The organism is Flavobacterium sp. (genome assembly GCF_027490375.1).
In the GTDB taxonomy this organism is placed as follows: Bacteria; Bacteroidota; Bacteroidia; order Flavobacteriales; family Flavobacteriaceae; genus Flavobacterium.
The window spans coordinates 57,672-115,102 of the sequence record NZ_JAIXYH010000016.1 but is presented as its reverse complement, the minus strand read 5'-3'; the positions used below and the strand labels follow the sequence as shown (position 1 = coordinate 115,102).

Sequence of the window (57,431 nt, the reverse complement as noted above, 5' to 3'; positions counted from 1 at the left end):
ACTTTCATGTCTTAAGTTTTAACGGACATAAGTTGATTGTCGCAGGTGGTGAAGATTTAACCCATTATCATATATTAGAAATAATTTTTGAGGACCTATTCTTTGTTTCTGGTTTCTTTCAAGGTTGGCATTCTGACACAACTCAAACCGTATTCGCGATTCCTGAAAATGACCATGAAATGAATATCAAATATGAAATAGAACAAGATTACCAACTCTTTGTTTTCAAGACCGAAAATTATAAAAATGATGTGATAATTGCAGCTAGAGCTATTTCGTTCAATACGGATACCGTTTACTATTATGAGCGCATTGACTTAAAACCAAACGAACGAATTGCAGACTTCGTGAAAAAGAAGAACATCCTGTAATAAACGTTTGCCTTTGCTCAACTCCCATCTTAAGATAACTGTTTCAAAAACATAATAATTCGCGCTCGTTTAAGTCCTTTTTAACGAGGTTTAGTTTTGTATAATCTTACCTGAAATACATATCCCCATGCACAATCCCCCGCGCAAAGGATTGCAATGGAAACCAAACGAAACAGGGCGGTATTGAGCCGCAAAAGAATTGTGTGACCTAAGAAACACAATTGTTTACCACAGCGAAAACCGCCCTGTGAGTGGGTTGAAATGGAAAGCCTGACCCCGGCCGGGTTTAGGTGGTGGGGTTGCGCCCAAATTAACAATACAAATTTCTAAACTTTTCCGAGTGCATATAATTGCTCCATCGTTGGTGTGGCGCTTCCTCCCTCGGGTTCGAGCGTAATTCCGAACGCCTCAGCATCGCCCGTAGGCTCAACTTTGAAGATTTTCTCTGCCGACGAGTCGTAGTTTGCAATCGTACCAATAGATGTTGGCGTAAGTTGTGGAACCAGCTTTAACGACCAGATTTGATACACTTTTCCTTCCGGCGGCTCCGGCAACGACGCAATATCTACGTACACTTCCTGCGACGCCTTGTTCCAGTAAATACGTGCCGACGATTCCGGTGCAATAGCCTGTCCCGCCAAATCGATTACCGTGTTTTCCTTGCTTCTCAAGACGTTAACCAGCGCTAAACGACTCTCGTTAACCTGATTTAACGTATCTATTTTCTTAGCGAGTGCCACTTTTTCTTCGTTAACTGTGCTCAGCGCAGCATCTTTGTTCTGATTCTCAAAGAACAAATAACCACAACCCAGCAAGAACAACACCGAAGCAGCATAGCCAATGTAGGTTGCCAATCCGATAACTTTTACCGGTTTAGGCGCTTCGATTTCATTGCCAAAAATAGCTTTGGCAATGCGTTGGTAATTTTCGCCCGACAAGTAAGGCGCCATGGTGTACGACAAACTAACAACCGCTGTTTCAATCGATTTAATTTCGTCGCGAACTATTTGGTGCTCGGCCGCCATGCGCTCTACTTCGGCAACTTCGGCTTCAGTAGCTACTCCGTAAACGTACAGTTCAAGGATTCCCGAGGTGATAAATTCATTTACTTCCATTAGACTTGCAATAAATTTCTAAGGTCTGCTATACAATTTCTGTTTTGGGTTTTAACCGTCCCCAGCGGGATTTCCAATTCTTCAGAAGCTTCTTGTTGCGTGTAACCTTTAAAGAATAACAAATCGATAATTTTGATACACTTGGGTTTCAATTTTTTAATGAATTCTTGAATTCCAATTGAATCGATTTTGAAGTTTGCTTTATTGCTGTCATCAAGTAGATGTACGAAATTATCTGCTGATAGGTTTTTTTGCGCGTTGTTAAATCCTTTTGAACGCAAACGATCGATACTCGCATTGCGTGCAATATTCACAATCCACGTGAAAAAACGCCCCTTCGAAGTATTGTACGAATCAATGTTTTTCCAAATCTTCACAAATACTTCTTGAAGCACATCTTCTGCTTCTTCCTTGTCGCGCATTAAATTGTAAATAACGCCATACAGATTTTTCGCGTACATATCATACAACATCGTGTAGGCTTTTTCATCCTTTTTAAGGAGTAAGGGAATGAGTACTTCTTGTTCCATGCATTTTTTGTTATACCGTAAATATAATTTATTTTTTTTGGACGTGAACGCACGCGAAAGTCGACTTTATAAAAATATTATCATATGTTTAGAATGCAAATAGTACTTTTGAAATAAAACTACACATGAAAAATCTATTTATATGCTGCGCGGCGGCACTCATGTTTTCTTGCAACAATTCGGCACAACAAAAAGTGAGTAATGTGCCTATATCTCCAACAAAAGAAAAAACTACAGCTTCTATGAATTTCTACGATATTAAAGTAAAAGACATTAACGGGAATTCGTTCGATTTCTCCCAACTCAAAGGAAAGAAAGTACTTTTAGTAAACACAGCTTCGGAATGCGGATTTACGCCGCAATACGCCGAGCTTGAAAAATTGTACAAGCAATACGGCGGCGATTCGTTCGTGGTTATTGCGGTTCCGAGCAACGATTTCGGCGGACAAGAGCCGGGTTCTGCCAGCGAAATTAAATCGTTTTGTTCGGTGAAGTATGGTATTGATTTTCCGATTATGGAAAAAATGGTAACGAAAGGTACTGGGCAATCGCCTTTATATCAGTGGCTTACTTCCAAAGAGAAAAACGGCGTTAAGGATTCTACAGTAATGTGGAATTTCCACAAATTCTTTATCGACGAAAAAGGAAATTTAGTAACCGATTTCTCCTCGTCTGTTAGTCCGCTTGATGCGCGAATCGTCGATTTAATCAAGGCGTAAATCCAATTGTAAAATGGCAAGATCGAGGATTTTGCCTTTTTTTTCGGCTATTCTCGGCAAAATTGCGGTTTGTTTAAAACCAAACTTTTCGTGAAAGGCAATGCTTTTTGGGTTTTGTGTGTCGATACAAGCCACCAGTACATGCAGTTGTTGTTTTTTTGCGTAATCGATTAGTGCTTGCAATAGGGAAGAACCTACTTGTTTCCCACGAAAATCGTTCGAAACGTAAACAGAATGCTCTACGGTGTTGCGGTACCCGTATTTTTTGCGGAACGTTCCGTAGCAAGCAAAGCCGGCAACACGATTGTCGATTTCCGCAACCAGAAACGGAAAACCTGCGTCGGTTATCGATGAAATAAGTTCCTGCTGTGCTTCCACGCTACGCGTTTGCTCTTCGTAAATCGAGGTGCTGTTTTCAATTTCGTAGTTAACAATGGCAACTACTTCGGGAACATCGGAAGTACGGACAGGTCTGATCTGCATGTTGAATCGGGAATTCTCGTCAAAATTAGGAACTTTTATTCGCTACGCCGTACCTTTGAAACAGGAATCTACACATGATCGTACCAGAAAATACACTTGCGCAATCCATCATCCAACATTTGTTGCTGTACAACATTACTACTGTGGTCATTTCGCCCGGTTCGCGCAATGCTCCATTAACTATTGGTTTTGCTTCGCATCCACAATTTAGCTGTTACAGCGTTGCCGATGAGCGCAGTGCCGCTTTCTTTGCCATGGGTATGGCTTTGGAGCTACAAAAACCGGTTGCCGTTATTTGCACGTCGGGTTCGGCTGTTTTAAATTTTTATCCCGCTGTGGCAGAAGCGTTTTATAGTCGCATTCCCTTGGTTGTTATTTCAGCCGACAGGCCGCCGCATAAAATTGATATCGGCGACGGCCAAACGATTCGTCAAAAGCACGTGCTTAAAAATCATGTGAGTAAAAGTTTGGATTTACCCGAATTTCCCACGAAAAAATCGGATCGCAAATTGGGAAAAGCCTTACACAAAGCTATTTCCGAGCAATTGCCCATTCACATAAATGCGCCATTCGAAGAGCCGCTATACCGAACCTTGTCCGATTTCGATTATCGCATTTCAAGCACGCGTATCGCTCCTTCTGCAGAAAAGCAGCCACAACTCGACGCATTTTTCAATCTGTGGAATGCTGCCGAACGCAAATTGGTTTTGATTGGCTCCGGATTGCCGGAACAATTCACAACTGCGTTTATCCGTGCTTTGGCGTCCGATCCGAGTGTGCTTGTTTTCACAGAAGCAAACAGCAATGTGCGTCATTCGGAATTCATCAATCAAATCGATTCGTTTATTTCTGAAAGCAATACGTTGTTTACCGAATCGCTGCGCCCAGATGTGTTGTTAAGCTTAGGCGGAATGGTTGTCAGTAAACGCATAAAAACACTACTGCGTTCGTACACAGATTTACCGCATTTTCATGTCGATGCTCATTTGGCATACAATACTTTTGGTTTAGACGTGCAACACCTGAAAATGAGCCTAGCTAGTTTTCAGCAGCAATTTGTGGTTCGCACTCAGCATGTTACTTCCACATACAAACAAAAGCAGTTGCAGCGGTACCGCCGTAAGTTGGAAAAACAATCTGAATTCGAAGCAGTTGCCGCGTTTTCGGATTTTTCTGTTTTCAAATTGATTTGCGAAGCTGTGCCTGCTGACATTGCTTTACATGTTTCGAACAGCGCATCGATACGCTACATGCAGTTGTTTGCACTACCGGAAAAACTGGCGGTTTATTGCAATCGAGGTACGTCGGGTATCGATGGTTCTACTTCTACGGCAGTGGGCTTTTCAGTAGCGAGTGCAAAAGCTACAATTTTAATCACAGGCGACATTAGTTTTTTTTACGACAGTAACGGGTTGTGGAATCAGTACATACCACAAAATTTCAAAATTATTTTGATTAATAATGGAGGAGGAGGCATTTTTAGAATTTTGCCCGGACACCAGGAAAACGAGACGTTTCATACTTTTTTTGAAACGGCACATTGCTATACCGCCGAACATTTGGCAAAAATGTATAATTTCACTTACCAAACGGCTGCATCGTCGGCGCAGTTGTCGGAAGCTTTAAAAGCGTTTTTCGCAGCAAGCGATCGCCGTATTTTGGAAATCTTTACACCAACTAGAACAAACGATTTGATATTAGATCAATATTTTACAGCTTTAAAAATAGACCAATTATGATGGAAATCGGAGTTTTTACCCGTTTGCGAATTCTTCGAAAAACAGCAGTTGGCCTTTTTTTGGGCGACGCCGAAGACAACGAAGTATTATTGCCCAACAAGTACGTTTCGGATCAGATGCAAATCGACGATGAGATTTCGGTTTTCATTTATTTAGATCACGAAGAACGTCCGGTAGCAACAACTTTAAATCCATACATCACGCTCAATGATTATGCGTATTTGAAAGTAAATTACATCAATCAGTTTGGTGCCTTTCTCGATTGGGGATTGGAGAAAGATTTGTTCGCTCCTTTTGCCGAACAAGCTAAAAGAATGGAAGTTGACAAGCGTTACCTGGTGTATTGCTTTAAGGATGAAAAAACCAATAGATTGGTCGCCACCAGTAAAATCAACAAGCTTTTACAAGAGGTTCCTGAAGGTTTGCAATCGGGCGATCAAGTCGATTTAGTGATTAGTCACCGTACCGATTTAGGTGTGAATATGATTGTCAACAAACGCTTTCGCGGATTGGTGTACACCGACGAAGCAGCGAGTTTGCGCGTTCGTCCGGGCGATAAATTAACAGGTTACGTACGTCAAATTCGAGAAGACGGAAAAATAGATTTAGCCTTAAAACCCATTGGATATGCGAAAATATCAACCGAAGCTAGTAAGTTGCTCAGCGAAATTAAAGCAAACAAAGGTTTTTTAGGTTTAACCGATAAAAGTCATCCGGAAGATGTAAAATCGGTTTTAAACATGAGTAAAAAAACGTTCAAGCAGGCTGTGGGTCAATTGTACAAACAGCAACTAATTAGCATTACAGAAGAAGGATTAAAACTCAATCAATAAAAATGAAATCAGAACCTAATTGGATAAAAGTAGGCGACTACACCGATATAACGTACCACAAAAGCAATGGAGTAGCGCGTATTGCTTTTAATCGTCCGGAAGTGCGCAATGCCTTTCGTCCGAAAACTACCGCTGAATTGTACCGGGCGTTTTACGATGCGCAAGAAGATACATCAATTGGCGTGGTTTTGCTTAGCGCAGAAGGACCTTCACCAAAAGACGGCGTATATTCGTTTTGCAGCGGAGGCGATCAGAAGGCCCGCGGACATCAAGGCTACGTTGGCGAAGACGGCATGCACCGACTCAATATCTTGGAAGTTCAACGTTTAATTCGCTTCATGCCCAAAGTAGTAATTGCTGTAGTTCCGGGTTGGGCGGTAGGCGGCGGACACAGTTTACATGTGGTTTGCGATTTGACCTTAGCAAGCAAAGAACACGCTATTTTTAAACAAACCGATGCCGATGTAACGAGTTTCGATGGCGGCTACGGCTCGGCGTATTTAGCGAAAATGGTTGGACAAAAGAAAGCGAGAGAGATTTTCTTCTTAGGTAGAAATTACTCAGCGCAGGAAGCGTACGAAATGGGAATGGTGAATGCGGTTATTCCGCACGACGAGTTGGAAGCAACGGCTTACGAATGGGCGCAAGAAATTCTCGAAAAATCGCCAACATCCATAAAAATGCTCAAGTTCGCAATGAACTTAACCGACGATGGCATGGTGGGTCAACAGGTTTTTGCTGGCGAAGCAACTCGCTTGGCGTACATGACTGAAGAGGCCGTGGAAGGTAGAAATGCATTCCTAGAAAAGCGTAAACCTAATTTCGGAAAAAACAAATGGATTCCATAGACGACTTTTCCAACAAGCAACTGCTTGCCAACGAACTGCCCGATTTTGAAGCGGTAGAATTGCAAGTTTTGCATCCCGATTATTTGAAAGTAATGCTGATCTACGCGGCCATTGCGACATTTATTCCCGCTGCGGCTTTTGTAGCAGCTATCTTTTTAGTAGAAGATGCGCCGCTATTACTACCCATCGGATTACCCATTTTGTTGTTATATATGCTCTTTGTATTCGCGGGAGTCATAATCGGATTTAAACGTCGAGGTTACGCCATTCGCGAACACGATATTGTATATCGATCCGGATTTCTATCGATCAAAACAACGATAATTCCTTTTAATCGCGTGCAGCACATTGCCTTGCACGAAGCCTTGTTTCCGCGCATGTTTAAACTCGCGGGCATTCAATTTTATACAGCTGGAGACGAGTCGAACGATTTAAGCATCGACGGACTTCCTAAAGATATCGCCCTTCGAATCAAAGATCTTTTAGCGAGTAAAATTCAAGGTCAGTAATACATGGCAGACTTCGAAACACCTCAACGACAATCTATTGCGGGCATTTTAGTGCTTTTTGTGTTTTCGCTAACCAATAACATCAGGCATTTTGCCACATTACTTTTGGTGGTATTTTTAAGAATGCGCGAACAACCGCTGTATATTTTGCTCGCTATTCTCGGAGTTGCGGTGGCGTTTTTGGTGTTTGCGGCGCTGAAATATTGGTTTTTTACTTTCGAATTGAATTTGCAAGAGCGCAATTTATTGGTGAAAGACGGAATCATCAATAAAACACGCACGGTAATTCAGTTCGAGAATATTCAACAAGTAAGTTTAAATCAGTCGTTTATTCATAAGTTAACGGCTGTTTATGAAGTAATTATCGATACAGCAGGAAGTGCCGACGCTGAGGTGAAAATCAAAGCTGTTTCTAAAGAAGTTGCCGAAAAACTTAAAGAGACACTTACCAAATACGCAAGCGCGAAGGCTGTGGCTGAAACTTCGACTTCGGAACCCGAACAACAGCTAGCAATCGTAAAAGTTAGTGTCAGTTCTTTAGTGAAAGCATCGCTAACATCGAATTATTTTAAAACTCTAGCGCTGATTATGGCGTTCTTCTTTTCGATTTACGAAACGATAGAGCAAGCAAATATTGAAGCAATAAGCGAGAAGGAGGTCGATGCACTTTCAAAGACTTTCAATTACGGAATGCTACTTGGAGTACTACTTCTAGTTGCATTATTTTTATTACTGGTTATCAATTTTATACGAGTATTTGTTCGCTACTTCGGACTACAGATAAAACAGCAAGAAACAGGATTGGAATTTACCTACGGTTTGCTAAGTACGAGAAACACAAACATTCGTCCGAATAAAGTACAACAGCTTACCATCGAACAAAATTTCCTACAAAGAAAGTTAGGTATTGCCGTCATTAAGTTCACACAAGCAGGCGGATTGCTCGGAAAGAATGGTGCCGTAAAATCAGCTTTGGATTTTCCAGGAATTGGTAGCGAAGAAGTACAATCTATTCGCAAGTTTATCTTAGGCGATCTACCAAAAGCACACACGGTTTTACGATCCAACTGGCGAAAAGCCGTTTTTTCATCTTTTCTCATTTTGATTGTGCCGATTTTGGCTCTGGTTTTTATTCCTGAAATTGATACGATAAATCGCGTAATTGGAGTTTCGGTTTTGATGTCTGTCGTTCTCGCTTGGAATTTCGCAGCCTTAAAAAATTATCGCTTGGAAATTGCCAATGGTTATTTGTACTTGCACGCAGGTTTATGGGACAAAACGGTAACAGTACTGCCGATTCACAAAATGCAATCGGTTAACTTGGTGCAACTCGCGTGGCATAAAAACTTAGATTTGGCTAGCTTAACGATCGAAACCGCAGGAGGTAGTTTTGCTTTTAAGTTGGGATATAAATCAGAATTATCGAAGTTCGTAAATCAGTGGTTATTTAATATAGAATCTTCGAATCCAAAATGGAATTAACTATGAAATGTATAGCAGTAATACCAGCACGTTTAGAATCGACAAGACTACCACGGAAGTTATTACAAGATTTAGGTGGCGAAGCTGTTATCGTTCGCACGTATCGCGCTGTAAAAGCAACGGGCTTGTTCGATAGAGTTTTGGTTGCAACCGATTCTGAAGAAATTGCCGATGTCATTAAAGCCGCTGGCGGAACTGTTTTTATGAGTCTGAAAGCGCACGAATCGGGTAGCGATCGCATTGCCGAAGCCGTTCAGAATTTAGACTCCGATGCGGTCATCAATATTCAAGGCGACGAACCTTTTGTAGATGCCACGCTGCTGAAACAACTTGTGTCGGTTTTTGAAAACGATGCGGATAAAACGGTCGATGTTGCCTCGGTCATGACTCGTTTAACTGAACAGTCAGCAATTGAAAATCCGAATCACGTAAAAGTCGTTGTCGATTCAAAGCAGCATGCCTTATATTTCTCGCGTTTACCGATTCCGTACTTGCGCGAAGGTGGCGAAAAAACCACATATTTCAAGCATATTGGTGTTTATGGATTCAGAAAGAATGCCTTGTTATCGTTCGCAACCTTGCCTGCTGGCATTCTGGAAAACAGCGAGAAGTTAGAGCAATTGCGCTATCTTGAAAATGGTTTCCGAATAAAAATGGTGGAAACCGAGCAGCAGTCGATTGGTATTGATACGGCAGCCGACTTAGAGCTGGCGCGCACTTATTTGAAAAATCACTAAAAAACCTGCTACTTTTCGACAACAAAATATATCTAAGTAAAACCCTTAAATTTGAAAACGATTCTAAAATAATTCCATGAAAAAAATTCTCCTTTTCGTTACGTTAAGTGCAGCACTTGTTAGCTGTAAAAAAGAACAAGAAAGTGAAGCCGTTCCCGCTGATCAAGAAAAAGTAGTTCAAACAGAAGCTGCCGCGCAGTCGGCCGAAACACCTGAGGCACCTGAGACAACAGAGACACCAGAAGCCGCTGAAGCTGAAGAAACCGAAAAAGTAGGAGTGAAGGAAAATACTTTAAAAACACCGACAGTTTCTTATGCGAAGTTCGGCGCTCCGGTTGCTGCTACAAACGTACTTACCAAAGAACAAATGTTGCAGAAGTACGCGAAACTTAAGAAAGGCGACACGATTCAAGTGAAGTTTCGCAGTAAAATTGGTTCCGTTTGCAAAAAGAAAGGTTGCTGGATGAAAATGGATTTGGCCTCAGGTAAGGAATCGTTTATTAGATTTAAAGATTACGGATTTTTCGTGCCTTTAAATGCAGATGGCTCAACAGCAATTGTGAGTGGAAAAGCGTTTATCGATGTAGTTTCAGTAGATGAGTTAAAGCACTATGAGAAGGATGCGGGTAAATCGCAAGCTGAAATTGATAAAATTACGGAACCTAAAATCACCTACGCGTTTACTGCCGACGGTGTTCTAATCGAAGAATAATGCGCGTACTTTCAATTCTTGTAGCGAGTTTAATTGTCTTTGGATGTACCGAAAAGAAAGTCGACACGCAAACGGCGAAAGTTAAAGATTCGGCCAATTGCGAAACGACTACAGCTAAAAAATCGAAGTTTCAAATGTACGAAATGTCGGAAATGGCTGCTTTAATGGAGCAGATGTACGTTGAAAATACGCGTATAAAAGCAACGTTTACCAGCGGTGGTGAAATCGGGTCTTATCCAGTGGTTTTCGACAAGATTTATTCTGCAAAAACGACCGATTCGACAGATAACGACGCATTTTTTCAGGCGAAAGCCAAAGAGTTTTTAAAGCATCAAAAACTAATTTACAGCGATACAAAAAATGCACGAACGCACTACCAAGCTGCAATCAATGCATGTATTAGCTGTCATGAGAAAAAATGCGGCGGACCAATCGCGCGGATCAAAACACTTAAATTAGAGTGATTCGAGAAATCATAACCACCAGCGATGGCTCATCGACTATACGCTTACCCGAAGTCGATGAGCATTATCATTCCAAACACGGCGCGATACAAGAAGCGCAACACGTGTTTATAAAAAACGGATTAGAGCGCCTTTCACAAAAAAAAGTACGAATCCTAGAAATTGGCTACGGAACCGGTTTAAACGCACTTTTAACGGCGCTTTACGCAGAAGAACAACTACTGGAAATTAATTATACAGGAGTTGAAGCCTATCCGATTGAAGCGGCCGAACATCGTGCCATGAATTATCCGGAATTACTTGATACACCAGCAGCCAAGCCGATTTTTGAAAAACTGTTTGAAGCAGAGTGGGAGCAGGTAAAAACGATCTCAACTTACTTTAAATTAACAAAACGAAAGTTGCTTTTCGAGCAAATTGAATTTAAAGGCGCGTTCGACTTAATTTATTTCGACGCTTTTGGTTATCGTGTACAACCCGATCTATGGTCGGCAGATATATTTTCTAGAATGTACCAAGCACTTGATTCTGAAGGAATTTTGGTAACCTATGCAGCACGCTCCGTAATCAAACGAAATCTAGAAAGCGTCGGTTTTCAAGTACAAAAAGTGCCCGGACCTCCCGGAAAACGTGAAATGTTCGTTGTTTATAAGCGTTCTAAACTTTAACAATTGTTTTACAGATTGTTTAACACAAAACGTACGAAATCGATTTAGTTCATTTTGTATCTTTGACAAACCAGAGTAAAAAACAGACACGATGAGAGGAACAATGGTTGCGTACACCAAGACGATCTTGGAACGAGTTAGTTTTGATCCGAAGCTTTTTCGTAAAGAATTGGAAAAAGCAGTTAAAGTGTTACTTCCTTATGAAATAGAACAACTGAGGGAATGGCTTACCCAGTTTGTTCACGGTAAACCCGAATTGAGCGATTGCCCGAATTTGCTTCCGGCCTAGAAAATCTTTTTTATCACGCGAAGTTTGTGCGTGTGCTTGCGCAGTTCGGCATTATAAATCCCGAGATGGTCGAGGCGATCAACACGAACTTTTCCCGAGGCATGAATGATGTAATTATCTTTCATAATTATGCCTACGTGGATGATTTTTCCTTCCTCGTTATCAAAAAACGCCAGATCGCCCGGTTCGCTTTCTTCAATAAAACTCAAACCTTCACCTTGGGTTGCTTGTTGCGATGCATCGCGAAGTAGTTTGTAGCCGTTTAGTTTGTAAACCATTTGCGTGAAACCGCTGCAATCAATTCCAAACGGACTCTTTCCGCCCCACAAATACGGCGCGTTCAAATACAGAAATGCCGTTTTTACGATGTTTTCCTTTGGATGTTGTCCGCAAACTTTCATACCTTCAAAGACATAGCCCTTTGGGTTTAGTTTGCTGTGATACAAACCGCTAACGACCGATCCGAGCGGAATAGCGAGCAGTTCGTCTTCCGCAGTGATGAGATAATCAATTAAATCGCCGTTAAGCACTGTCGGTTCCGCTTCGATTTTTTGAAATTCGGTTTCTGAAATTTCTAAGAATTGCTTTTCGTCGATCCAACCTTCGTAATTGTCGAATGCACAACGAATTCTTCGCCACTGTTTTTGTACTTCGAGTATTTCGAAAGTATCGCCATACAGCAGTTGCGAAACAATTTCGCTTCGATCAGAAGATTCAGCGCGAATGGGGACAATCGCTAAATCACAAATTCCGTACTTCATCAGGGAATTAATTAGGCCAACTCAATTACTAGCGCTGAGGCACCACCGCCACCGTTACAAATAGCAGCTGCACCAATTTTTCCATGGTTTTGAGCTAAAACGTTTAACAAGGTAACAACAATACGCGCACCACTGCAACCTAGCGGATGTCCGAGAGATACTGCGCCACCATTTACGTTTACTTTATCGTTTGGCAAACCAAGAATTTTGGCATTCGCTAATCCAACTACCGAAAATGCTTCGTTGAATTCAAAGAAATCAACATCGGCGACACTAAGTGCGGCTTTTTTTAACGCAATAGGCAGCGCTTTTGCAGGAGTAGTGGTAAACCATTTTGGTTCTTGCGCGGCATCTGCGTAACTTCTAATGTATGCTAAAGGTTTAATTCCGAGTTCGTTTGCTTTCGCTTCGCTCATTAAAACCACCGCAGCTGCACCGTCGTTTATCGTCGAGGCATTAGCTGCTGTTACGGTTCCGTCTTTGGTAAACGCCGGATTCAAGGTTGGAATTTTATCCAATTTTACATTGGTGTATTCTTCATCGCGCGTAACCATTATCGGATCGCCTTTGCGTTGCGGTACCGCTACAGGAACAACTTCGTTATCAAATTTTCCGCTGTCCCAAGCTGCTGCAGCACGTTGGTACGACTGAATGGCGAAAGCATCTTGTTCTTCACGTGAAAAATTATATTCTTTCGCACACAAATCGGCGCAAACACCCATGGCATTTTGGTCGTATGCATCTTGCAAACCGTCGCGTTGCATACCATCTACGAAAGTAACAGGGCCGAATTTAGCTCCGTTTCTCAAATGCGCATAGTGTGGAATCTGACTCATGTTTTCCATACCGCCGGCTACAACTATATGTGCATCGCCGTTTGCAATAGCTTGCGCTCCTTGCATGATGGCTTTCATACCACTGGCACAAACTTTATTTACAGTGGTTGTGGGCACCGTATTTGGGATTCCAGCAAAGATGCTAGCTTGAGTTGCAGGCGCTTGTCCGGCACCGGCTTGTACTACTTGTCCCATTAAAACTTCGTCGACCAAAGCAGCGTCTAAGTTGATTTTTCCGAGTGCTCCTTTGATGGCAGCTGCACCTAAATGTGTGGCAGGAACGGTTGATAAAGCTCCCATAAAACTACCAATTGGGGTTCGGGCAGCAGCTACGATGACGACTTTTGTGCTCATAAGTGAAATTTTCAGGTTGAATGGTTGCGAAATTAGTAAAAATCGGTTGTTTTGGAGGAGTTTTTTGAAGGGATTTTTAAAGAATAGGTAAGTGGATATGAATCTGAATCGCGCTGTAGTGTTTTTACGATCTCATTTTGAGTTATTGGATGAAGCAGAAATACTAGAAACATTAGAAAAGAGATTACGTATTTTACTAATTCTATGGATCTTTAGTAATTTGTGACGGATCTTTTAAAATGTAGAGCAGTAATTTCTACAATCTTTTTTGAAACAGAAGCCATTAACGTTAAAATTTCGCCGGTAATTTTACAAGCTTGCTTCATCTATGATAGTATCATTTGATAGTATCAAAAGCATGGGTTTATGCTACTTCCCAATACAAAAATTCGCAAAGATATTTCCCAACAATTCGTCGTTTGTAACCTGACCCGTGATTAAACCAAAGTAATACAAGGCGTCTTTAATGTCTATTGCGAGTAAATCGCTGCTAATGTTTGATTTAATTCCCGAATCAACGCGTAACATGGCATCGAGTGCTTGTTGCAACGCGTCGAAATGCCGAACATTACTCACCACAGTTTCGTCGCTGCGAATGGTGCCTAAAGCAACTTGTGCCTGCAATAAGTTCTTTAAAGTTTCCACGCCAGAACGTTCGCGTGCTGAAATACCCACAAATTGCAAACCTGAAATTTCTGAAAAAGTTTCCTGAAAACGATTACTGAAATTCGTGATGAAGTTTTCCGATAAACGGTCGATTTTATTCAAAACAACCACTAAAAATTTGTCGGGAAATCTGTTTTTTTGTTGAGCAATTTCTGTGAAAACAGCCGTCACATCCGACGTTTCTTCCAAGCTAAGCAAATACAAAACCACTTTTGCTGCGCCGGCTTTTTCGAAGGTTTTTTGGATGCCCATTTGTTCTACAACGTCGGTCGTAACGCGAATTCCCGCTGTATCTATGAATCGAAAACGGATTCCGCCAATGCTAATTTCGTCTTCCACTGTGTCGCGAGTGGTTCCTGCAATGTCCGAAACTAAGGCACGCTCTTCGTTGAGCAATGCGTTGAGTAAAGTCGATTTCCCTACGTTTGGTTCGCCGATAATTGCAACAGGAACACCGTTTTTCAAGACATTTCCAACGGCAAACGAGTCTATCAAACGTTTCAATACAAAAAGTATGCGTTGCACCAAAGCCTCAAACGCTTTTCGGTCGGCAAACGCCACGTCTTCTTCGGCAAAATCGAGTTCGAGTTCGATTAAGCTGGCAAAATTGAGGAGTTCTTCGCGTAGTTTCGCAATTTCCGAGGAAAATCCGCCGCGCATTTGGTTCATGGCGAGTTGGTGCGCCGCCGCACTGTCGGACGCAATTAAATCGGCAACAGCTTCAGCTTGCGATAAGTCGAGTTTTCCGTTTAAGAAGGCGCGCAGTGTAAACTCGCCAGGTTCGGCCATACGGCAACCGTGTTTTACGGCTAAGGACAAGATACGTTGTTGAATGTAACTGCTGCCGTGACAGGAAATTTCGACAACATTTTCGCCGGTGTACGAATGCGGACCTTTAAAAAGCGACAATAATACCTCGTCAATAACTTGTTCATCTTCAATAATATGTCCGAGTAGAATGGTATGTGACGCTTGTTTGCGTAGGTCTTTTCCTTTTATCGATCGAAACAGCTGTGCAGCAATCGTTAGGGCTTGTTCGCCAGAAATTCGAACCACAGCAATGGCGCCTACTCCAGGCGCGGTAGCAAGGGCAACAATGGTATCTTTTAGGTTAGCCGACATCTTTTTTGTGCAAAAGTAAGTTATAATTTGCTTGTTTTTTATGCCGGCCGGGCGCATCCGCTGTTGCAACTCCGCATGCAGCAGTCGGTAACAGCAACGCGGCGGTACGGGCTTCTTTGGTCGCCGCACCGCCGCGGCTGTTTTTACGTCTGCCACACTTGCGGGGTTTCCACGTTGGCTGCTGCCGGAACAGCTTTCCCACTTAACGTTCGTTTCCGATTACATCTTTGATTAAACGTTAGGTTTTCGGGAATGTCAATCCATTCATTTAGTATCGAAATTTAAATTAGTTAATTGACTTATTTGCAGTAATTTAAGTCGAGGTAATATTGCAATATTACAAAAGAATTATTGCAAAGCCAGTTGTGTTCATTTTTCTTCATAAACTGCCTTCAAAATACAAGAAGTAAGTTTTATTGGAATGACCACTAAAAATAAGATTACAACACACTAAGTTTCTGTCAATGCTGCGTTTTCTGTGCGCAGATTAAATTTCATGAAAACCAAAGAAACGCATACAAAAAGGCCTGCGGTTCCAAAACGTACCATGTGCAGGTACGCCAAAAGAAAGGTCGAATTCTTTGGAAAACGAATGCTTGGCAACGATTTTCGCGTTAGGGAGTGCAGCGGAAATCCTGTTTTGCGGTGGCATTTATGCCGCAAAACACCCCGATAACTATCGGGGGTAGCGAAAAGCCCGACGGCGGTTATGTATTTCCACCAGACGCTTGCCGCCGGAACGCCAAAAAAAAACCACCCTCGTGGAGTGGCTTTCGTTTATTAACTGTTGATCATTACGGGCATCACCAGCATCATGACTTTTTCACCTTCGTCAAGACCGTCGACAGGAGTAAGAATTCCCGCACGATTTGGCAACGACATTTCCAATTGTATTTCGTCGGACGTTAAAGTGTTTAGCATTTCCAATAGAAATTTGGAATTAAAGCCAATCAGGATATCGTCGCCTTGATAATCGCAGGTCATGCGCTCATCGGCCTTGTTTGAGTATTCAACGTCTTCGGCAGAAATGTTGAGTTCGGCACCGGCAATCTTTAAGCGAATTTGGTGCGTAGAACGACTACTGAAAATCGATACACGTTTTACCGACGTTAGGAATAAATTGCGATCAATGATTAGTTTGTTCGGATTTTCTTTTGGAATAACCTGATTGTATTTTGGGTACGTTCCGTCGATTAATCGACAAGTAAGCACCACATTGTCGAACGAAAATGTTGCATTCGATTTGTTGTACTCGATTTTAACTTCAGAATCCGATGTTTGTAGGATGTTCTTAAGAATATTTAAAGGCTTCTTCGGCATTACGAAAGCAGCTTCTTCGCTCGATTTCACGTCGGTTCTCTCGTATTTCACCAATTTATGTGCATCGGTAGCAACAAACGTTAATCCTTCCGGCGAGAATTCGAACAGAACGCCCATCATAACCAGACGCAACTCGTCGTTTCCAGTTGCGAAAATCGTTTTGGTTATCGCTGTTGCCAAGATTTCGGCAGGAATAGTAACCGAAGAAGGATCTTGTAATTGTTCTGAGTCTGGGAAATCTTCACCTGAAACTGCTGATAAAGCATATTTTCCAGAATTTGAACTAATTTCTACAGCAGCGTTTTCGACCGTAAAAGTGAGTGGCTGTTCCGGAAACGTCTTCAACATATCGAGCAATAATTTTGCTTGAACGGCGAATTTTCCTTCACTTTCCGATTCGATTTCCAGTGTTGCCGACATTTTGGTCTCTAAATCCGAAGCTGAAACGGTTAGTTGCGACTGATTGAGCTCGAATAGAAAATTCTCTAAAATCGGCATCGTGTGGTTGTTGTTGATAACACTTCCCAACACTTGAAGTTGTTTTAGTAAGTATGAACTGGAAACTATAAATTTCATAAGTGTGAACTTTTATAAGGGGTAAAAATGAGACTAATTTTGAAGTTTTACAAGTATTCGCGCTAAACTATTTTTCAACATTAACGCGCGTATTTTCGTTTTCGGAAATAAAAGATAAGAACTCCAGGAAGACCCAGTGCAATTAGCGGTAAAACGATGGCGTAAATTTGTGTATTCACGTAGTTTTCGGCTACTAAGTTACGGTCGAGTATCGGTAAAATTATTTCTTTATTTCTTAAATAGATAAGTTTGCTGTCGTCGAGTAAGTAATTGATACTGTTTAAGATAAATTCTTTATTGCCGTAAAACTTGTTAGTCCACTTATCAAAACCTAATTCCAAAGGAACACCGTTTGAATCAAACTGATTTTTAATCACATCACCATCGGCAATCACTATCATAGCCGTTGGTTTCTTTGCCACACCCAAAAACGTTTTATCGGGAAAGGCCAGTACGCGATTGTTAAAAACCGATGTAAACTTTCCTTCCAATAAAACAGCTAAAGGAATCGGAACTGTATTTGCAAAAATCGCCTGGTCGGGTCGCTCTTCCACCATACTCAACTGCACTTCTACAGGTGTTCCCACAGCAATTGAAAGCTTAGAAGATTCCAACAAAACTGTTTTCTTTATGTTGTTGTTCAACAATTCTATTCCGTTGGCATATTCAAATTTTACACCATCGATATTCGATACTATCGGATTATCTGTAGTTACCGGCGGATACGAAAACGGCGCGTAAAACCAAGGAAATTGCGAATAAGTAGTATTGCTTCCTTGCTGTCCTGTAGCTAATGCAATTGGTGTTGCTTGTCCGATGTCTTTTACCAATACAGGAGCAATTCGAATTCCGTATTTAAAAAAGAGATCGTCTAGGTTCAAAGTCTGATTTCTAGGAAAAGCAATTGCCGATCCGCGTTCGTTGAATAAACTGTCGGTTTCAATCGCCACTTGGTCCATCAACCAAACCGACTTTCCGCCATTAATGACAAATTGATCGAGTACTTGTTTTTCAGCATCGCTAAAAGCTTCCGTTGGCTTCGCTACGACAATTAAATCGTACTTTTTTAAATACGCGGCGGCTTTTTGCGGATTTGTTTCTACAGAGTCGAGCGTAAAAGTACCGATGCGGTATTGATCGCGAACAGACGTAATAAAATCGGCAATTTTTATATCGTCTATTTCGCCGTTTCCTTTCATTACCGCAACTTTCTTAGTCTTTTCAGTGCTTACGATTTTGATGGCATTTGCAAAAGCATACTCCAAATGTTGCACACTACTAATCACTTTTTGTTGTGTATCGGGATTTAATCCGTTTTTCAACAACGGTATTTTAGTCGATTTATCCCCCAAATTTGCTACAGCCCAAGGGAAAACCGTTTCTTGCGATTCTACACCTTTTTCTTGCACGCTTACGCGAACGGGCATTAAACCACGTTCAACAAAGGCTTGAATAACAGAATCTTGTTTCGTTTCGTTCTCCAAAGGATTTACAAACTCGAATTTAATGTTTGAATTTCGCGCTTCAAATTCTTCGAGTAATTGTAAGGTTTCGGTTTGCAAACGTTTGAATTCACCCGGGAATTTTCCTTCCAAAAAAACATCTAAATACAGCGGCTTATCGATTTTATCTACGATCTCTAAAGTTTGTTGCGATAAGGTATAGCGCGAATCGGCGGTTAAATCCACACGAAAAAAGAAAAAAGCACTAAGTATGTTAAGCAGTATAAGGCCTGCGATCAAGAATCCGAGTTGTTTGTATGAAAACTGTTTCATCGTTATTTGATTTTGGCTTGTAAACGAAATAGAGTTAAAACAGAGAAAAGTAGTGCAATACTGATGAAGTAAATCAGATCGCGACTATCAATAACACCGCGACTCATGCTGCTAAAGTGCGCCGACATACCTATTTTCTCTATGGTGTTGGCGAATGTTCCGAAGTAGGTTGCGAGCGATTCAAATCCGAAATACATAAAAAAGCAAATCAGCAACCCAACAATAAACGAAACTATTTGGTTGTCGGATAGGGTAGAGGCGAACGTTCCAATGCTGCTAAAAGCAAGAATCAAAAAGCACAAACCCGCATACGAGCCAATGATACTTCCGCTGTCGAGCGAATTTCCTTCGTAGGCTAAATTTCCTATCAAAAACAAATAGAATATTGTGGGAAGCAGAGCAAATAGAACCAGGAAAAATGCGGCGAATAATTTTCCGCCTACCAATTGAAAATGTGTAATTGGTTTAGTGAGCAACAACTCGATTGTTCCCATACGGAACTCGTCTGAAAAGCTTTTCATTGTTACCGCTGGCACCAGAAACATCAGTATCCACGGGCACAAATTAAAGAAAGGCGTGAAATCGGCGTAACCGGAATTGAGCACGTTGTAATCGCCTTCAAAAACAAAAGTGAACAGTCCGGCAAGCACCAGAAACACCGCGATGACCAAATAGGCGATGGCGCTGCCAAAAAAACTTCTGATTTCTTTAAGGAAAATTGCTTTCATGCGACTTTAAATTTTGCAGCTGCAAATGTAAGGCTTGCGCAGAATTATACTACACGAATACTTCGGTAATTTGGTTAACCGACCAAGCTTCGGGTTTTCCGGCGAACATGAGTTTGGTTTCGCTCCAAACCGCATCGAAAAAATCCGACTGTCGATAGGCATTTAAAGCGGCTTCGCTATCCCAAAAACTGTAGGTAAAAAAGATACAGGCATCGGCTACATCTTGATAAAGCACTAATTTTTGATTTCCTGGAAAGTTACGAATACGCTGTTTTATAACTTCGAAATTTGCTAAAAAGCTCGGCACAGCATCTGGTTTTAGCTGTAATTTAACGATGCGAATAATCATGATTTAAAAGTAATTACAACCGGATCCAGATATTTTACACCGAGTAAACTCTGCGCTGCACCGCTTCGCTGCGGATTTCCACGAAAAACAGCGATTTCTAAAAATCCGGCGTCGTTGAACTTTGCCAATGGCTGGCTGCTGTATTCGATGATTTTAAAGCGCTCGTCGCTGGCAATATCGCTGTAATTTTCGACAATCCGGCTAATGCTTCCGATGCCCGAAACCGTTGCTCTGGGCAAGGAAATTTCGAAGCTACGTGCTTTCGCAAACGAATCGAAAAAGCGTTTCCGAATGTTGGTTACAATATTGCCAAATCGATCGAAGTAAATGGCACTTCCGTGAATTTCAGTTCCGTTTGCCGCCAAAGTGGCTTCGGGAGCTACGGTATCAGCAAGTTTTTCTTTAGGCTTGGCTACCACACTCACGGCACCATTTTTTGCTAGGTGAGCCGCCACGTGCAAAAGGATTTGCAAGTCGCTATGTTCCGCTAAAGCTTTCTGAATGTTGATTTCGTAAATTTCCGCGACAGCGTTATTTCCTAAAAGAAGTGATAGAATTCCGTTATCAGCAGCAATAAAATACTGGTTAGCAAATCGAACCAGCACATGTTGTTGCTCACGATTTCGTTCGTAATCAACTAAAATTAAATGAACGGTGTTCTCAGGAAAATGAGAAAAAGCTCCGTGAATGAGATAGGCAGCTTCAGCAATATTAAAGGCGTCGACATCGTGCGAAATATCAATAACTTTTGCTTCTGGAGCCAACGAGAACAATCGTGCTTTGGCCGCAGCTACAAAATAATCCTTTAAACCAAAATCGCTGGTAAGCGTAATTATTGACATTTATTTGTTTATAACTAAAATCGTCGCGGGCTATTAAAATCCCTAAATTTGAGACAAAGCTACATTATTCTTCATGAAAAGGAAGCTTGAAACTGTTTTAAAAACTAAATACAATTCATTTGAACGAGCGCATTATTGAGTTAATTGACATTGCTCCCAAGGATTTTTGGGGTGCCCAAGACGCCCATTTGGAGACTATCAAGAAGTATTACCCGAAGTTAAAAATTGTTGCCCGCGGTACGACCATCAAAGCTTTTGGCGAAAAAGAAGTTTTAGATGAGTTTGAAAATCGTTTTAACCGCCTGATGTTGCACTTTAGCAGATACAACAATATCGACAATAATGTAATTGAGCGCGTTATTGAAGGCGGTGCACAGAATGTAGAGCGGATGGGCGATCACGATAAGATTTTAGTGCATGGTGTAGGTGGGAAAATCATCAAAGCCATGACTCCAAATCAGCAGTTATTGGTTGATACGCTTCAGAAAAACGACATGGTTTTTGCTGTTGGTCCTGCCGGTACCGGAAAAACCTATACAGGTGTGGCGATGGCTGTGAAAGCACTAAAAGAAAAAACGGTAAAGCGCATTATTTTGACTCGACCTGCCGTTGAAGCTGGAGAAAATTTAGGATTTCTTCCAGGCGATATGAAAGAGAAGCTCGATCCGTACATGCAACCGTTATACGATGCGCTTCGCGATATGCTTCCGAACGAAAAACTGGAAGACTACATTTTAAAAGGCATCATACAAATTGCTCCTTTGGCTTTTATGCGCGGTCGAACGCTCGACAACGCCTTTGTAATCTTGGATGAAGCGCAAAATACCACGCATTCGCAGATGAAAATGTTCTTGACGCGAATGGGACGCAATGCAAAATTTATGATTACCGGAGATCCGGGGCAGGTTGATTTACCACGACGTACAATCAGCGGTCTTAAAGAAGCCTTACTGGTTTTGAAAGACATCGACGGTATTGGTATCATTTACCTTGACGATAAAGATATTGTACGTCACCGTTTGGTGAAGAAAGTAATTGATGCATACAAGAAAATCGAAAATCACGATTAAGTTCTAATTTTTATTCTCTAAATCCCTATTACCGTGAACTACGTGCGGTACTAGGGATTTTTTTATTTTCAGCATTAATCTAGTTTTTTATGTGATTTAATTAACATCCCAAAGAACAGCTGTTAACTTAAAACACGTATCTTTATAAAGATTTGAAAGAGTGCTAATTAGGTTTAGTCTACTCATTCTCAAAAAAGCAGCTTTACCACTACTTTTACTACTACATCTTCAGGAATACAGGTATTCAGCTTAAAATCAACTAGAAATAGTTTCCAGCACCTCATTCCTTTATTTTTTCGATTTCATATAAATATTTCAACAGTTTGGCTCATCAGTAAAGTATCGCAATGCTTTTAAATTGAGCTCACGATCAGTTATTTATGTAGCTGAAAACAGCTATTACTACTTCTTAAACGTTCCTTTTTATTATGATAAACGTGATACGATTTGGTGTTCTATTAGAATCCACGAAGCATTATTTTGAATCTGTTGGAGTATTGAATCCGGCCGTTATTAAGGTCGGTTCTGAGATTTTTATGTTTTATCGAGCTGTTGCCAAGGGAAACTTTTCAACCATAGGCTATTGCAAATTTTCTAGTCCGACGAAGCTTTCTTTTAGAAGTGAGCGACCTTTGATTGTTAATGAATTTCCATACGAAAGTCATGGTTTGGAAGACCCAAGGATCGTTAAAATTGAAAATGTTTATTACATTACTTACACGGCATACGACGGTATTAATGCGCTTGGAGCTTTAGCTACATCGATTGATTTAATGCATTGGGAAAAACAAGGAATAATTGTCCCTAAGATTTCACGTGATGAGCTGAATTCGAAATTAAGTATTGAAAATCAGTTTGTTGATGAAGATGGCCGATCGACTTCTTCATTTATTTGGGACAAAAATTTGGTTTTGTTTCCTAGAAAAATCAATAGTAAATTTTACTTTCTCCACCGCATTAAACCTAACATTCAAATCGTAGTGGGAATTTCCTCTTTTAAAGAACTCACAACAGCATTTTGGAACTTATATTTCGATAAGTATGCTGATTGTGTTGTTCTAGCACCCAAGTACGATCACGAATCGGATTACATTGGCAGCGGTTGTCCGCCATTAGAAACGCAGTTTGGTTGGTTGCTTATTTACCACGGTGTACAAAGCTTAAGCGGTAGAAATGTGTATGCCGTTTGCGCCGCTTTATTGGATCTTGAAAAACCACAAATTGAGTTGTCGCGCCTTCCATATCCGTTGTTTGTTCCAGAAGAACTTTGGGAAATGCAAGGCGAAGTCGATAACGTTTGTTTTCCAACCGGACTCTTGCTAGAAAAAGAATTCTTATTCATTTACTACGGAGCAGCCGACACAAGAATTGCTGTTGCTGCCGTTGAATACGACACGCTATTATCTGAACTATTGAAATTTAAAAATTAGCATTTTCTAATGAAAACAAATAACCTACACTTAAAGAGCATTATTGCATTTAGCAGAAAGAAAAGATTTAGCACTAGCGCCGAAGTTAAAACGGCACAAATTCTTTTTATCAGTACCTTTCCTCCGCGTGAATGCGGAATTGCAACGTATACCGCAGATCTAATTGCTGCTATACGAAAACATTTCGAACAGAATTTTTCTGCTGAGATTTGCGCACTCGAAAACGATAAAGCGGAATTCGATTACGAAGATGAACCGCTATACGTTTTAAATACCGACAAGCCAGAGAGCTACTCATTAAATCTAAAAGAGATTAACGCGAATAAATCAGTAAAGTTGATTGTAATTCAACATGAATTTGGCTTGTTCAAAAACACAGAATCCAAACTTATCGAATTTATTGCAAATCTAGCAGCTCCTGTAATCTTGGTTTTTCACACAGTTTTGCCAAATCCAGATGCTATGCTTTTCAAGAAAGTAAGAGATTTAGCAGACACAGCACAATACATTATTGTAATGACTTGTTCGGCAGTAAAAATATTAAGTGATGAATATGGAATAAAAAAAGAAAAAATTCAAGTTATTCCGCACGGGACGCACCTACCTTTGGAGATTGATAATGAATTGCTTAAGAAGAAACTACATCTAACTAATCGGGAAATTTTAACCACTTTTGGATTAATAAGTGAGAGTAAGTGTATTGAAACAACCATCGAAGCTTTGCCAAGAGTTGTTGAAAAGTTTCCGAATGTCCTATTCTTGCTTTTGGGAAAAACACACCCTGAAGTATACCGACAAGGAGGCGAGAAGTACAGAGATTCGCTTAAACAACGAATTAGCGAATTACAAGTAGCGCGAAATGTAAGGATGGTTGATTCGTATTTACCGCTGGATTTATTACAGACCTATCTGCAATTAACATATATCTACCTGTTTACCTCTAAAGACGCTAGTCAAGCAGTAAGTGGTACGTTTTCGTATGCTCTAGCTGCTGGTTGCCCGGTGATATCAACCCCTATACCGCACGCTGTAGAACTGCTCGACGAAGAAAACGGAGTAATTGTTCCCTTTAATGATTCGAAAACGCTAGCTTCCGAGATAATCAAACTTTTAGACGACCATGATCTTCGTCAGAGAATTTCGCTAAATGTGATTCATAAGATTACTAAAACTAATTGGAGAAATTCAGCCATTTCGCACGTCGATTTATTTCAGAAGTTAACTAAGAATGCACTTCAGTTTCGATATAAAATTCCGCCTATCGAATTAAAACACATCTTTAAATTAACAGATAAGTTCGGTATGATTCAATTTTCAAATCTATCGACACCTGATCTTTCAACAGGATATACACTTGATGATAATGCACGAGCACTTATTGCCCTAAGTGAAGTTCATATTCATGGCCTACAAAAAAAACTGATTGATCTTCTCGAAATTTATTTGAACTTCATTGCCTATTGTCAGCAACCCGACGGCAGCTTCTTAAATTATGTCGATGTAACAGGGAAATTCACAGATCAAAACTATCGTGAAAATTTAGAAGATAGCAACGGTCGTGCGCTGTGGGCGCTTGGAGCGGTTATTTCTAAAAAGCAATTTATACCTGAGAGATTGATAAATTTAGCTCTCACTCTGTTCGACAATGGAATTAACAACGTTAAACATATCCATTCGACGCGAGCTATGGCTTTTATAATTAAAGCTTTAGTAGCCGATGGGCGACAAGAAAATAGTGAATTGGTAAAATTATTTAGTCACAGATTAGTTCAAATGTATTTACATGAAAAAACCACCAACTGGAATTGGTTTGAAAGCTATTTAACGTATGCGAATAGTTTGCTGCCCGAAGCTTTATTACAAGCGGCTTTATTCACAGATAATGCCAATTTTAAAGAAATAGCTTGCGAAAGTTTCGAATTTTTACTCTCGCGAATATTTTTTGATGGAAAATTAAAAGTTGTTTCCAATAAAGGTTGGCAATTTAAAGGTCATGCAGAAAAAGCCGTAACGGGTGGTGAACAACCCATCGACGTTGCATATACCATTTTAGCATTGGAAAAATTCCACAGCGCTTTTCGCGACAAGCGTTTTAAAGTTCTTTCCATTAATGCATTTTATTGGTTTTTAGGAGCTAATCACCTAAAGCAAGCAGTTTACCAAGAAGAAACGGGAGGTTGCTGCGACGGCATTGAGGAAACCAATGTGAATCTAAATCAAGGTGCAGAATCGACACTTAGCTATTTACTCGCCCGATTAGCCATAGGTCGGATTTTGCATTGAAGCTCGATAAAAAACTTTGGTAAGCATAGTTTTATATATGGCCGGTAAACCAGTATATTGCGTCGTCAAAAAGTCCTTTACATCTGGCGTAAAATATTGAAATAATGATATTTAGTGTTTTTTGTTACTTATTTCGTTGAAAAGATCGTACCTTACAAAGAATTGGAAACTTACTTCCGATTTGTAAATATAAATACCATGGCGAGGCAGAAGGAAGGAAAGAAAAAATCGGATAAAACTGCTCCGGCAAGTACCGCAAAAGAAAAAAAGGCTGCAAAGTCTGTTAAAAAGCAAGAGAAAGATAAAGCGGGTAAATCTGAGTAATATCGCGCTCTGGTTTTGAAGTAAATTTTTTCTCGAGAACGAAAAAAACTGAAGTTTAATGATCCTTTCGGGGAAGTTTTCTAAAATCGGTTTCACAGCTTTGGAATTGAGACGAATTCGTTTTGTTGCGTGTAAAATCCAGTTCACGTTTTATAGCGATCGGCATTTAGTTATTTTTTTAAAGAATGAAGTTTCTCTCTTTAGAACATTAGCGTAAATCCGATCGCTTTTCGTTTTCCTTGGTTGTCATTTCTGCCGATCGCTGTAGTGTTGTCTTGTAAGGCCGAAAAAATCCACTAACTGATGCAAGAGAAGTCGTCAAAAAAAGTTTGCAGTCAAGCTTTTTTTTGGACTTTGCTTGAAATTAAAGGAACAGAGATTAGAATGCCTGATGAATAATTGTTTTTAGAAGCTATTTCTTTAAAAATTACGAATGAATTCTATTTTCATTTGACGGTTCAAACCGAACGTAATACTTTTGCGCATCTAACTACACACACATGTCAACTACAATTACGGCAACTTTTTTTCAGTTTCCAAACCAAACCGCATTTTACAAAGGAAAGGTTCGAGATGTTTACAGCATTGGCAACGATTTACTGGTCATGATCGCCACCGACCGACTATCCGCTTTCGATGTGGTGCTTCCGAAAGGAATTCCTTACAAAGGACAAATGCTCAATCAATTTGCGAAGAAATTCATGGAAAGCACAGCCGATTTAGTGCCGAATTGGTTGCTAGCTTCACCAGATCCGAACGTAAGTATTGGCGTAAAATGCGAGCCTTTTAAAGTGGAAATGGTTATTCGTGGCTATTTGGCTGGACATGCCGCTCGCGAATACGCTGCCGGAAAGCGTTTACTTTGTGGTGTAGCTTTGCCCGAAGGTTTGAAAGAAAACGATAAACTTCCGCAACCCATCATTACGCCAACAACAAAAGCTGCTTCCGGTTCGCACGACGAAGATATCTCTGAAGAAGAAATCTTAGCTCAAGGCATAGTATCGAAAGCAGATTGGGAAATTCTTAAAGACTACACGTTTAAACTTTACGCACGTGGAACTGAAATGGCGGCCGAACGCGGCTTGCTACTGGTTGATACTAAATATGAGTTTGGAAAAAAAGCCGACGGAACCATTGTTCTGATTGATGAAATTCATACGCCCGATTCTTCCCGCTATTTTTATGCCGATGGCTACCAAGAACGTCAAGATAAAAGCGAACCGCAACAACAGTTAAGCAAAGAATTTGTTCGTCAATGGCTTATTGCAAACGGATTTCAAGGTAAAGAAGGGCAATCGATTCCAGAATTAACCGACGCATACATCGACACGGTTACAGAACGATACGCCTTACTTTACGAACAAATTTTAGGTGAAAAATTCGTTAAAGCACCAGTTACTAACTTGGCAGAGCGCATTGAAACCAATGTTTTAAATTATTTAAAAACAATTGGTTAAGTAATTTATTCGGCTGTAGCCTGGCGAATAATATCGGCGTATTCCAGGAAAAATTGTTCCATAAGCAGCATTTTCGAAGCCATAAAGTCGAAGATTTCGGGCCAATAATTCTTGTTGAAGAAATTGCGTTCTAATGTTTTAGTATGTACGATGCTCACTATTTTCCCAGATTCTAAAGTAAAATTTCGTTCGAAAAAAATCTCTGGAAAAAACTCAAGGAAAAGTACGCGCATCGCCTGCAGCTGTTCGAAATACTTAATTCGTGTTTCCTCGTGGCGCATACCCACTTCTAAAATAATGCGAACCCCCGAATTTTGAACATCGAACTTGAGTTGTAAATCTTTAATTTTGGTATCGTAAAGCAGCCACTTGTGTGGATATGCTTCTGCGAAAGCGGTCCAAAAATCGGTAATAAGCTGGGCTTTTTCTTTTTTACTATACACAAACGGTAATTTTCATGGCAAAAATAGCATTTAGTGAGCTAGTTCCGCATATAAAATCTCTTGATCTTCCGGGCTTGGATGCGCAACTTAATATGGCTCCAGCTGATCGAAAGCAAGCGTTGGAATTAGCTGCGCAAAAAGCCATTCAAAAACGTTACGCCGCCGTTTCAGTAATTGTTTCTACACACCAAAATCAGGAAACAATAACTTTGATTCAACGATCAGAATACGAAGGTGTGCATTCCGGACAACTTGCTTTTCCAGGAGGAAAAAAGGAATTATCCGATGCAAATTTCTATGAAACCGCTGTGCGTGAAACGCAAGAAGAAATAGGAATAACACTTACGGAACAGCATTTTGTACGAGGACTAACGCCGCTTTACGTTCCGCCAAGTAATTTTGAAGTACATCCGTATTTATTTGTTACCAGCGATTATCTCGAATTCACCCCAAATCCGCGTGAAGTGGCCGCCATTGTTCCATTACCACTATCCGTACTGCTAGACGATAAAGCCGTTTCCACAATGGATATCGATACCGCCTACAATTTCAAGATCAAAACTAAAGTCTTTACCTTCGGGCAACACACGGTTTGGGGCGCTACTGCGATGATGTTAGCAGAAGTGAAACAAATGTTATTGTTGGCACGAAATTCGGCAATTAGTCAAATTTAATTTATGTTTGGCGCATGGGACTATTTAAAAGAAATCCGTTCGGACATATTTTATTTATCAAAAAATGGCTGATTCGCATTTTTGGCGCCGCAACACACCGCCGTTATCGCGGATTTAACGAATTGCAAATCGACGGTTCGGAGATTATTCGTGCCTTACCTGCACAAAACGTTTTATTTATCTCCAATCACCAAACTTACTTTGCCGATGTCGTGGCCATGTTTCACGTTTTTAACGCTGCTTTACACGGTCGGGTAGATCACATCCGAAATATTGGTTATTTGTGGAACCCTAAGCTCAACATCTACTACGTTGCAGCTAAAGAAACGATGCATTCGGGGATTCTTCCGCGCATGATGGCCTACGTGGGTGCAATTACTGTAGAACGAACCTGGCGTGCAAAAGGAAAAGATATTCAGCGTGAAGTGAATCCGAATGATACCGAAAACATCAAAGTTGCTTTGCAAGACGGATGGGTAATTACCTTTCCGCAAGGCACCACAAAATCGTTCAAACCCGTTCGAAAAGGTACAGCGCACATCATCAAAGAGCACAAACCAATTGTAGTTCCGATTGTCATCGACGGATTTCGCCGTTCGTTCGATAAGAAAGGTTTACGTATGAAAAAGAAAGGGATTTTGCAATCGATGATTATAAAAGAACCTTTGGAAATTGATTACGAAAACGAGTCGATTGAATCGATTGTAGAGAAAATTGAATACGCTATTGAGCAACATCCGTCGTTTTTGAAAGTCATTCCCGCCGAAGAGCTTGAAGCAGCTGAGGCTTTAAATGAGTTGCGCAGATTTAGTTCGCCGAAAGCAAAGTCGTAACCAATTCGTTTAGAATATGGATACCGGTTTCAAAAAGAGGTAAAATCGACGAATTTTAAATACTTAGTACAAAGTTTTCCCTGTTTAATCCGCTGGTGTGATATTGCCAATTTAGTGCGATGACTTCATTTAGAATGCGTTTTAATTCTTCGAAATCGTTTGGTTTACGGATGTACACGTTAGCTCCTTTAACAAAGGCATCTTCAATATCGCGCTCAGAGGCAGAAGTAGAGTAAATAGCTACGGCTATGTTGTTGAATCGGCTGTCTTGTTTAATTTCCGACAAACATTCCATACCCGATTTTCGCGGCATATTCAAATCCAGAAACAATATGTGTGGTTTTGAATTTTCGTCGTTGTTTAAAAAGTCCATTAACTCCACGCCGTCATTAACTACGGTGATTGCAGTTTTGATTTTTATCGATTCGAAGGCTTCCGTGAAAAAAAGCCGGTCGTCGGCGTCATCATCGGCAAGGCAAACGTGAATGAGATCGTTGTTCATGATTTTGGGGAAATCTTAGAGTTCTTAATTGTTCTGAATTTGTTCTTGTACTTGCAACTCGCGCCTTTTCTTGATAATCCGTTGAAATGCCGAAGGTGTTATTCCGGTAGTGTTTTTAAACTGCGTACTGAAATGTGCAACATTACAGTAATTTAATTTGTATGAAATTTCTGTAAAGGTAAGCTCATTCGTTAGAATCAGTTGCTTGGCACGTTCAATTTTTTGCAGAATTATGAAGCTTTCGATAGAAGAGTAGGTGACTTCCGAAAACAGGTTTGAGATATAGTTATAACTGTGATTAAGTTTTTCAGCTAAATAAACCGAACTTTTTAAATTTGGTTGATTTTCTTCCTGATTAACCATTTCAACTATGGCATCTTTGATGCGTTGCACCAAAATGTTTTTTTGATTTTCAACAATTTGAATGCCGTATTCGCCGAGTTGCTCTTCGAGTTTTCGCTGCTTTTCAGCAGGAAGTTTATCTAAAATTTCAACTTCGCCAAACGCTATAATCCGATATTTAATTCCGGAAGCATCGAGTTGTTCCTGAAGTATCTTCCGACACAAGGCGTTAATATCAAATTTCACGTACACTTTCATAGCCATATATTTTCATTTGCGAAACAAGCGTAAAAATACTTGTATTTACTAGATATCTGCGCTCAAAGCCTCATTTTTAGATGAAATTAACAAGAAAACACTGCTTATTTATGCGTGTGTTGTTGTGCTTTTCCTTGAAGGAAGTTTTTTCTTCCCGATGTGTTTCCAACGCTTGTGCGTCCAAAAATAATGTTCAGGCTTCTGTAAAATTTGCCTTTCAACTTCGCGCAAATACAAACCTGTGATTTCATAATCCGGCACATCCTTAGGCTCTTCAACCAAAGGAACGAGCGTGGCCTGATAATAGCCTCTTTTTACCTTTTCGACTTTTACAAATAACATATTCATATCGAGTCGCTTAGCGAGCATTTCGGCACCCGTGTACACAGGTACTTCAATTCCCATAAAAGTATCCCAATATTTTGCTTTTGTCAATTGCGGCGACTGGTCAGAAGCAAAACCGTAAAAAGCTTTCATGCCACTTTTCTTGTGTTGCTCCATAGTCTCAATCGAACTTTTCGATTCGATTAACTTAGCGTTGTGTCGACCTCGAATTTTCTGAACCAAAGAATCAAAATAACGGTTGCCAATTTTTTTGTAAATGGCGTAGCTCTCAAACGTGACGTAGTTCGACATAACCATCAACCATTCCCAACTTGCGTAATGTGCGCACATCAAAATAATACTCTTACCGCGCTTTTCGTACTCTGTTGCAAGTTCTAGATTGGTGAAAGTAAAACGACGTTTCATTTCTTCATCGCTGATACTCATGGATTTTACCATTTCCATAAACATATCGCACATATGCTTGAAAAATTCCTTTTCAATGATACGTCGTTCTGCTTCCGATTTATGCGGTAGCGTTAGCGCTAGGTTTTTGCGAACGGTTGCCTTTCGATAACCTAAAATGCGGTATACCAAAAAGTATATAAAATCAGACAAGGCATAAAACACCCGAAACGGTAATTTGGATACTACCCAGAGTAGTGGATATGCCAAGCAATACGCAAGTAATTGCATGAACAAAATTTTTAGCAAATATACGGCTTTATCAAAACATGAGTTTGTTTTTCAGTATAGAGTTCATATTAGCTGTGCATGTAAGATGGTTATATAGATGAAATTCAGTTATTTACGTAATGTTGTTTAACAGTTGCCAATTAAGCGAACAACGATCCACTCAGCTATGTCGACCAGAAACGGCTACACCTCCGTCAATCCATTGAAATTTCTAACTAAGGGATGAATTTTCCTCGATACAATTTATACTACATGGATAGTAGTAGGAGCTTAATTACTAGCTGCGCTAAACAGGTTCGTTCCTTTTTCGGACTTCGAAATAATTCGATCTGTTTAGCAAGTTCAAGGTTTTAGCAATCGTTTTCAGTTGTTTTTAATTACTTTCGGCAATAAATTTCAGCAATGCCAATTGTACTTCTTGCCCTAATTTTAGTTACTGTTTTAGTAAGCTTTGCCGCTTTTTCTAATGATAATTTGAAATCCAAGTTTTTGTTTGATATTCAAAGAATACGAAGCGGCGAACAATTCCGGATGCTCACCTCTGGTTTTATTCACGGCGATATATTTCACTTGGTTTTTAACATGTATGCCTTGTTCCTTTTTGGGAGTCAATTTATTAGTGCCAGTTCAGCGCTGTTTTTTGTCGTCATTTATTTTGTCGGACTTTTTGCGGGTAATTTGCTCACGCTTGTTCTGTATCAAAACAATTTATCCTATCGTGCCTTAGGCGCTTCAGGAGCAGTTTCAGCTATAGTTTTTGGATCGGTGATTTTCGATCCGCAACAGGAAATTAAGATTTTCCCAATTCCTTTTGATATTCCCGCGTATATTTTTGGACTGATTTTTCTTTTGTATAGTTTGTATGGCATAAAAGCAGCAAACGATAATATTGGGCATACCGCACATTTAGGCGGAGCCGCAGCAGGCTATTTATTCACCGCAATCTCATACAAAACCACTTTCCTGGCTGCGCTACCTTACACCTTGGTACCTGCCGCTGCATTTTTGGTTTTAGGAATCTATCATTTCGGTTTCAAAAAATGATGGCACGCTCTTTGCCTACGCTCACGAATAATCAATAAACTAAATAATCATGAAATCAAAAATCGTATGGGTATTGTTGTTAATTAGTAGTTTCGGCTGGTCGCAGATCGAAAGTAAACCAATAATCTATGTTACAGGTCTTGGGAAAGTACGCGTGGTTCCCGATCAGGTCGAACTTACTTTCGCTGTGGAAACTTCCGGTTCGAAAGCAAACGAAGTCCAAAAATCAAATATGCAAAAAGTAGATGCAGTTTTGAAATACTTGACCTCACAAGGCATTTCTTCAAACGATATTCAAACCGAACGTGTTTATTTGAACGACCAATTTCTATTTGAACGCAAGAAATCGAATTACGTGGCACGTCAGCAAATTACAGTTCTGTTAAAGAAAATTGACAGCTACGACAAAATTGTAGAGGGTTTGACAGAAAAGGGAGTAAATGCTATCGATAATGTGCAATTGAAATCGTCTGTAGCCGAACAGAAAAAATCAGAAGCACGTAAATTGGCCGTTGAAAGTGCTAAGAAAAAAGCTGCCGAACTTGCCGCTGCATCCGAAGTGAAATTAGGCAAAGTGTTTAACATCACCGACATGTCGAGCGATTACGTACCCACTCAGTTTACCAAACAAATTTATGCGATGGCAGAAAATTCAATGGCAGATGCTACCCAGTCGTTGGCCGCGGGAGAAATGGAAATCATTGTTAATATTCAAGCGACATATTTGATTGAATATTAATTCTTTAAGCAGAAAATCTGAAAAAATGAAAGGTGAAACGAATTTTCGATTTCACCTTTTTTCTTATCTACATGTGGCGCTTTATTGTTAACGCTTGCTATTTCAAGATGATTCGCGCCGAGCTAATTCCTGCTTTTATTTTTTCGGCGATTTTTAACGCGCGTTCGATGCGTTTTTCGGACGATTTCACCTGAGCAACCAAGTACAGCAAGCTACGCTTATTTCCAGCGCTTAATCCGTTAAAAATGACAGCAGCCTCGTGGTCGGATGCTAATACCGCCGTCCATTCTTCTGGAACAGCAAACTGATTTTCAGTGCGGTCTATTTCAAAAACAACTTCAATACTACTTCCCACACCAACCTGGAGCTTTTTGCAAATTCTCGAGCCTACATTCACAAAAAAACTACCGTCTTTCTTAGGCAAAATAGCGCAGTGAAACGATTCCGTTCCATTAATTGTACAGATAACGCGATTATTTCCGTGTTCTAAAAGCGGAGCAACCGCAGCTGCTTCTACCCTAAAGTAGTGCATGCCACTATCAAATTTTTGAAGAAGATACCGCATAAACTCTCATCGTTTCATCAAATGTAAAAAGTTGTAAGCTGTTTTTGCAAAACAAAATTCGTATTAACAGTAAACGCAGGTAACATAATTAGGCACTCATTTTTTTGAAGCTCTTCCCGTTTTCCGCTGTAGTCCTCGTAAAATACGCGGTTTTCATTGCGCTATACCCGGCTTCTTGGGTCGCCGTTTCTAGCCCAATTCAAACAAGCGTCTGTTCCTCCGGGCTGCCGCTGCAACCGGGGCTAGGGCATACGTTACTAACGTTTAGTGGAAAAATAGCAGTAATCAGCGCGTTTTAATAGGCGAGAAGTGAAATCAATCAGCTAAAATGCTAGACCGAAAATTAACTGTCATCAGTAGAATAAACGCAATAATTGTTAATCCCACTTTTGCAACAATGCCAAATAAAAAGTAATTTTTAAAAGACGATACTAAAGAATTTACTCCTATTTTTAGTAATATTAAAATCTGGAGCACAATGCCGATTGTTGGGTTTTCCACTTGTAGTGAGCTACAAAAAACTGAACAGAAAACAAGAAAATTAAATGAAGAATATAATCTTTATCGCATTACTATTAGTAAACTTCGTTTGCTTTTCACAAAAATCTCCAATTCCCAAAATTGATTTTAAGGAGCTAGCTGAGAAACAAAACTCATATGTCAATCTGTTAAATTTAAAAGATGAAAATTCGTTAATAATTAAAATTGGTTTTAAAAGTTATTGGTCCGGTGGAATTCATACACATTTAATAGTTTTCCAAAATGATGGAACCGTAAAGAAATTCAATGTGTTTTTCCCGAACGATAGCCTGAAAAGAATAAAAATTAGCAAAAAGAGCATTAGGAAAGAACAGATTGCAGAGTACTGGGAATTTCTTCAATCAATTGCAGCGGAAAACAAACTTGACATCGATAAAAACAAACTAAATATTGATAGAATAAAGTTTGAAGATGGAACAGTTTTGAAATACAGCAGCAGAAGCGACGGTGTAGAGGAAAGTTTTGAAATTATTCAAGGAAATAAAAGCACATATTTTTCAACGTACGATGCGCTATATCAAATGGAACAAAAAAATGCTGGTTATGAGGAAATACAGAAGTTAGTCAATTTAATCAACGAAGTCGAAAGCTTGATAAAATAGAAGTAATTGTAATAACGAACCGCTTGAAGTAATCTGATTTATATTTAAGTTTTTTTACTACTTTTAGGCTGACGCTGATATACGTAAACAGTCCAGTAATCAGCAGCTACCGGTAAGAAACAATTGATATCGTTAATGATTAATCGCAACGTAAGAATCTATAACACAACAAAATGTTAGAAGAAGTACTTTTTGTCCTACAATTAATTCATTTGGATTTTTTTATCGCTTTTGGATTAGTTACCATCCTCTATTTTATATCTCGCATTTTTATCAAAAACCAAATAATTGAGAAAGTCGACGAAGAATCAAACAGATTTATTTCCTCTATTGGCATTAGTTATATGATTCTTTGGTTAATGGGAATATTCGTACAAGGGTTCAATTTAAATGAAGCAGACAGAACGTTACTTCTGAGCAGAATGTTCGGAAAATACAGTTTTGGTATATGGATTCAACCTTTAATTTGGGTCCTAATGACCCAATTGCTGCGATTCAAAACCATTAGAAAGAACGTTTTTCTGAGAATCTTATTTAGCATGCTGTTTGCGATATCAATCGAAAGGATGATCATAGTATTTACTTCCTTCCAAAGAGATTACCTTCCAAGTTCATGGGCAGTTTATTCTGAAATTGGAATTTATCCATCGAATTTGTTTCTCTCTTTATTTCTGAAAATCATTGTGTTTTTGGTTTTCGTCGGATTATTTTATACAGTCACAAATAAATTCAACATGCAAAAATTGCGCAGAGAAAAAAGCTAACGCTATTAAAATCAGGAATTTTACCAAGGTTGGTTTTAAACAGTTATGGCATAACTTAAAGTATAACAGGAAGAAAAAAGAGTGTTCCAAAATCCTACTAGCGTAGTTGTATTAAAAAGTAGGTTCCATTTTAAAACGAGATTATGAAGCTATTCGGGTTCCTAAAAAAAAATAAAGAAAATGACACGTTTCGGATATCTGAACTCGACAAACTTTGGATTGAAGATAACTTCAGATGGCTAATCAAAGTTTTTGGTTACCCATACTATGAAAATGAACAAATTCTTCTTTCAGAAAACTACTTTCCAAATTCTTTTAGTGTTAGCAAAGTTTTAATTGAAAACATCATTAAAGACTTATGTTTTCTGTTTCAAATTCAAGAAGATAAACTGTCGTTTGAAGTCGTTAAAGACATTAGAGATTCTTATCACACGCCCTACGAAATCGAAGGAAAACCGTTTGAAACAACAGTGCGAATAGAAGAAGGTAACTATAAAATCTATATAGCGAACAGCCTACAAAACAACCCCAAAAGATTAATTTACAGTTTGGTGTACGATTTTATCAAAATCAAACTTACCGACAATAAACTTGAATACGACACAGCTGATGACACCGACTTGTTTATTTACTTGGCAGGCATTTATTTTGGTTTTGGAGTTTTACTTTCTCATAGTTTAAAAGACATTGGTAGCGTTAATGACGGATATTGGGTAACCAAATGGAACTATATTTCTGAAATGCCAACTGAGGTAATGGCGTTTGCCCTTGCCACCTATTCCAATTTAATTGAACAAGACGCTCCAAAATGGATTGATCAATTGCCGAGTGACTTGAAAAGCCAATTTAGAAAAGCCATTAAATACTTGAAAGATAATCCAAACGATCTGTACGACAAGAGGGAACTTCAGTCTAATGAGCTTTTTAAAGCGGCAAGTGAGCGGTATTTAGAAAACGACTTTGAAGAAGCTATTACGCTGTTGCAAAATGTACTTTTCTTGACCAAAAATGATGTTATGAAAGCAGAAGTTTATAACAATTTAGGATACATTGCCATCAGACTAAAAAATTACGAACAAGCGTCGAGTTATTTCAAAAGTTCCTTGCGAATTATCCCAAACTACGGATACGCAAACGATAATTTAGGATATGCATTAATTCAGCTCGGCCAGTTAGATGAAGGAAGATCGTTTCTAGAAAAAGCATTGCAGACAGAAAACAACGATCCTGCTTATACATATAGAAATTTTGCTCTGTATCATCAGGCAAAAGGTGAAATGAAAAAAGCAGAAGAATATTTCCGAAAGTCGTTTGAATCAATAACACAATCGGTTGACCTTTTAGAGTATCATTACGCGGAATTTTTAATAATGAACGGAGACAAAGAAAAAGGATTAGAATTTCTGAAATTAGCAGCACAAAAAGGCGAACACGAAGCAATCGAAAAATTAAATAAAATCGAGAAAAACGAAGGATAAGGTCAGCTTGCAAAAAGTGGCGTTTCATTAATTAATGCACTAACAAAGTTTGTACTGACTTGAAAGTAGGGTACGTAGAATTCTATAGACATCGCGGTCTACAAATAGTTTTACTGCATGCGAACATAACACGGCAAAAGAAAAATGAGTAGAAAAAATTGGAAATGCGTAAGAACTTACAATTTTGTTGAGAGTTGCTCTATAAATAGTGAACTTTAATATTTGGAAAGTTATTGCTCAACGAAGAGCGGTTACCAATCCTATAATGGAGAACAGAATACCAAAAACTATTTGAACAATGAAAATACATTTCCTACAAATACCATTATTCACTGTACTGTTAATAGTACTTTTAGCAACTGCCTGCAACACTCCAATCCAAAAAGAACGACCACAAGAAAACGAACTTACACCAGTTTTTAAAAACTTTAGCAATTACTGCGTTTCACGTTTTATGCAGGACAAATCAGGTAATCTTTGGTTCGGGACCACTGATAACGGACTTTATAAGTATGACGGAAAATCGTTCAACCAATTTACAACTAAAGATGGGCTGGATTCTAATAAAATTTATTGCATTTTGGAAGATAAAGAGGGTAAAATTTGGGTAGGTACTGAAGTAGGTCTTTGCATTTACAACGGAACGACATTTTCCAAAATTCAAATTCCAATACCAAATAATTTGCCTCCTAATAAGAACAGCTACTATCAGGGTCATTGGGTATACAATATGTTACAAGCAAAAGATGGAAAACTATGGTTTGTAACAATTGATGGTGTTTATATTTACGATGGAAAATCGTTTACACATTTCCCAATCAATGAAGCGCCAAATGGTTTTTTAAGTAGTAATGACCGAGTGGAACGCATTTTAGAAGACAATACGGGTAACGTGTGGTTAGGTGGACGAACTAATGAAGGTGTTTTTTACTACGATGGAAAATCTGTAACCAACCTCAAACCAATGGATTTGTTTCAAAATGGACCAAAACCAAAAGCGCATAATTGGGGGTGGCCGCAATTGCAAGACAAAAATGGAAATATTTGGTTCAGCAATTGGGGTGGAGCCTATCGGTACGATGGAAAAACATTTACAAGTTTCACAAAAAAAGATGGGTTACCAAGCGAAGTTACCCGAATTATAGAAGATAAAAAGGGAAATCTCTGGTTTGGATCGAGCGATGGTCTTAGAAGTTACGACGGCAAAACGTTCACCTATTTTAATGAAGGCCTAATCAATCCTTGGATTTGGGAAATTATGGAAGATAAAAACGGCAAGATTTGGGTCGGGACCAGAGAAAATGGAATATATTTTTTCGATGGAAAAAAATTTATGAATTACACAGAATACAAAAGGTAGCTGGAAATAGATTAGCAAATAGCAACGAATCGCCCAAACGGATTTTTCATAACAGGATAATCGCTCTGTATTCTCTTTTAATGTTTTACTCGTTTTACATTGTGAACATACCCCCAAAAAGCTACGTAACTAAAGTATATTCGGAAGTTATTGATTACGCCACTATCAAAAAAAGAACCCAAGCAGAATGATCATAGTTTATGTAATTTGTATTACTTACGTGTGGATCCTTAGTTCCGGTCTACCTTACACGCATCAAATTTTAAGACAACCAAAACTCTATATGACGTTATTAGGTTTATCTGTATTTTTAGCGCTCATCCTTCTGATCACAATAAATTATCCACTTTCCACGACAGATAAAGTTTTGTCATTTACACTTTTAGCTCCTGTTACCTTTATGATACTTTATAAATTTTTCGACACCCTAATTTTGAGAACTTATAAGCGCCATTTGTATTTTACAAACCGATACGCATCTAATGACGAAGCAAAGGAATCGAAGATATTAGACAATTTATTTCAAATAACTCTTTCTGCCATTCCTTTTCTTTGGGCTATTTTTGGAAGTATAATCTTTAAAAGAAATTAATCCATCGCGCTTAAGAGCACCTGTCCAAAAGTGGCGGTTCAATGATTAATGCACTAACAAAGTTTGTACTGACTTGAAAGTAGGGTACGTAGAATTCTATAGACATCGCGTTCTACAAATGGTTTTACAGCATTCTAACAAAACACGGCAAAAGAAAAATGAGCAGAAAAAATTGGACTGACGATAAAATAATATCCCGACTCATAAACAACAAGTCGGTAAAATCTCGTTGGGAAAACATCAGTGCATTAAGAAAACGACCGAGTCTTGACCTGTTTGCTAAGTGCATCGAATTAACCAAATCCGATAAACCGAAAGAAAGAAGAATTGGTATCGACATTTTAGCGCAATTAGGTTTGCCACCAAGACCATTTTTGCATGAAACGCTAAAAATTTACTTTGATTTGCTTAAAACCGAAAACGACCCTGAAGTTCTAATGTCTTTGCTCTATTCTATCGGTCATAACAATGAAAATATTGATAACGAACAAATTAAACAGATATGTTCATTCGAAAATAGCGAAGATAGTAGGGTTAAAGATGGTGTAGTTGCTGCGTTGTTGGGAATTGACAACCCGGCTGCCATTGAAATGCTAATAAAACTCTCTTCAGATAAATTAAGCCATATTAGAAATTGGGCAACTTTTGGACTTGGAACGCAAATCGAACGAAACAATGAAGCGATCAGAGAAGCCCTGTGGAAAAGAGTTAATGACAAACATCAAGAAACGAAACTGGAAGCTATTGTAGGTTTGGCAAAACGAAACGACAAAAGAATACTTGACATTATTAAAAGAGAAATTATTGGCGGGGAATATGGTAAGTTACTTTTAGAAGCCGTTATCTATACCAAAAACAAAGAGTTTCTATCGTTACTTAAACAGAATTTAAGGATTATCAAGAACGACAAAACGATTCATCTCGAGTGGAAAAAAGACCTCAAGAAATGTATCGACGAACTTACTCAGCTAACCAATAAAGCCTAAAGAACGAATAAAAGCCAATCTGCAAATGCACAAGGTTCATCTGCCACATTTAAGCGTAAAGCATCAAATCAAGTATTTTCTAAATTGACACCACTTGAGATGCGTTTAGAAAGCGCGTATTTGCTGGAGTTTATTGGGAAAATATACTGCCTAGAGTTCTAAAAAATTTAGCTTACTTTCAATTTTGTAGTAAACCTTCAAAACGTGAATTTTATAACGGATTGATTTCTTATTTTAACCTAATTTCATAGTTTAGCAAAAATGTTAACTTATGTATTTTTGTTATATAGATGAAAGTGGAGATTGTGGAAAACACGACCCAGAAAACACTCTTAAATCTGGTTCAAAATATTTTATTATTTCAAGAATAATTGTTGGCGCAAATAGATGGAAAGCATCTTTAGAAACTTTTAAGGCCTTTAGAAAGAAAATAGCACGTGAAGCATATCTTCCATATCACATTGAATTTCATTGCGCTGAGTTAATAGATCCACATAAAGTTAAAGAATATACGCAGATAAATGTAGCCGACAGATGGAAGTTAATTTCTGAGTATGCCAATACTATTGGTCAAAATGGAGCATTAACTTTGATTAATGTTGTAATCGATAAAACAAAAACGGCATTAGAACCTGCAGAATATCTTACATCTGCAGTTACGGAACTTTATCAAGCTTTTGATGAATTTCTTAAAATTAAAGAACAGAATGGGATTGTCTTTTTTGATCGAGCAAATGAAAAACACATAAACACACACATTAGAAAGCTTTTAGGAACAGGCGCAAGTGGTGAAAAAGTTCCAGACATTAGGATTGGACTGGTAATTTAAGATCCGATTTTTAGAGTATCAACAGATTCGATGTTTATACAATCGTCCGATATTGTTGCATACACGTTAAAGGAGATGGAGTTTCCCAAAGGATCAAGAAAAAAATTCCATGCTAACAAGATTTTTCTCAATTATCTGAAAGATAAATCTTTTAAATCAAAAAAGTCTGATGAACTTGGTATCATTAGGATATAAAAAAACCCCGGTTACAAACCGAGGACTTGTTCCAGGCCGTCCAGAGCCGTACAGCTCTCTTGGTCTAGAGATGAGGCGAAATTAAGAATAAACTTGAGACAAACAAGACTTTTTAGCATTTTTGTTGAAAACCGAAACACTACTATCGCTATTAGCTTAACCAGTTGCATTCTAGCATAATTCCAATTTTAAATGCTCTGATATCAAGCTAAAAATTCATCTTCAAGCGATTTTACGAAATTTTTCTTTTTCTAAATCAACATCCTAATTCGGGCGTTCCCGGCAATTCCCATGCCTCGCCCAAGCTATTGCCGGTCGCACTTTTCGCTACAACCTTCGTTCGTAAAACGGTCAAAAGTACGTGCGGCGCCGGCTTCTGTGGGTCGCCCGCACCGCACTACTTTTGTAACCGCTTTACATCCAAAGGGTTTTCGCTGCAATTGCTAACGCGAAAATCGTTACCAAAAATATTTCTACTTCGTCTTTTCGCCAACAAAATTGTGGTTCGGCGATTTAAACAATACATTAAAAGTAGTTAACGTTCCGTAAATTCGGGTGATGTACTGCTGCAATTCAATTTTTTCAATTTCTTCCAAATTGCTCGAATTGATTTTCTGTTCCATAACACGCAAACGGTCGCGCAACATAACAATTTTGTGGAAGAATGTGTCAATCGGCACTTCTTTAGAAGCCAAGCCAGCCGTTCCGGGTTGCATGATCATTTTGCCACCTTTCCATTTATCGCCAATGGCAACTACCTCGCCCACGTCGGCCCATTTGCGCAATATCTCGCGAACCGTGCGCTCTACTTCATAAAAACTAATCGTATCTACCTCGTTTTCTACCGCTTCAATTACGGTAAAGGTGTCTGTTAAGGGGATGGTTTCTAAACCGTTCTCAATAAAAGTTACCCAATATTCGGTGCTGCTTACATTGGTTACTACACCTTTTCCGTATTCCGGATGCTCAATGCGCGATCCTATTTCAAGTATTTTCATGTTTTTCTTTTTGCCTCGCGAAAATACACGCATCGTGGGTTATTTTACAAGAGGCTGTCGTAGTATTTTAGCTAAAATTTTACCTGTGCTGCAACAACTTTTTTTATGGTTTATCTTTGACAAAAAAAGAAATGAAATACCTGTATCGATTTAGCATCATTTTCCTATTCTCGTTTTTATTTTCGGGTTGCTACGGAACACAAGAACAAGTGAAAAAAGTGCAACAGTCGCTCGCCGGAAACTGGGAATTGGTGGGCTTAGTGTACGAAAAAAATACAATCGATGGCTTGTTTCCTTCAAAACGACCAACGGTAAGCTTTGATATTGAAAACGAAACAGTTAGTGGTTTTAACGGTTACAATACCTTTAACGGACCCATTTTTTCAAACCGTCTCTCGCTTACGGTTTTCATTAAAAAAGTAAAAAGTACCAAAATGGCTTGTGGCTCCGACGGCGAGAGAGTATTCATGCAACTTTTAGGGCAAATTACCAGCTACCGCATCGACGAGCAAAACGAACTCGAATTGTTTATAAAAACACAGCGAATCATGTCGTTTAAACGTGTATCTAATTAATAAAGGCAGCCAAATAGCTGCCATTTTTATACCTCTTTTTATTCGTTACAGCTTTTTAAGCTCGGTTAAAACAGCCTCGCCAACGGCATGTGCCGATTGCGGATTTTGTCCCGTAACTACACGTGCATCAACAGTTACATGCGTTTGCCAAAGTCCAGATTTTTCAAATTTCGCCCCGCGTTCAATTAATTTTGTCTCCAAACTAAACGGAACTACGTTTTCTAGCTTCACAGCAGCCTCTTCTTCATTGGTAAAAGCATTGATTTTCTTGCCGTCAACCAAATACTTGCCGTTGCTCAGTTTTATGTTTACCAATCCTGCGGGTCCGTGGCAAACCGCGCTAACAATGCCGTTGTTTTCATAGATCTCTTGTGCAATTTTTGCCAAAGCCGCGTTGTCGGGAAAATCCCACATCGTACCATGACCACCAGCGTACAAAATCGCTGCGTAATCTTCAGCTCGAACCTGCTCGGGCGTCAAAGTGTTTTGAATTTTCTTTTGATACTTTTCGTTGGCCAAGAATTGCTGATTTACGGCATCTTCCGGATTATTGCCGTAATACTTCGGATTTCCACCGAGCGGACTCACAAAATCAATTTCGTAACCCGCAGCTGTTAATACCGCCCATGGATGCGAAACTTCGCCAAGGTAATATCCTGTTGATTCACCTGTTTCCCCTAATTTGTCGTGGCTTGTTACCACAAATAAGATTTTCTTATTCATTTTCTTTGATTTTAATTTTTGTGCCGGCACCGCGGCGCTCATCGCCAATAATACCAAGCATAAAACCTGCGTAATAAATTTCCGCTGTTTCATTGTAATTATTAATTAATGTTCGTTTGAATATTCAACAAGACAAATTTCGGAACATCCGTCAAAGCCAGATATGACCTACATCACAACTTTTGTGTGATCTAAATCACATGTAGGCTTATCGTCTGTTTATTTTGAGTCTGCTTTTGAGGAAAAACGACTTAAGGTTTCGCGTGATACGCCCAGATACGAGGCGATTAAAGTTTTCGGGACGCGCTGGAAAAGCTCGGGATACAACTTTAGCAACGACTCATAGCGCTCTTGCGCGTTGTTGTTAAGCAGCGATAAAATACGCCGTTGCAAGGCTACGTATCCTGCGTTCGACTTTTTTCTGAAAAAGTGCTCCATTTTGTGCATTTCGGTGCAAAGTTTTTCACGATTGTGCAGCGATAAACAAAGAACTTGTGTGTTTTCAATGCAATCGATATTTAATTGCGCATGCTGCTGATTAAAGTACGCTTGGTAATCGGTAATCCACCAATCTTCCATAGCGAATTGCATTAAATGTTCTTTGCCGTCGGCATTGGTGTAATACGATTTTACTAATCCACTTAGTACGAAAAAATCGTTCTGCACCAATTCGCCTTCTTGAATTAGATATTGTTGCTTTTTCGCTGATTTAACCGAAAAATGCGACAATACGTAGTCGAATTCTTTATCGGTTAAAGCCGTGATCTTTTCAATGTGTTTTCTTAAAATAGCACTCATTTTGAGTTATAGCTCGCCGTTTCTGCTTTTAATTGATTTGAATCTTTGTGGGAGCATTTGCCGGAACGCCGATACTTTTTTTGTCTAGTTTCTTAGCTTCAATTTTTACAATCTCATAAGTGATTGTAAACAGATTCGAATCTAAAATCGATTTGTAGTAAGGTGCCTTAGCTTTGGCAACAATGAGGTCGTAGAAGAAATCTTTGTAATAGGCGTAATTTTTCGGATCGACGTACTCTTTGTTTTCCGGGAAATAGTATGTTAAGGCTATTTTTTGTGCGTTGATCGGATCAAACGCATCAATTCGGTATCCAGGGCAATCAGTACCAAATACTTTTTGCTTTGGAAGATCTTTTTGGGATTCGAACATTATAGTATTTTCGACCGTTTTGGAAACGAGTAGCGTGTCTTTGCTTCGGAATTTTGCATACAATTTGCTTTCTTTCGAGTCGAAATATAAATACTCAAATCCCGAAGCTCCGCTGTTTACGTGTTCTTTTCTAAAACTGCCATCGGCTAAAAGGTGTATCCGTACTAAATTCCCATTTCGCTCGCTCAGTATTTTCGAAATTCTAGGATCATCAATTTTCGGCGTTACGATAACTTTGTATGTTAAAACGCCTTCGAAACTTTCCTTACTTCCAAAATTTGAGCATCCAAAAAAGCATATGCTTAGCAGCGCAAGAAGTATATTTTTCATCATTGTTAGCGGTTGTTCTTTATCGGAATCAAAGTTAGAAAACATTTAAATGAATACTACCTTTTTAATAAAATCCGCAGTAGTGTAGTGCTTTTATAAGAAATGAAGCATTTTAAGAAAAGTCTCAAAAAAGAGAGTACTTAAGCGATCTACTACCTCGACAAAACAAAAAAGCTGCCTATGTATAAGACAGCTTTAAAGTATTGAAAATCAAATTTTTAATTTTTCGGGTTCTTCATCTCCTTTTCAATCATGTCGTAAAACTGATCGATTTTTGGAAGAATCACTACTCGAGTTCTTCTGTTTTTAGATCTGTTTTCTGCATTGCTGTTGTCAACCAACGGAATGTATTCGCCGCGACCAGCTGCAATGAGTTGCGAAGGTTTTACACCCAATTCTTTAGTTAACACACGAATGATAGACGTAGAACGTTTTACGCTCAAATCCCAGTTGTCGAGCAAAACGCCGTTGCCAATGAAAGGCACGCTGTCGGTATGTCCTTCCACCATGCATTCAAAATCGGGCTTACTATTTATAACTTTTGCCACTTTGGTAAGTACTTCTTTGGCTCGATCGGTAACGGTGTAGCTACCACTTTTGAACAATAACTTATCGGCAATTGAAATGAAAACTACGCCTTTCTCCACATTCACTTCGATATCTGGATCAGAAATGCCTACCTCGCGTTTCAAACTCGTAACTAAGGCAAGTGTAACACTGTCTTTTTTAGTCAGTGCGTCTTGCATGCGCGTAATTTTAAGATCTTTCTCTTTGATGGTTTCTAACGCTTTCTCAATGTTTTCGGCACCTTTCGCGGTAAGCGTAGTCATGTTTCCGATATTGCTAATTAATTCGGAATTGTTCTTTTTCAAGAAATCAACTTGCGTAGCCAAGGCATCTTTTTCCGACATACACATGTTCAGTTTAACGGTAGTCGAGTTCAAAAGGTCCTGAATTTCCTTATTTTTCGCTTCTAATGCAGCGATTTTCTTTTTCGTTCCGCATGATGTGCTCAATACGGCAAGCGATGCTAAAACAAAAATATACTTCTTCATCAATTTAGATTTTGCGCAAAGATATACTCAAATGTTAAAAAATAACGTGAAAAGGATACCTAAACTATTGTTAAGATACATCGCTATAACGGCGCTTTCCTTGAACGAAGTATGCATAGACAATCGATTTTTTAGAAAAGTAGTCCGAACGCAGGTTTTTGGCTCGCTTTTTATACGTGTGGTAACACTTAGCGTAGAAGGCAAAATGTGCAGCAATTACTGCGCGGAACTTCGAAAATTCGCCGGAAATTAGGAACCGAATTGCGGCTACTCCGTCTAAAACCAAACGCAAGAGCAATACTTCGAATAACATGCCTTGCGGAACGTTTTTTAGCAGCATTAATAGCGAATTTCTAAAATTTAGAAAGACTTTTCGAGCAGAACCGCTCGCTAAAGTTGCGCCACCAACGTGAAACACAACGGAATCGGGTAGGTATCGGGCTTCAAATCCGCGATTAAATGCCCGCCAACACAGGTCTATTTCTTCCTGATGTGCAAAGAAGTCGGCATCAAAACCGCCAAGTTCGTCGAATACCTTCTTTCGTATCGCAAAACAAGCTCCGGTTGCCCAGAAAATCGGTGTTTCGTTCGAATATTGGTTTTCGTCGATTTCTACGGTTTCAAACAACCGACCGCGGCAGTACGGAAATCCAAACTTGTCGATAAATCCGCCCGCAGCTCCGGCATATTCAAATGCGGCTTTATTTTTGAAATCGCGAATTTTGGGTTGCGCTATGGCCAATTTTTCTTCTTCCGCGAAAGCGCGAACCAACGGCTGCAACCAATTTGGAGTTACTTCGACATCGGAATTAATTAAAACCAAAAGCGAGGCATCAATACTTTTTAAGCCTTCGTTATAACCACCGGCAAAGCCTAAGTTACTTTCGTTTCTGATACAAACTACGTCGGCGAACTCATTGGCAAGTACGGTCACCGAGTCGTCGGTCGAAGCATTATCGATTACGTAAATACGCGCCGAATCACTGCAATGAATTAGCGTAGGTAGAAATTGGCGCAACAGTTCTGCTCCGTTGTAATTGAGTACAACAACGGCCGTTTTAGATAAAAGTTCGTTAGTTTCCAAAGGCAGGTAAATCGGGAATTAATTCAAAACGTTCGCGTTCGTAATCGAGTTTGCAAAAATAGTGTTCCAAGCCATTTGTCACGAATAAATGTTGTGCTTGTACGTGCAAATTATAGCGTGCAATTTGGTCGAACGTGTCTTGCTTTATAGGTATTTCAGGTGCTTTACATTCGACTAACAAAAAAATGCTGCCGTTTTTATTGAAGACAACTAAATCGAATCGTTTTATTAACTGATTGATTTTCAGTTGACGTTCAACGCTGATTAAAGTTGTTGGGATTTGATAATGCGTTTGCAACAAAGCAATTACATGCTGTCTGACCCATTCTTCGGGCGTTAATACGATAAATTTTTTGCGAATAGGGTCGAAGATAAGCGTCTTATTTTCGCTATTTTTGAACCTGAACTGAGCGGGTGGAAGATTGAGTCGCTGCATGGCGCAAATATAAAGAGAAGATTAGCCCGAATTCAATTTCCGACTTTAATGGATGAAGCACTAAAAATTGTTGATGCGATCAAATCGGGCGACATCAAGCCCCTTTATTTGCTCATGGGTGAGGAACCGTATTACGTTGATAAGGTGTCCGAATACATTGAAGAGCACGTATTATCTGAAGACGAACGCGGCTTTAATCAGACTATTTTGTACGGACGTGATGTAAATGTTCCCGATTTAGTAGGAGCCGCCAAGCGCTATCCGATGATGGCCGAACGACAAGTAATAATTGTTAAAGAAGCCCAAGCCATTACTGGCAAACTAGATAAATTGGAAGAGTACGTTGCCAATTGCACGCCAACAACAGTGCTGGTTTTGTGTTACAAAGGTAAAGATGTAGATAAGCGAAAAGCGCTCTACAAGAATTTTCAGAAACACGGCGTGGTGCTCGAAAGCAAGAAACTCAAGGATGCGCAAGTGCAAACCTGGATTGCGAAATTACTGAAGTCGAAAGGTTTGCAAATTGAACCTAAAGCTGTTGCGATGATTAACGACAATTTAGGGAATAATTTGTCGCGTATTGCTACCGAAATTGACAAACTGGTGGTTAATATTCCGAGTGGAAGTACCGTTACTGCTGCAGATGTGGAATTGTACGTTGGAATAAGTAAGGACTTCAATATTTTTGAATTGCGAAAAGCAATCGCACAAAAAAACACGACCAAAGCCTTCCAAATTGTTGATTATTTTACCAAAAGTAAAAACGATATGCCTTTGGTGGTCATCGTAGCGCAATTGCACAAATTTTTTAGTCAGCTACTGATTTTACACGGATTAAAAGACAAGAGCAAACCGGCGGCAGCGCAAGCTTTAGGTGTTTCGCCGTATTTTGTCGACGAGTTTTTTGACGGTATCCGCGTATATCCGATGAAAAAAGTGAGCAGTATGATTGCCGCTTTACGCGATATTGATTTACAGAGCAAAGGCGTGGGTGCAGCTAATGCTAAAGAAAGCGATTTGTTTAAACTGCTTTTGATTAAGATATTTGCCTAAAATTTAAAAATATGGGAATGAATAAGAACACCGTTTTGGGTTGGGCTACCTTTATTATGATTCTGATGGGAATTTTACTTATTGGTTTAGGAGCTTTTCGTTACGACGAAGTTGCCGGATGGGGTTTTGCGGCCGTTGGTTTTGGCTTTTGGGCCAATGCTTGGGTTTTTAGTTCCTTAAAAGGACGCGTTTAATTAATTACACTATACATGTCAGACGATAAGAAGGTTATTTTTTCCATGCAAAAGGTCTCGAAGACCTACAGCAGCAGCGACAAACAAGTTTTAAAAAACATCTATCTCAGCTTTTTCTACGGAGCTAAAATTGGTATTCTCGGTTTAAACGGTTCTGGTAAATCGTCTTTGCTGCGTATCATCGCAGGAGTAGATAAAAATTATCAGGGCGATGTAGTTTTTGCACCCGGATATACTGTGGGTTATTTGGAACAAGAGCCGCAACTTGATGAGGATAAAACCGTTATTGATATTGTTCGCGAAGGAGTAGCCGAAACCATGGCTGTACTTGCGGAATACAACGAAATTAACGACAGTTTTATGCTGCCTGAGGTTTATGAAAATGAAACCAAAATGCAGCAATTAATGGACAGACAGGCGGCACTACAAGATAAAATTGATGCCTTAAACGCTTGGGAAATTGACACCAAACTAGAGATTGCCATGGATGCGTTGCGCACGCCTGATGCCGATACGCCGATAAAGCATCTTTCGGGTGGCGAACGCCGTCGTGTGGCACTTTGCCGTTTGCTGTTGCAACAACCCGACGTTTTGTTACTGGATGAGCCTACCAACCACCTCGATGCCGAATCGGTGTTGTGGTTAGAGCAGCATTTGGCACAGTACGCCGGAACAGTTATTGCCGTTACGCACGACCGTTACTTTTTGGATAACGTTGCTGGTTGGATTTTGGAACTCGACCGTGGAGAAGGAATTCCGTGGAAAGGAAACTACTCGTCTTGGCTCGATCAAAAAACGATTCGTTTGGCACAGGAAGAAAAAACAGCGAGTAAACGCAGAAAAACACTAGAGCGCGAGTTGGAGTGGGTGAGACAGGGCGCGAAAGGACGTCAGACCAAGCAGAAAGCACGTTTACAGAATTACGATAAGTTGTTGAATGAAGATCAGAAGCAACTGGACGAGAAGCTGGAAATTTACATTCCGAACGGTCCGCGATTGGGAACTAACGTAATTGAAGCTAAGAACGTTGCGAAAGCTTTTGGCGACAAATTGTTGTACGATAATTTGAACTTTACCTTGCCTCAAGCGGGAATTGTTGGTGTTATTGGTCCGAATGGTGCCGGTAAGTCGACAATTTTCCGCATGATTATGGGAGAAGAAACACCCGATGGTGGTAGCTTTTCGATTGGCGAAACGGTAAAGATTGCTTACGTGGATCAGTCGCATTCAAATATTGATGTCGATAAATCGATTTACGAAAACTTTAGCGGTGGTCAAGAATTGATTATGATGGGCGGCCGACAAGTAAATGCACGTGCGTATTTGAGTCGTTTTAACTTTGGTGGCAGCGAACAAAACAAAAAGGTATCGATGCTTTCGGGCGGTGAACGCAACCGTTTGCACTTGGCCATGACATTAAAGGAAGAAGGCAATGTTTTGCTTTTAGATGAGCCTACGAACGATTTGGATGTAAATACCTTACGTGCGTTAGAGGAAGGTTTGGAAAACTTTGCGGGTTGTGCTGTGGTTATCAGTCACGATCGTTGGTTTTTAGACCGAATTTGTACGCATATTTTGGCTTTTGAAGGCAACTCGGAAGTGTACTTTTTCGAAGGTGGCTTTACGGAATACGAAGAAAACAAGCGCAAACGTTTAGGTGCCGACGTGACGCCGAAGCGTATCAAATATCGAAAACTCATTCGCTAAGTAATGAAAGAATTGGAAGAAACCGTTGCTCGAAAGGCAGCGGTTTCTTTTTGATACGATTTTTCATAGACGTTTTTCTGCGTTAAGGATGGCAGCGAAAATCCTGCCACGAGCGGCCGTTGCCGAGTGGCAGATATTAGCGAACAGCCTGACCTGCCGAGTCGACTTTTAGATGCAGCACAGACGTTGGCAGGGAACGCCCAGATAAACTCAGGTATTCGATTTTTTAAGTGCACGGAGACCATCGAACTTCGCAGATTTTTTCGCAATTTAGCGCTGTGGCGGAAACCACAGAGCAGCCGCCCAAAAGTTGTTCCAACATTCGATAGGCTGCCTTCGATAAGTTTAGGCTCTAACAAAATGTGGGATCGGTAGGATAAAAGATACGATTAGTGGCGAAATCATCAGTATCGCAATACTTAAATCTTAATACTAAAGAGATACGTAAACTGGTTAACTCTTCTAGCTTCTCCACAAAAAAATCTTCCAACTTTGCCACACACAACCACACAGTTTCCCATACAATTGCGCTATTAATTAACTGCCAGATAAGAGCTGCAGATTTAAAAGAGATTTAGTGTTGATCAATCACAAAGCGCATGAATGGATACAATCTGCAAATTGAAACCTTAAGTAATGCTTTCCTACAATTGCCGCTAACGGAGGTTCTTTTCTAGAAGTCTAAAATATTGCTCCTCGGCATTGTAAAAATCCCAGTATTTGTCCTCGTTTTTCAGTAATTCATAAGATTTAAAAGCGCTGTTTAATTGGTCGTGAATGGCACTTATATAATCATTCCAAGCTAAGTTTCTTCTAATGTTTTCGATAAAAAAAATGGGGCTTGAATCTTCTGGAACCATGAAATCGTCCGAAAAATAAACAATACCGAAGGTTTTCAAATCGGCTTTTGCAACAAATTCAAGTGCTTTTCTTGTTGGATACTCAAAAGTAAATGCAGAGGTGCTTTGGTGAAAGTCGGCTACATTATTCGCTTCCGAAGCGCAAGAAACCATAGTCTCAAATTCGTAAACTTCCATTAAAAGCGGAATAATGGTAGCATTTTTTTCGTGAAAATGAACAATATCGATGGGTATTGCTGCGTCGAAATCTTCTGTAGTGATCAGGTAGCAAATGTGTTGTGCCATATCGTTGGAGTTTGAATTTCGGATCTGGGTACTTGTTATGATTTGTTTTGCAGTTAATTGCGAAGCTCTGCGTACTTTCCGTCTATAAATTTATAGACGACTTCTTGCTTTTTACCTCGTGCATCGGTTGTTGTACACGTGTCTTTTTTTCGCTTACCTCTTGATTTTACTTTTTTTTCATTTTCCACAGAACAATCGGTTTTTACATTCTTGACCGTAATCGTTCCAGAATCATCGAAAGTCACATCCGATTTATAGCAGGTATTTCCGTTTGCTTTAGGCTGTCCCGCGATAAATCTATTAAAATTAGTTTTTTTATGATCGATCACTTCAAAGATTACCGACTTTGTGTCCAGATTCCAAATCTCGTATTTTCCGATTTCGACACTTTCATCAATGTCGAACGTTCCTCCGTGTTGCGAGTTAAAAAATGTGCAGTTAAAATAAAAAACAAGTTCCTTTCTTCCTATTCCATCGACTTGAATAGAATCAACAATTTTTATGTCGCCGCATAAAGAAATCTTTGGATTAAATCCGATTGTTGAAAATTTAGGTAAGAAATTAGTAAAGAAAATGGTGTCTTTCGTGTTATTGTAAACGTATCTCCTGTCTTGTCCCAGACTTATTTGCGACACAGCCAAATTGGAGAGGCTTAAAAATAAGATTAAAACGTACCTGTAATTTTTCATGGTTCCCCTTCTCTAGTTTTGCAAATTATCGTGTAGGTTTGGTTTTCGCATCAGCCAAATTTCAAAGCAACATCAGCTGATTTTAAGCTATAAAATTTGCTGTGCCCTAATCTTAAAGCTAGAATTTAGTGCTGCTGTAATTCCTTTATTGTTTATTCCGACCAGTATTTTAGTTCCAAAACTAAGCAAAAACTCTGCCGTAATCAATTTGGATAATTCTCGATAGCGCACGGCATGGAAAGATCTTTTTAATGCCGGCAATTCAAAGCAAACCGATTTTTTGAAGTATGAGTTTATCGCCAGACAACAAATATTTTTTCTTTATTTTTTGGGGGTACCGGCGGCGCAATTGTACAGCTTCGCAAACGTTTCGTGTAGCCGCCGTCGCGCTATCCGCTGTATCTTTTTGGCAACACAAAAGTGGAAATTTCGTAAGGCCAAAAAGGATAACGCTGCTATCGCTTACCCGAAATACGTATTAACGTGAAGCCGTACATTTACGCAACTTATCCGGGCAAAGTATTTTTTCAATTTTTTTTAATTGGAGTGGAAAGTTGGTGCGTGTTTCAAATTAATCTAAAGATTGGGATATTTTGTGGTGACCGATCGTTACTAACGATTTGCCTTAGCCCCGGTTGCAGCGGCAGCCCACAGTAAAAGACGGCTACGTGAACCGGGTTGCGCGGGCGACCTCAGAAGCCTGCTGCAAGACGTGTGAACGCGCCGTTTTTTACGAGGACTACAGCGGAAAACGGGAAGAGCTAATTAAAGATTTCCAGAATTAAAGATTTCGAGATTTCGAGATTGAAAGATTTGAAAAAGCTAAAAAAGCTAAAAAAGCTAAAAAAGCGAAAAAATTGAAATTAAAGTAAATAGACAAAAACAGTGTTTTTTTGACATCGTGTAAAACTTTGTGAACTCTGTGCCTATGTGGTCAACCGCAGTAATTTAGTAAAAATTGAAAAGATTTAAAAAAGCGAAAAAATTGAAATGCATGTAATTAGAGAAAAACAGTGCTTTTTTGACATCGTGTAAAAACTTTGTGAACTCTGTGCCTATGTGGTCAGCCTGACTGATGTAGTAAAAAGTTACAAGATTAAAAGATTAGCCTTCGACAAGCTCAGGCACCAGCCTTCGACAAGCTCAGGCTCCGACGAAACGTGGGTTAAGTTGGGGAAATGACACGTTAAGTGGTGAACGTTACGATTCCGATAGTCATCGGGACTGGCTTCTCAAAAAACGAAACTTTAGGTGGTGAACGCCGCAAAGTCTTAATACTCCAATCTTAATACTTTAAATTATAAACAACCGCTTTGCCTTCTTTGCATAAAACTATTCTAAGCTCACGTTCAGTTAATAGGTACTAGTTGTGTTTTTTCACAATTTCAAACTTTTCTAAAGTCGCGAAATGAAGTCTTCGTAAAATAAACAGTTTCGGAAATCGTTACACTTTTCAGTACCTATGCACTTTCTGTCCTTTAAAATCCGAACTTGTGAAGTATTTATACGTATTGTTATTGTTATCCAGCATTCTTGCAGCACAACCTAATCCAACGACAGGTTATCCGCAAAGAATTGCAGATATTACACGAATCTTGGAAAAAGACTCTTTGAACGATCCGCTGCGATGGGAACGGCTCACCATGCAAGTTACACTGCTCGACGGCGATTGGGTTTACCAGCCATTTTCCCAATACCTCAACGCCGAAACCAATCCGGAAAAGCTGGGTATTAAAACCTATGAAAAAGAATTTGAGAGAATCTACCGAAATTATATTCAAACGGGCGATTTCAATATTGTAAATGAACGAAATTTCTACCATCAGCGCGGACTCTATTTTATGAAAACCAGACAGTTTACGGCAGCTATAGCCGATTATAAACAACTATTGGCTAGTAACATCTCCCAAGCCGCGTGGGAAAGCCAGCACTTTACGTTTTTAGCACTAGATATGCTTTTCAACATTTATGTGATTGGGAACGATTTCACTCAGGCGCTACAAACCATAAACATAAAGCTCGTTGAAGAGCAAAAAAGACTCGGATCACGGTATTATTCGTACGCAAATTCTTCCTATGCAAAAGTTAAGCTGTTTGATAAATTTGACAAGCGAGAAGAGCTAATTACTTACCTTAAACAGCTTTCCAAAGAAAATTTTGAGTATTACTTTGAGAAGCATCAAGACAAAAACACGAACCTCAAAGGAGTGAAACAATTGGGATACTCCCATGTAGTTTTGTTGATTAGATATCTTAAAAAATATGAGAGTCCAGAGCTTAAAAAATACAACGCCATTTATCGGAAATTGTCAAAGCGAAACCGCATGAAAGAGAACTTAACGGACAACGATTTAAAAACCATCGTTGCAAAAATATAAGTTGCGACCGACAGCCGTTTTTTGCGATTTCGTTATTTTAAGACTTAAACAATAAAAACAGATTATCAAGAAAATCGGATTTAAAACACAATTAAAGTTAGGTGATATGAAAAAAGTACTGCTCCTATTAATTCTGTTTATTTCAAATCTTATGGTTGCGCAAGATGGTGAGTTGTGGCATTTTAAGTTTAAGTTCAAATTAAATACGAAGGAAACGCTCAGATATACCTACAAAAATGTTGAAGTGTTTCTCAACGATTCCAAAACTTTTAACTATCTGAGGAATTACGATTTAAAGTACAATGCAAAAACAAAGGAATACGAACTTTTGATACGATACAATTGCATCAGTTGCGGTTATCCAAGTAATGATTTTCCGCCAGAAATTTATTTGCGACTAGAGTTTGAGGGTTCTCGTTTACAATATCCGTTTTATGCCGTCGTGCCTATTTATTTTGAAAAGTCGGAGTCTTTTGTTTTCCATGAGTTTTTAAACGGACTAGACCATCCGTATTCAAATTTGGATCAAACTAAAACAGCTTTGTTGCCCGACGACGTGGAAAAGCAAAGTCAAATTGATGCTCTTAATGCTCTTTCGTACGACAACGCCATCAACCTCGGAACCATAGATATCAAACATTTCATTACTGATGATCAATGGAAAGATGATATTGAAAGGTACCAGATCATTGAAGTTCGTTCACGCGATTCGATTCAGTACAAAAAAGCCGGCGAGTACACACCCCGTAGTATGAACCGCCTTGTGCCTTTGAAAATGAGGTTATAGTAATTCTTTTACTATTTAACTTCAGTTCGACATAAAAACCTTTGTTAGATCGCTTGAAATGAAAACTTTAGATGGCTACTATTAATTTCGATTCACCATTATTTATAGCTAATCATTTAAACAGTCGCTTACGTAATTGTATTTTTTTGAGATACCGCGGTATCCCAAAGAAAATACGCCTAGTAATCAACTATTTAAAAGCTTTCTAACTTTGATTTTTATATCGAACTCACGTTATTTACGAATTGATGCGTTTTTAGTTGGTGTGTTTGAAGAATTTTGGTCGTGGTAAGAATAATGCTGTTGTTGTGCTACGTTGAGTTTTAGTTAAGCAGTATCTTAAATCAATTACTTATTTGATCTTTCGAAGTACAGACCTGGCAACACAATTTTTACTTCGTGATGCATGTTTTCATTCTTCCAGAAGAGAATATAGTTTACTGTTGCATATTTTAGTTCGTAATGATTCGTTTTTCTGGTTTCAATTTGTTCGACAAAATGTTTAGAGAACTTTAAAATGGGCTTGCCGTTGCTATCAAAACATCCGTTTTCATTCACAATTAAAGTGTCACCGCTAGTAAGTTGGGATATAACGCTTTGTTTGTCTATGAAATAGTTTAGCCATACGTCTTTTAAAGTTAATTGCATTACTAGGCCTTTCGGCTGAGGATGAAAATCTCTGTCGTCAATCCAATTTACGTGATCTGCTTTCAACTGATCTAAAATGTTGGAGTTCACATGAATTGTCAGATTGTTTTTTGCTCTTGTTAGTGCAACATATAATTGTCGTTTTTCTTCGTTTATTGTGAGGTTAAAGTCATCAAGCAGTATAAAAACGTTATCAAATTCTTTACCTTTTGCCTTGTGAATGGTTGAAACAAAAATAGTTTCACTTTTTTCACTGAAAAAGTCTTCTAGTTTTGATTCCCGGATAAACGCATCTAAATCCGATTTATATTTCCTTTTGGGATTGACGGTTGCAAAATCTTTGAAGATGTTTAAGCAAATTTCTAAGTTAGAACTGTTTCGAAATCTGTTAATTAGTGCATGTTGGGCATTTTTCCATACTTCATCGCTAATGGTTGGAACTTCATCAGACGCATTTATATGATTCATAAAGAAACGCATTTCAAACAGATTTTGTAAATTAAATCCGTCATTGGATTGAATTAACTTCGCATGCACTTTGTTTTTTAACAACAAGCCTGTAATTTGTAGTGCTTCGTCGTTTGTTTTTGTCAAAACACACGTAGTGCCTGAAAGTCCTGTTGTTAGGATGTCTTGAACGAGGGGGTCGATGAGGTTTTTATTTTGATAACGAACTATTTTTAATGTTCCGTTGTCTTTTTGCATAGCAACTATGGGCAGTTGCTTCAGGCGATTTGGAATCCGATTTACATATTGATTTGAAAAAGCTACAAGATTATTTTTGCTTCTGTAGTTTTCAAGTAATTCGTATTTTATAGCATGATGTTCACGAATAAAATTCTCCAAATATTTTGAACTCGCTCCTCGAAATTCATAAATATTTTGGTCGTCGTCTCCAACTGCAATGACGCGCATATCTTCATTTTGTTCTATCAATGACTTAACAAGCGCAAATTCGTCGTAGTTCATATCTTGCGCCTCGTCAATTACCAAAACAGTTTTCGTGATTCTGCTTTGTTCGACATCCTTACTTCTAATTTTTTCGATGGTCTTTTGCAGAATTTCATCTGATTTTTCCAAACTTCCAACCTTCCCCAGCAAATCAAAACAATAAGAGTGAAAGGTCTTGATCTCAATATAATGGGCAACATTTCCAATTAATTGCAGCAATCTCTTTTTAAATTCAGTTGCTGCTGCTCTAGAAAATGTAAGCATCAATAATTGCTCTGTCTTTACATCTTCCATAAGTAGTAACGACGCAAGTTTGTGCACTAAAACGCGTGTTTTTCCGCTTCCAGGTCCG

58 protein-coding genes (2 of these 58 cut by a window edge) are annotated in these 57,431 nt (G+C 39.3%); 32 read left to right on the top strand and 26 right to left on the bottom strand.

What is annotated here, in order from left to right; all coding sequences use genetic code 11:
- Positions 1–371 carry the 3' portion of a hypothetical protein gene (locus tag Q0064_RS02405; protein ID WP_298143762.1) on the top strand. Its footprint begins 64 nt before the window's first position, so only the last 371 of its 435 coding nucleotides appear in the window; its start codon lies beyond the left edge, outside the window; the stop codon is at positions 369–371.
- Positions 372–697: 326 nt separating this feature from the next.
- Here the strand turns inward: Q0064_RS02405 and Q0064_RS02400 are convergent, their stop codons facing one another.
- Both Q0064_RS02400 and Q0064_RS02395 read right to left on the bottom strand, forming a co-directional pair.
- Positions 698–1,486 carry an anti-sigma factor gene (locus tag Q0064_RS02400; RefSeq protein ID WP_298143760.1) on the bottom strand — a complete coding sequence of 263 codons (789 nt, stop codon included), beginning with the start codon at positions 1,484–1,486 and terminating at the stop codon, positions 698–700.
- Positions 1,486–2,016, bottom strand: a complete 531-nt coding sequence (locus Q0064_RS02395; RefSeq protein WP_298143757.1) for a sigma-70 family RNA polymerase sigma factor — start codon at positions 2,014–2,016, stop codon at positions 1,486–1,488. Before Q0064_RS02395 ends, Q0064_RS02400 begins: the two co-directional genes overlap by 1 nt.
- A gap of 125 nt (positions 2,017–2,141) precedes the next feature.
- Between Q0064_RS02395 and Q0064_RS02390 the strand changes: the two genes are divergently transcribed.
- Positions 2,142–2,735, top strand: coding sequence for a glutathione peroxidase (locus tag Q0064_RS02390; protein WP_298143754.1), 594 nt, complete (start codon positions 2,142–2,144; stop codon positions 2,733–2,735).
- Here the strand turns inward: Q0064_RS02390 and Q0064_RS02385 are convergent.
- Positions 2,721–3,218, bottom strand: a complete 498-nt coding sequence (locus Q0064_RS02385) for a GNAT family N-acetyltransferase (protein ID WP_298143750.1) — start codon at positions 3,216–3,218, stop codon at positions 2,721–2,723. The genes Q0064_RS02390 and Q0064_RS02385 overlap by 15 nt on opposite strands.
- Positions 3,219–3,292: 74 nt before the next feature.
- Between Q0064_RS02385 and menD the strand changes: the two genes are divergently transcribed.
- The 10 genes from menD (at position 3,293) to Q0064_RS02335 (ending at position 11,499) form a co-directional block, all read left to right on the top strand.
- The gene (menD, locus tag Q0064_RS02380) at positions 3,293–4,957 is read left to right on the top strand and encodes a 2-succinyl-5-enolpyruvyl-6-hydroxy-3-cyclohexene-1-carboxylic-acid synthase (protein ID WP_298143747.1); all 1,665 of its coding nucleotides are present in this window, start codon (positions 3,293–3,295) and stop codon (positions 4,955–4,957) included.
- Positions 4,954–5,790: a S1-like domain-containing RNA-binding protein gene (locus Q0064_RS02375; RefSeq protein ID WP_298143744.1), complete on the top strand. Its 837-nt coding sequence runs from the start codon at positions 4,954–4,956 to the stop codon at positions 5,788–5,790. The genes menD and Q0064_RS02375 overlap by 4 nt, the downstream gene beginning before the upstream one ends.
- Positions 5,791–5,792: 2 nt before the next feature.
- A complete protein-coding gene (locus Q0064_RS02370) occupies positions 5,793–6,638 on the top strand; it encodes a 1,4-dihydroxy-2-naphthoyl-CoA synthase (protein ID WP_094485870.1) in 846 nt (281 codons plus the stop codon).
- Positions 6,626–7,147 carry a PH domain-containing protein gene (locus tag Q0064_RS02365; RefSeq protein WP_298143736.1) on the top strand — a complete coding sequence of 174 codons (522 nt, stop codon included), beginning with the start codon at positions 6,626–6,628 and terminating at the stop codon, positions 7,145–7,147. Before Q0064_RS02370 ends, Q0064_RS02365 begins: the two co-directional genes overlap by 13 nt.
- A 3-nt stretch (positions 7,148–7,150) precedes the next feature.
- The gene (locus Q0064_RS02360) at positions 7,151–8,629 is read left to right on the top strand and encodes a PH domain-containing protein (protein WP_298143733.1); all 1,479 of its coding nucleotides are present in this window, start codon (positions 7,151–7,153) and stop codon (positions 8,627–8,629) included.
- Positions 8,630–8,631: 2 nt separating this feature from the next.
- A complete protein-coding gene (gene kdsB, locus Q0064_RS02355) occupies positions 8,632–9,366 on the top strand; it encodes a 3-deoxy-manno-octulosonate cytidylyltransferase (RefSeq protein WP_298143730.1) in 735 nt (244 codons plus the stop codon).
- 76 nt (positions 9,367–9,442) lie between these two features.
- Positions 9,443–10,078, top strand: coding sequence for a DUF4920 domain-containing protein (locus Q0064_RS02350; RefSeq protein WP_298143728.1), 636 nt, complete (start codon positions 9,443–9,445; stop codon positions 10,076–10,078).
- Positions 10,078–10,542 carry a hypothetical protein gene (locus Q0064_RS02345; protein WP_298143725.1) on the top strand — a complete coding sequence of 155 codons (465 nt, stop codon included), beginning with the start codon at positions 10,078–10,080 and terminating at the stop codon, positions 10,540–10,542. The genes Q0064_RS02350 and Q0064_RS02345 overlap by 1 nt, the downstream gene beginning before the upstream one ends.
- On the top strand, positions 10,539–11,210 hold the full coding sequence (gene mnmD / locus Q0064_RS02340) for a tRNA (5-methylaminomethyl-2-thiouridine)(34)-methyltransferase MnmD (RefSeq protein WP_298143722.1): 672 nt from the start codon (positions 10,539–10,541) through the stop codon (positions 11,208–11,210). The genes Q0064_RS02345 and mnmD overlap by 4 nt, the downstream gene beginning before the upstream one ends.
- Positions 11,211–11,301: 91 nt before the next feature.
- Positions 11,302–11,499, top strand: a complete 198-nt coding sequence (locus Q0064_RS02335; RefSeq protein ID WP_094485875.1) for a hypothetical protein — start codon at positions 11,302–11,304, stop codon at positions 11,497–11,499.
- Here Q0064_RS02335 and Q0064_RS02330 read toward each other — a convergent pair.
- From Q0064_RS02330 to Q0064_RS02295, 8 genes are all read right to left on the bottom strand, one after another.
- Complete coding sequence (locus Q0064_RS02330; protein ID WP_298143714.1) at positions 11,496–12,260, bottom strand: C40 family peptidase; 765 nt, start codon at positions 12,258–12,260, stop codon at positions 11,496–11,498. The genes Q0064_RS02335 and Q0064_RS02330 overlap by 4 nt on opposite strands.
- 11 nt (positions 12,261–12,271) lie before the next feature.
- Positions 12,272–13,450, bottom strand: coding sequence for an acetyl-CoA C-acyltransferase (locus Q0064_RS02325; RefSeq protein ID WP_298143711.1), 1,179 nt, complete (start codon positions 13,448–13,450; stop codon positions 12,272–12,274).
- Between the two features lie 369 nt (positions 13,451–13,819).
- A complete protein-coding gene (mnmE, locus tag Q0064_RS02320; protein ID WP_298143709.1) occupies positions 13,820–15,238 on the bottom strand; it encodes a tRNA uridine-5-carboxymethylaminomethyl(34) synthesis GTPase MnmE in 1,419 nt (472 codons plus the stop codon).
- A gap of 780 nt (positions 15,239–16,018) precedes the next feature.
- The gene (gene dnaN, locus Q0064_RS02315; protein ID WP_298143706.1) at positions 16,019–17,134 is read right to left on the bottom strand and encodes a DNA polymerase III subunit beta; all 1,116 of its coding nucleotides are present in this window, start codon (positions 17,132–17,134) and stop codon (positions 16,019–16,021) included.
- Between the two features lie 80 nt (positions 17,135–17,214).
- Entirely contained in the window at positions 17,215–18,909 is a 1,695-nt protein-coding gene (gldG, locus tag Q0064_RS02310; protein WP_298143703.1) for a gliding motility-associated ABC transporter substrate-binding protein GldG, read from the bottom strand.
- 2 nt (positions 18,910–18,911) lie between these two features.
- On the bottom strand, positions 18,912–19,637 hold the full coding sequence (gene gldF, locus Q0064_RS02305) for a gliding motility-associated ABC transporter permease subunit GldF (RefSeq protein WP_298143700.1): 726 nt from the start codon (positions 19,635–19,637) through the stop codon (positions 18,912–18,914).
- 49 nt (positions 19,638–19,686) lie between these two features.
- Positions 19,687–19,986, bottom strand: a complete 300-nt coding sequence (locus Q0064_RS02300) for an antibiotic biosynthesis monooxygenase family protein (RefSeq protein WP_298143697.1) — start codon at positions 19,984–19,986, stop codon at positions 19,687–19,689.
- Positions 19,983–20,828: an SAM-dependent chlorinase/fluorinase gene (locus Q0064_RS02295; protein ID WP_298143694.1), complete on the bottom strand. Its 846-nt coding sequence runs from the start codon at positions 20,826–20,828 to the stop codon at positions 19,983–19,985. Before Q0064_RS02295 ends, Q0064_RS02300 begins: the two co-directional genes overlap by 4 nt.
- Positions 20,829–20,947: 119 nt before the next feature.
- Between Q0064_RS02295 and Q0064_RS02290 the strand changes: the two genes are divergently transcribed.
- The 5 genes from Q0064_RS02290 (at position 20,948) to Q0064_RS02270 (ending at position 27,392) form a co-directional block, all read left to right on the top strand.
- Positions 20,948–21,898 (top strand): PhoH family protein, encoded by a 951-nt coding sequence (locus tag Q0064_RS02290; protein WP_298143689.1) that lies wholly within the window; start codon positions 20,948–20,950, stop codon positions 21,896–21,898.
- Positions 21,899–22,326: 428 nt separating this feature from the next.
- A complete protein-coding gene (locus Q0064_RS02285) occupies positions 22,327–23,328 on the top strand; it encodes a pesticidal protein Cry7Aa (RefSeq protein ID WP_298143686.1) in 1,002 nt (333 codons plus the stop codon).
- A 9-nt stretch (positions 23,329–23,337) separates the two neighbouring features.
- Positions 23,338–25,611: a glycosyltransferase gene (locus tag Q0064_RS02280; RefSeq protein ID WP_298143683.1), complete on the top strand. Its 2,274-nt coding sequence runs from the start codon at positions 23,338–23,340 to the stop codon at positions 25,609–25,611.
- Between the two features lie 198 nt (positions 25,612–25,809).
- The gene (locus tag Q0064_RS02275) at positions 25,810–25,935 is read left to right on the top strand and encodes a hypothetical protein (RefSeq protein WP_262494568.1); all 126 of its coding nucleotides are present in this window, start codon (positions 25,810–25,812) and stop codon (positions 25,933–25,935) included.
- A gap of 500 nt (positions 25,936–26,435) precedes the next feature.
- Positions 26,436–27,392, top strand: a complete 957-nt coding sequence (locus Q0064_RS02270; RefSeq protein ID WP_298143673.1) for a phosphoribosylaminoimidazolesuccinocarboxamide synthase — start codon at positions 26,436–26,438, stop codon at positions 27,390–27,392.
- Between the two features lie 5 nt (positions 27,393–27,397).
- Here Q0064_RS02270 and Q0064_RS02265 read toward each other — a convergent pair whose 3' ends face one another.
- Positions 27,398–27,835 (bottom strand): DUF4268 domain-containing protein, encoded by a 438-nt coding sequence (locus tag Q0064_RS02265; protein ID WP_298143671.1) that lies wholly within the window; start codon positions 27,833–27,835, stop codon positions 27,398–27,400.
- Between the two features lie 14 nt (positions 27,836–27,849).
- Between Q0064_RS02265 and Q0064_RS02260 the strand changes: the two genes are divergently transcribed.
- Both Q0064_RS02260 and Q0064_RS02255 read left to right on the top strand, forming a co-directional pair.
- Positions 27,850–28,509: a CoA pyrophosphatase gene (locus Q0064_RS02260; protein ID WP_298143669.1), complete on the top strand. Its 660-nt coding sequence runs from the start codon at positions 27,850–27,852 to the stop codon at positions 28,507–28,509.
- Between the two features lie 14 nt (positions 28,510–28,523).
- Positions 28,524–29,342 (top strand): lysophospholipid acyltransferase family protein, encoded by an 819-nt coding sequence (locus tag Q0064_RS02255; protein WP_298143667.1) that lies wholly within the window; start codon positions 28,524–28,526, stop codon positions 29,340–29,342.
- Between the two features lie 55 nt (positions 29,343–29,397).
- Here Q0064_RS02255 and Q0064_RS02250 read toward each other — a convergent pair whose 3' ends face one another.
- From Q0064_RS02250 to Q0064_RS02240, 3 genes are all read right to left on the bottom strand, one after another.
- Positions 29,398–29,844, bottom strand: coding sequence for a response regulator (locus Q0064_RS02250; protein ID WP_298143665.1), 447 nt, complete (start codon positions 29,842–29,844; stop codon positions 29,398–29,400).
- A 24-nt stretch (positions 29,845–29,868) separates the two neighbouring features.
- Positions 29,869–30,444, bottom strand: coding sequence for an AraC family transcriptional regulator (locus tag Q0064_RS02245; RefSeq protein WP_298143663.1), 576 nt, complete (start codon positions 30,442–30,444; stop codon positions 29,869–29,871).
- A 108-nt stretch (positions 30,445–30,552) separates the two neighbouring features.
- Entirely contained in the window at positions 30,553–31,464 is a 912-nt protein-coding gene (locus Q0064_RS02240; protein WP_298143661.1) for a lysophospholipid acyltransferase family protein, read from the bottom strand.
- Between the two features lie 402 nt (positions 31,465–31,866).
- Between Q0064_RS02240 and Q0064_RS02235 the strand changes: the two genes are divergently transcribed.
- Both Q0064_RS02235 and Q0064_RS02230 read left to right on the top strand, forming a co-directional pair.
- Entirely contained in the window at positions 31,867–32,508 is a 642-nt protein-coding gene (locus Q0064_RS02235; RefSeq protein WP_298143660.1) for a rhomboid family intramembrane serine protease, read from the top strand.
- Positions 32,509–32,557: 49 nt separating this feature from the next.
- Positions 32,558–33,247, top strand: coding sequence for an SIMPL domain-containing protein (locus Q0064_RS02230; protein WP_298143657.1), 690 nt, complete (start codon positions 32,558–32,560; stop codon positions 33,245–33,247).
- A 97-nt stretch (positions 33,248–33,344) separates the two neighbouring features.
- Here the strand turns inward: Q0064_RS02230 and Q0064_RS02225 are convergent, their stop codons facing one another.
- Entirely contained in the window at positions 33,345–33,812 is a 468-nt protein-coding gene (locus Q0064_RS02225) for a YdeI/OmpD-associated family protein (protein WP_298143655.1), read from the bottom strand.
- Between the two features lie 545 nt (positions 33,813–34,357).
- On the opposite strand from Q0064_RS02225, the gene Q0064_RS02220 reads away from it, so the two are divergent.
- The 5 genes from Q0064_RS02220 (at position 34,358) to Q0064_RS02200 (ending at position 40,963) form a co-directional block, all read left to right on the top strand.
- Positions 34,358–34,954 carry a hypothetical protein gene (locus Q0064_RS02220; protein WP_298143653.1) on the top strand — a complete coding sequence of 199 codons (597 nt, stop codon included), beginning with the start codon at positions 34,358–34,360 and terminating at the stop codon, positions 34,952–34,954.
- Between the two features lie 907 nt (positions 34,955–35,861).
- Positions 35,862–37,196, top strand: coding sequence for a tetratricopeptide repeat protein (locus Q0064_RS02215; RefSeq protein WP_298143651.1), 1,335 nt, complete (start codon positions 35,862–35,864; stop codon positions 37,194–37,196).
- 298 nt (positions 37,197–37,494) lie between these two features.
- On the top strand, positions 37,495–38,556 hold the full coding sequence (locus Q0064_RS02210) for a two-component regulator propeller domain-containing protein (protein WP_298143649.1): 1,062 nt from the start codon (positions 37,495–37,497) through the stop codon (positions 38,554–38,556).
- A gap of 750 nt (positions 38,557–39,306) precedes the next feature.
- Positions 39,307–40,134 carry a hypothetical protein gene (locus Q0064_RS02205; protein ID WP_298143647.1) on the top strand — a complete coding sequence of 276 codons (828 nt, stop codon included), beginning with the start codon at positions 39,307–39,309 and terminating at the stop codon, positions 40,132–40,134.
- A gap of 271 nt (positions 40,135–40,405) precedes the next feature.
- Positions 40,406–40,963, top strand: coding sequence for a DUF3800 domain-containing protein (locus Q0064_RS02200; RefSeq protein ID WP_298143645.1), 558 nt, complete (start codon positions 40,406–40,408; stop codon positions 40,961–40,963).
- Positions 40,964–41,631: 668 nt separating this feature from the next.
- Here Q0064_RS02200 and Q0064_RS02195 read toward each other — a convergent pair.
- A complete protein-coding gene (locus Q0064_RS02195) occupies positions 41,632–42,156 on the bottom strand; it encodes a hypothetical protein (protein WP_298143636.1) in 525 nt (174 codons plus the stop codon).
- Between the two features lie 131 nt (positions 42,157–42,287).
- Between Q0064_RS02195 and Q0064_RS02190 the strand changes: the two genes are divergently transcribed.
- Positions 42,288–42,731, top strand: a complete 444-nt coding sequence (locus Q0064_RS02190; RefSeq protein WP_298143632.1) for an META domain-containing protein — start codon at positions 42,288–42,290, stop codon at positions 42,729–42,731.
- Between the two features lie 45 nt (positions 42,732–42,776).
- Here the strand turns inward: Q0064_RS02190 and Q0064_RS02185 are convergent, their stop codons facing one another.
- From Q0064_RS02185 to Q0064_RS02160, 6 genes are all read right to left on the bottom strand, one after another.
- The gene (locus Q0064_RS02185) at positions 42,777–43,454 is read right to left on the bottom strand and encodes a type 1 glutamine amidotransferase domain-containing protein (protein ID WP_298143629.1); all 678 of its coding nucleotides are present in this window, start codon (positions 43,452–43,454) and stop codon (positions 42,777–42,779) included.
- A gap of 219 nt (positions 43,455–43,673) precedes the next feature.
- On the bottom strand, positions 43,674–44,252 hold the full coding sequence (locus Q0064_RS02180; RefSeq protein ID WP_298143626.1) for a Crp/Fnr family transcriptional regulator: 579 nt from the start codon (positions 44,250–44,252) through the stop codon (positions 43,674–43,676).
- A gap of 28 nt (positions 44,253–44,280) precedes the next feature.
- Positions 44,281–44,997 carry a hypothetical protein gene (locus Q0064_RS02175; RefSeq protein ID WP_298143623.1) on the bottom strand — a complete coding sequence of 239 codons (717 nt, stop codon included), beginning with the start codon at positions 44,995–44,997 and terminating at the stop codon, positions 44,281–44,283.
- 173 nt (positions 44,998–45,170) lie between these two features.
- The gene (locus Q0064_RS02170) at positions 45,171–46,007 is read right to left on the bottom strand and encodes an OmpA family protein (RefSeq protein ID WP_298143621.1); all 837 of its coding nucleotides are present in this window, start codon (positions 46,005–46,007) and stop codon (positions 45,171–45,173) included.
- Between the two features lie 70 nt (positions 46,008–46,077).
- Positions 46,078–47,091, bottom strand: a complete 1,014-nt coding sequence (locus tag Q0064_RS02165; protein ID WP_298143617.1) for a glycosyltransferase family 2 protein — start codon at positions 47,089–47,091, stop codon at positions 46,078–46,080.
- A complete protein-coding gene (locus tag Q0064_RS02160; RefSeq protein WP_298143614.1) occupies positions 47,081–47,527 on the bottom strand; it encodes a type I restriction enzyme HsdR N-terminal domain-containing protein in 447 nt (148 codons plus the stop codon). The genes Q0064_RS02165 and Q0064_RS02160 overlap by 11 nt, the downstream gene beginning before the upstream one ends.
- Before the next feature lie 48 nt (positions 47,528–47,575).
- Between Q0064_RS02160 and holA the strand changes: the two genes are divergently transcribed.
- Genes holA through ettA form a run of 3 tightly spaced genes read left to right on the top strand, consistent with a single transcriptional unit; the run spans position 47,576 to position 50,481 of the window.
- A complete protein-coding gene (gene holA, locus Q0064_RS02155) occupies positions 47,576–48,580 on the top strand; it encodes a DNA polymerase III subunit delta (RefSeq protein ID WP_298143611.1) in 1,005 nt (334 codons plus the stop codon).
- Positions 48,581–48,591: 11 nt separating this feature from the next.
- Entirely contained in the window at positions 48,592–48,774 is a 183-nt protein-coding gene (locus Q0064_RS02150) for a CAL67264 family membrane protein (protein WP_298143608.1), read from the top strand.
- A gap of 15 nt (positions 48,775–48,789) precedes the next feature.
- Positions 48,790–50,481 (top strand): energy-dependent translational throttle protein EttA, encoded by a 1,692-nt coding sequence (ettA, locus tag Q0064_RS02145; RefSeq protein ID WP_094486077.1) that lies wholly within the window; start codon positions 48,790–48,792, stop codon positions 50,479–50,481.
- A 656-nt stretch (positions 50,482–51,137) separates the two neighbouring features.
- Here ettA and Q0064_RS02140 read toward each other — a convergent pair.
- Both Q0064_RS02140 and Q0064_RS02135 read right to left on the bottom strand, forming a co-directional pair.
- On the bottom strand, positions 51,138–51,626 hold the full coding sequence (locus Q0064_RS02140; protein WP_298143602.1) for a hypothetical protein: 489 nt from the start codon (positions 51,624–51,626) through the stop codon (positions 51,138–51,140).
- 53 nt (positions 51,627–51,679) lie between these two features.
- A complete protein-coding gene (locus tag Q0064_RS02135; protein WP_298143599.1) occupies positions 51,680–52,315 on the bottom strand; it encodes a hypothetical protein in 636 nt (211 codons plus the stop codon).
- Between the two features lie 1,493 nt (positions 52,316–53,808).
- Here Q0064_RS02135 and Q0064_RS02130 point away from each other — a divergent pair.
- Positions 53,809–54,693, top strand: a complete 885-nt coding sequence (locus tag Q0064_RS02130; RefSeq protein ID WP_298143596.1) for a hypothetical protein — start codon at positions 53,809–53,811, stop codon at positions 54,691–54,693.
- A 106-nt stretch (positions 54,694–54,799) separates the two neighbouring features.
- Entirely contained in the window at positions 54,800–55,480 is a 681-nt protein-coding gene (locus tag Q0064_RS02125; protein ID WP_298143593.1) for a hypothetical protein, read from the top strand.
- A 348-nt stretch (positions 55,481–55,828) separates the two neighbouring features.
- Here the strand turns inward: Q0064_RS02125 and Q0064_RS02120 are convergent, their stop codons facing one another.
- A protein-coding gene (locus tag Q0064_RS02120) for a RecQ family ATP-dependent DNA helicase (RefSeq protein ID WP_298143589.1) crosses the window boundary here: on the bottom strand, positions 55,829–57,431 show its end. It continues 3,239 nt past the right edge of the window; only the last 1,603 of its 4,842 coding nucleotides appear in the window; its start codon lies beyond the right edge, outside the window; it ends in the stop codon at positions 55,829–55,831.

Excerpts from the sequence above, each read along its gene's own strand:
- Q0064_RS02400 (WP_298143760.1), bottom strand. The coding sequence starts at position 1,486 with ATGGAAGTAAATGAATTTATCACCTCGGGAATCCTTGAACTGTACGTT.
- Q0064_RS02395 (WP_298143757.1), bottom strand. The coding sequence starts at position 2,016 with ATGGAACAAGAAGTACTCATTCCCTTACTCCTTAAAAAGGATGAAAAA.
- Q0064_RS02390 (WP_298143754.1), top strand. The coding sequence starts at position 2,142 with ATGAAAAATCTATTTATATGCTGCGCGGCGGCACTCATGTTTTCTTGC.
- Q0064_RS02385 (WP_298143750.1), bottom strand. The coding sequence starts at position 3,218 with ATGCAGATCAGACCTGTCCGTACTTCCGATGTTCCCGAAGTAGTTGCC.
- menD (WP_298143747.1), top strand. The coding sequence starts at position 3,293 with ATGATCGTACCAGAAAATACACTTGCGCAATCCATCATCCAACATTTG.
- Q0064_RS02375 (WP_298143744.1), top strand. The coding sequence starts at position 4,954 with ATGATGGAAATCGGAGTTTTTACCCGTTTGCGAATTCTTCGAAAAACA.
- Q0064_RS02370 (WP_094485870.1), top strand. The coding sequence starts at position 5,793 with ATGAAATCAGAACCTAATTGGATAAAAGTAGGCGACTACACCGATATA.
- Q0064_RS02365 (WP_298143736.1), top strand. The coding sequence starts at position 6,626 with ATGGATTCCATAGACGACTTTTCCAACAAGCAACTGCTTGCCAACGAA.
- Q0064_RS02360 (WP_298143733.1), top strand. The coding sequence starts at position 7,151 with ATGGCAGACTTCGAAACACCTCAACGACAATCTATTGCGGGCATTTTA.
- kdsB (WP_298143730.1), top strand. The coding sequence starts at position 8,632 with ATGAAATGTATAGCAGTAATACCAGCACGTTTAGAATCGACAAGACTA.
- Q0064_RS02350 (WP_298143728.1), top strand. The coding sequence starts at position 9,443 with ATGAAAAAAATTCTCCTTTTCGTTACGTTAAGTGCAGCACTTGTTAGC.
- Q0064_RS02345 (WP_298143725.1), top strand. The coding sequence starts at position 10,078 with ATGCGCGTACTTTCAATTCTTGTAGCGAGTTTAATTGTCTTTGGATGT.
- Q0064_RS02335 (WP_094485875.1), top strand. The coding sequence starts at position 11,302 with ATGAGAGGAACAATGGTTGCGTACACCAAGACGATCTTGGAACGAGTT.
- Q0064_RS02330 (WP_298143714.1), bottom strand. The coding sequence starts at position 12,260 with ATGAAGTACGGAATTTGTGATTTAGCGATTGTCCCCATTCGCGCTGAA.
- Q0064_RS02325 (WP_298143711.1), bottom strand. The coding sequence starts at position 13,450 with ATGAGCACAAAAGTCGTCATCGTAGCTGCTGCCCGAACCCCAATTGGT.
- mnmE (WP_298143709.1), bottom strand. The coding sequence starts at position 15,238 with ATGTCGGCTAACCTAAAAGATACCATTGTTGCCCTTGCTACCGCGCCT.
- dnaN (WP_298143706.1), bottom strand. The coding sequence starts at position 17,134 with ATGAAATTTATAGTTTCCAGTTCATACTTACTAAAACAACTTCAAGTG.
- gldG (WP_298143703.1), bottom strand. The coding sequence starts at position 18,909 with ATGAAACAGTTTTCATACAAACAACTCGGATTCTTGATCGCAGGCCTT.
- gldF (WP_298143700.1), bottom strand. The coding sequence starts at position 19,637 with ATGAAAGCAATTTTCCTTAAAGAAATCAGAAGTTTTTTTGGCAGCGCC.
- Q0064_RS02300 (WP_298143697.1), bottom strand. The coding sequence starts at position 19,986 with ATGATTATTCGCATCGTTAAATTACAGCTAAAACCAGATGCTGTGCCG.
- Q0064_RS02295 (WP_298143694.1), bottom strand. The coding sequence starts at position 20,828 with ATGTCAATAATTACGCTTACCAGCGATTTTGGTTTAAAGGATTATTTT.
- Q0064_RS02285 (WP_298143686.1), top strand. The coding sequence starts at position 22,327 with ATGATAAACGTGATACGATTTGGTGTTCTATTAGAATCCACGAAGCAT.
- Q0064_RS02280 (WP_298143683.1), top strand. The coding sequence starts at position 23,338 with ATGAAAACAAATAACCTACACTTAAAGAGCATTATTGCATTTAGCAGA.
- Q0064_RS02275 (WP_262494568.1), top strand. The coding sequence starts at position 25,810 with ATGGCGAGGCAGAAGGAAGGAAAGAAAAAATCGGATAAAACTGCTCCG.
- Q0064_RS02270 (WP_298143673.1), top strand. The coding sequence starts at position 26,436 with ATGTCAACTACAATTACGGCAACTTTTTTTCAGTTTCCAAACCAAACC.
- Q0064_RS02260 (WP_298143669.1), top strand. The coding sequence starts at position 27,850 with ATGGCAAAAATAGCATTTAGTGAGCTAGTTCCGCATATAAAATCTCTT.
- Q0064_RS02255 (WP_298143667.1), top strand. The coding sequence starts at position 28,524 with ATGGGACTATTTAAAAGAAATCCGTTCGGACATATTTTATTTATCAAA.
- Q0064_RS02250 (WP_298143665.1), bottom strand. The coding sequence starts at position 29,844 with ATGAACAACGATCTCATTCACGTTTGCCTTGCCGATGATGACGCCGAC.
- Q0064_RS02245 (WP_298143663.1), bottom strand. The coding sequence starts at position 30,444 with ATGAAAGTGTACGTGAAATTTGATATTAACGCCTTGTGTCGGAAGATA.
- Q0064_RS02240 (WP_298143661.1), bottom strand. The coding sequence starts at position 31,464 with ATGCAATTACTTGCGTATTGCTTGGCATATCCACTACTCTGGGTAGTA.
- Q0064_RS02235 (WP_298143660.1), top strand. The coding sequence starts at position 31,867 with ATGCCAATTGTACTTCTTGCCCTAATTTTAGTTACTGTTTTAGTAAGC.
- Q0064_RS02230 (WP_298143657.1), top strand. The coding sequence starts at position 32,558 with ATGAAATCAAAAATCGTATGGGTATTGTTGTTAATTAGTAGTTTCGGC.
- Q0064_RS02225 (WP_298143655.1), bottom strand. The coding sequence starts at position 33,812 with ATGCGGTATCTTCTTCAAAAATTTGATAGTGGCATGCACTACTTTAGG.
- Q0064_RS02220 (WP_298143653.1), top strand. The coding sequence starts at position 34,358 with ATGAAGAATATAATCTTTATCGCATTACTATTAGTAAACTTCGTTTGC.
- Q0064_RS02215 (WP_298143651.1), top strand. The coding sequence starts at position 35,862 with ATGAAGCTATTCGGGTTCCTAAAAAAAAATAAAGAAAATGACACGTTT.
- Q0064_RS02210 (WP_298143649.1), top strand. The coding sequence starts at position 37,495 with ATGAAAATACATTTCCTACAAATACCATTATTCACTGTACTGTTAATA.
- Q0064_RS02205 (WP_298143647.1), top strand. The coding sequence starts at position 39,307 with ATGAGCAGAAAAAATTGGACTGACGATAAAATAATATCCCGACTCATA.
- Q0064_RS02200 (WP_298143645.1), top strand. The coding sequence starts at position 40,406 with ATGTATTTTTGTTATATAGATGAAAGTGGAGATTGTGGAAAACACGAC.
- Q0064_RS02195 (WP_298143636.1), bottom strand. The coding sequence starts at position 42,156 with ATGAAAATACTTGAAATAGGATCGCGCATTGAGCATCCGGAATACGGA.
- Q0064_RS02190 (WP_298143632.1), top strand. The coding sequence starts at position 42,288 with ATGAAATACCTGTATCGATTTAGCATCATTTTCCTATTCTCGTTTTTA.
- Q0064_RS02185 (WP_298143629.1), bottom strand. The coding sequence starts at position 43,454 with ATGAATAAGAAAATCTTATTTGTGGTAACAAGCCACGACAAATTAGGG.
- Q0064_RS02180 (WP_298143626.1), bottom strand. The coding sequence starts at position 44,252 with ATGAGTGCTATTTTAAGAAAACACATTGAAAAGATCACGGCTTTAACC.
- Q0064_RS02175 (WP_298143623.1), bottom strand. The coding sequence starts at position 44,997 with ATGTTTTCTAACTTTGATTCCGATAAAGAACAACCGCTAACAATGATG.
- Q0064_RS02170 (WP_298143621.1), bottom strand. The coding sequence starts at position 46,007 with ATGAAGAAGTATATTTTTGTTTTAGCATCGCTTGCCGTATTGAGCACA.
- Q0064_RS02160 (WP_298143614.1), bottom strand. The coding sequence starts at position 47,527 with ATGCAGCGACTCAATCTTCCACCCGCTCAGTTCAGGTTCAAAAATAGC.
- holA (WP_298143611.1), top strand. The coding sequence starts at position 47,576 with ATGGATGAAGCACTAAAAATTGTTGATGCGATCAAATCGGGCGACATC.
- Q0064_RS02150 (WP_298143608.1), top strand. The coding sequence starts at position 48,592 with ATGGGAATGAATAAGAACACCGTTTTGGGTTGGGCTACCTTTATTATG.
- ettA (WP_094486077.1), top strand. The coding sequence starts at position 48,790 with ATGTCAGACGATAAGAAGGTTATTTTTTCCATGCAAAAGGTCTCGAAG.
- Q0064_RS02140 (WP_298143602.1), bottom strand. The coding sequence starts at position 51,626 with ATGGCACAACACATTTGCTACCTGATCACTACAGAAGATTTCGACGCA.
- Q0064_RS02135 (WP_298143599.1), bottom strand. The coding sequence starts at position 52,315 with ATGAAAAATTACAGGTACGTTTTAATCTTATTTTTAAGCCTCTCCAAT.
- Q0064_RS02125 (WP_298143593.1), top strand. The coding sequence starts at position 54,800 with ATGAAAAAAGTACTGCTCCTATTAATTCTGTTTATTTCAAATCTTATG.